The following is a 56,350-nucleotide window of genomic DNA, read 5'->3' as shown; positions in this document are numbered from 1 at the left end:
GCGTACCCGGCGGCGAAGAGCTGCTCGGGGTTGGTGCCCTGTCCGTTGCCGCCGAGGGCCGCGGGGAAGGCGAGCGGAAGGTCGATCTGGCCGTCGGAGCTGACGGCACGGCCCTCGCGGCCGTTGGCGGTGGCGACAGCGGTGTAGATGGCGTCCATGGGGTGCATCCCTCTTCGTCGTGGTCGGGAACCGATGACCCAAATCAAAGCACACAATTAAATTGAGCACAACTTAATTGGCCGCCGCTTGGTAGGGTGGGAGCATGGAGAAGAAGACACTGGCGGACGTCCCGGACGAGGACTTCCTCCGCCTCGAACACCAGATCTGCTTCTCGCTGCACGCCGCGTCCCGGGCGTTCAACGGCGTGTACCGCACGGTCCTGAAGGACCTCGGCCTCACGTATCCGCAGTACCTGGTGATGCTGGTCCTCTGGGAACACGGCGAACTGCCCGTCAAGGAGATCGGCGAACACCTGCGTCTGGACTCCGGGACGCTGTCCCCCCTGCTGAAACGCCTCGAAGCGTCGGGCTACGTGGAACGCCGGCGCAGCACGGAGGACGAACGCTCGGTGACGGCCCGGCCGACGGAGGCGGGGCGCGCGCTGCGCGAGAAGGCACTCGGCATGCCGCGGCGGATCGCGGAGGCGACGGGGCTGACACCGGCACGGATCCGCGCGCTGCGCGAGGAGCTGGACGCCCTGACGCGGACGCTGGACGCGGCGGGTGCGTAACCGGGGGCTCCGCCCCCGGACCCGGGCCTCGAACGCCGGCCGGGCCGAGGTTGCTCGGCAACCTCGGCCCGGCCGGCGGCCCTGGTCCGGGAAGGGACGGGTCGGGAACACGCCCCGCGCGGCGGGCCCGCACCCGCGTCCCCTACTTCACCGACCCCGCCATCACCCCCTGCACGAAGTGCCTCTGGAAAGCGAAGAAGACGACCAGCGGTACCACCAGTGACAGGAACGCCCCCGGCGCCAGCACCCCGATGTTGCTGCCGAACTGCCGCATCTGGGACTGCAGCGCCACCGTCAGCGGCTGCGACTCGCTGTCCGCGAAGAGCAGCGCGACGAGCATGTCGTTCCAGACCCAGAGGAACTGGAAGATCGCCAGGCTCGCGAGGGCCGGGCGGCCCAGCGGCAGGACGAGGCGGGAGAAGATCCGCCACTCCCCGCCGCCGTCCATCCGCGCCGCCTCCAGCATCTCCCTCGGGATCTCCGCGAAGTAGTTGCGCAGCAGGAAGATGGCGAACGGCAGCCCGTACGCGACGTGGAAGAGGATGACGCCCGCGACCGTGCCGAACAGGCCCACCGCGCCGAAGAGCTTGGCCACCGGCAGCAGACCTATCTGCACCGGCACGACCAGCAGGCCGACGACCACGAGGAAGACCGCGTCACGGCCGGGGAAGTCCAGCCAGGCGAAGGCGTATCCGGCGAGCGCCGCGATGCCGACGACCAGCAGGGTGGCGGGGACCGAGATCAGGACGGTGTTCCAGAAGGCGCCGGCGATGCCGGAGTCCTCGAAGAGCGCGGTGTAGTTGTCGAGGGACAGCTGCGAGGGGTCGGTGAGCGCCGTCCACCAGCCGTCGGACGCGTTGTCGCGTTCGGACCGCAGGGAGGAGAGGAACAGTCCCGCCAGCGGGGTGATCCAGATGAGTGCGACGACGATCAGTACGGCCTGGACGGCTCCGCTGCCCAGCCATTTCGCGAGCCGGCCCCGGCGGCGGGGGCGTCCGGGCGGGGAGGGCCGGACGGGACGGGCCGCGGCGGCCCGCTCCGTGGGCGGGCGCTCGACGGTGGTGCGGGCGCTCATGATCGGCTCCTTCTGAAGCGCCGGACGTTGAAGATCATGGCCGGTACGACCAGCAGGAGCAGCAGGACGCTCAGGGCGCTGCCGAGCCCTTGGTCGTTGCCGCCGCCGAAGGACACCAGCCACATCCGGGTGGCCAGCACATTGGCCTCTTCCTGGACCGGTCCGGGCGCGATGATGTAGACGAGGTCGAAGACCTTCATCACGTTGATGACCAGCGTCACGAAGACGACCGTGAGCACCGGCGCCAGCAGCGGCACGGTGATCCTTCGGAAGATCTGGCCTTCGGTGGCGCCGTCCATCCGGGCCGCCTCCAGCGCGTCGCGCGGGATGGCGGCGAGCCCGGCGCCGATGAGCACCATCGCGAAGCCGGTCCACACCCACAGGTAGGCGCCGATGATGGCCGGGGTGACGAGCGCCGGCCCGAGCCAGTTGACGCCCTGGTAGGGGGCGGCGAAGTTCGACGCGGGCAGCCGGACGGTGTACTCGCCGTCGGCCAGGCCGTCGAAGCGGAAGGATCCGTCGGCGGCGGTGGTGGCCGTGGCGGCGACCTTGCCGTCGCGGACGGCTTCGACGGTCATGCCGGGCAGGCCCTTCTCCGCCGGATCGACCTTGCCCTGGGTGCCGCCGCCGCCCGGTACGAAGTCGAGGTAGGCGACGCCGCCGATCCCGTCCCCGCCGGCCGGGGCGCTGGCGGGCCGCGCCTCAGCGGGGACCGCGTCGGGCGCGACGCCGACGAAGCCGAGGCTGACCGGACTGCCGGGGCGGACGGTGTCCTCCGTGCTGTACGGGCCGCCTGCCTTTCCGGTGAGGCCCGACTGCTCGCGGACGCGGGCGGTCGGGTAGGCGGCCGGGTCCTCGAACGCGTCATGGGCGGCGACGACCACCGCGTTGAGGACGCCGCGGTCCGGGTTCTGCTCGTAGGCGAGCCGGAAGATGATGCCCGCGGCGAGGAACGAGACGGCCATGGGCAGGAAGAGCACCAGCTTGAAGGCGGTCGCCCAGCGGACCTTCTCGGTGAGGACGGCCAGCATCAGCCCGAGGCCGGTCAGCAGGACCGGCGCCACCACGACCCAGATGGTGCTGTTGCGGATGGCCTTGAGGGTGGCGGGGTCCTGGAAGATCTCCGTGTAGTTCGCCGCGCCGACGAACTGCTCGCCGCTCGCGTCGAACAGGCTCCGTCCGACGGAGAAGAGGACGGGGTAGACGACCAGCGCACCGAGCAGCAGCACGGCCGGCAGGACGAACAGGACCGCGAGGCGGCGTTTTCTGCGCTGGGCCCGGCGCCGCGCGTCGAGCGCGGTGCCGGCCTTGGGAGCGCGGGCCCGGGGGGCCCGTTCCTTGAGGGTGTCGGCCATGGCGGCTGCCTCAGTTCCCGTACGCCTTGGCGGCCGCGGCCTCGAGCTTCGCCGCGGTGGCCTTCGGGTTCGACGGGTCGCGCAGGAAGTCCTGGAGGAGCTTCCACTCGCCGGCGCCCTTCGTACCGCCGAACGCGGCGGGCGCCTGGTCGGACATGTCGAAGCGGACCGAGTCGCCCGCCCCGACGAGGGATTCGGCGGTGGAGCGGGTGGTCTCGTCGCCGTAGGCGTCGAGGCTGACGTCCTTGTTGGGCGACAGGAATCCACCGGCCCCGGCCCAGATCTCGGCCGCCTCCGGGGTGGCGAGGAACTCCAGGAGCTTCATGCCGGCCTTGCTGTTCTTGCCGTCCTTGAGGACGACGGCGGCGTCGCCGCCGCTGACGACCGGGGCCTCGCCCCCGCCGACGGCGGGGAACGGGAAGAAGGCGGCGTCCTCACCGAGCTTGCGGCCGAACTCGTCCTTGGCTATGCCGCCGACGAAGTCTCCCTCGTAGACCATGCCCGCCTTGGGTTCGGGGCCGAAGACCTGCTCGACGGAGGACGGGAAGTCGGTCTGCAGCGCCGCCTTCGCACCGCCCGCGACGAGCTGGTCGTCCTTGAACAGTTCGCCGAGCGTGGTCAGCGCCTTGACGACGCTCTCGTCGGTCCACTTGAGCTCGTGCCGTGCGAGCCGGTCGTACTTCTCGGGTCCGGCCTGGGAGAGGTAGATGTTCTCGAACCAGTCGGTCAGCGTCCAGCCGTCCTCACCGGCGACGGAGAAGGCGGGCTTGCCGGAGTCGGCGAGTGTGCGGCCTGTCTTGAGGAGGTCCTCGTAGGTCTTGGGGGCGCTGACGCCGGCCTGGGTGAACGCCTCGGGGCTGTACCAGACGGTGGACTTGTGGGCGGCCTTGAAGTAGAGGCCGTAGTACGTCTTGTCGACCGTGCCGTAGTTCTTCCACACCGGGGCGAGGCCCGCGGTGGCCGTCTTCGCGGTCTTGTCGGACAGCGGCTCGAGCCAGCCCTCCTTCGCGAACTGCTGAAGGACGCCGACCTGCGGCACCATCACGACGTCCGGTGCGTTGCCGCCCTCGATCTTGCTGCCGACGAAGGTGGAGACGTTGTCGCCGGAGGGCACGAAGACGGTCTTGGCGCCGGTCTTCTCGCTGAAGGCGTCCAGCACCTTCTTGAAGTTCTTCTGTTCGCTGCCGGTCCAGACGCCGGCCACGGTGACGGTCTGGCCGCTGAGCTCGCCGCCGCTCGCGGTTCCGGTGGTGCCGCCGCAGGCGGTGGCGCCGAGGGCGAGGCCGAGCACCGCGGAGGCGGCGGCCGTCGTGCGCCGGGTGGTGGTGCTGCCGATGCGTCGCATGGTGAGTCCTTCCGAGGGAGAACGGGGATCAGGAAGCGGGGTGGTCGCCGGTCCACCAGGCGGCGGTCGCTCCGGGGAGCACACCGTCCGGGCAGGGACCGCTGGAGAGCAGGGGTGTTCCGGTCACGGGCGCGGGGACCGGCTCGGTGCCGAAGTTGACCGCGCAGATCAGGCCGTCGCCGCGGGCCATCGCGAGGACCTGCGGGGGCGCGTCCAGCCAGCGGAGCGTGCCTTCGCCCAACTGCGGGAGGCTGCGGCGCAGTTGCAGGCCGTCGCGGTACAGGTGCCAGAAGGATCGGGTGTCGGCCAGGGCCCGGTCGGTGGCGTGTTCCGCGAACCACTCGGGCTGCGGGAGCCACGGCCGGGCCCCGGCCACGCCCTGGCTGAAGCCGAACGGGGAAGCGTGGCCGGACCAGGGCAGCGGGACACGGCAGCCGTCGCGGATGCGCTTGCGGCTGCCGGTGCGGTGGAAGATCGGGTCGGTGAGCACCTCGTCGGGCAGGTCGAGCACCTCGGGCAGGCCGAGCTCCTCACCCTGGTAGACGTAGGCGGCGCCGGGCAGCGCGAGCATCAGCAGGGCGGCGGCGCGGGCGCGGGCGGCGCCGAGTCCGCTGGCCTCGACGCCGGGCTCGCCGGCGTAGCGGGTGACGGTGCGGACCTGGTCGTGGTTGTTGAGGACCCAGGTGACGGTCGAGCCGGTGCCGGCGATGTCGCGTATCGCCTCGTCGATCGTCGAGCGGAAGGCGTCGGCGTCCCAGGGGGCGGAGAGCAGGTCGAAGAAGAAGGCCTGGTGCAGCTCGTCGGGGCGGACGTACTCGGCGTGTTCCCGGGCGGTGGGTACGGAGACCTCGCCTACGAGCAGCCGGTCGTGGCCGTCACGGGCGGCGTACTCCTCGCACACCGACCGCCAGCGGCGCCACACGTCGTGGACCTCCGGCTGGTTCCAGGCCAGCGGGTTGACCGAGTCGCGGGAGCGCTCGTCGGCGAACGGGTCGTCGGAGTCGGGGAGCGCGGGGTGCTTGAACAGTCCGGCGGCGACATCGATGCGGAAGCCGTCGACGCCGCGGTCCAGCCAGAAGCGCAGCACCTGTTCGAAATCGTCGCCGACGGCCGGGTCGCGCCAGTTGAGGTCGGGCTGCTCGGGGGTGAAGAGGTGGAGGTACCACTCCCCCGGCGTACCGTCGGGTTCGGTGACGCGGCTCCAGGCGGGGCCGCCGAACATGGCGCGCCAGTTGTTGGGCGGCTCTGTCCCGTCGGGGCCTCGGCCGGGCGCGAAGTGGAAGCGGGAGCGGGCGGCGCCGCCGGGGCCGGCGGCGAGCGCCTCGCGGAACCACGGGTGCTCGCTGGAGCAGTGGTTGGGGACGATGTCGAGCAGCAGTTTCAGTCCGAGGCGGCGGGCGTCGGCCACCAGTCGGTCGAACTCGGCGAGGTCGCCGTAGACGGGATCGACGTCCTGGTAGTCCGCGACGTCGTAGCCGTGGTCGTGCTGCGGCGAGGGGTAGAAGGGGCTGAGCCAGATGCCGTCGACGCCCAGCTTCCTGAGGTAGGGAAGCCCGGCCCGGACGCCGGCCAGGTCGCCGATGCCGTCCCCGGTGCTGTCGAGGAAGCTGCGGACGTAGACCTGGTAGATCACCGCGTCGCGCCACCACGGTTCAGGTGTGGAGGCAGGGCGGGAGGGCCGGCCGATGCCGGCCGGAAGCGTGCTGAGCATCTCGCGTCGACCTGTTTCTGCTGAATGCGAGAGCGCCCCGGACCGGGTGCGCTGTTATGCATGCATGTTAAGTAGCGGTGACTGGAAGGTGTCAACGATGCTTCCGGAAACCGTCGAAAGGTGGGGTGGTTTGTACGGCAATGCCCAGGTGTCAAAAAGAGAGCCTCTACTTAACATGTAAGTAGAGGCTCTCCGGAACGGACGGGAGGTGGGGCGTGAGTGGGTCAGCCCCTGCGGGAGATCGTCCCCAGCTCGCGCGCGAGCCGCGCGACGGCCTCGGCAGGCGTCTGCCGCAGCGCCATGACGTCCTGCGCCACCGCCTGCACCGCCAGGCTGACCTGGTCGTAGCGCGGACTCTTGGGGCGCGGCACCGCCGACAGCACGCTCTGGCGCAGCGTCGGCAGATAGGGATGGGCCTTGATCAGCTCCGGGTCCTCGTACAGCGCGGCGCGCACCGGCGGCAGCGAGCCCTCGGTGAGAACCTGCCGCTGCACCCGCTCACTGGTGAGGTAGGCGATCAGGTCCGCGGCCGACGCCGGGTGCCGCGAGTGGGCGCTGACGGCGAGGTTGGAGCCGCCCAGCACACTGGTGCCGGGCCCGTCGGGCCCGGGCAGCGGCACCGCGCCGAACTTCCCCGCCACCTTCGAGCCCTCGGCGCCGGCGTCCGCGTACACATAGGGCCAGTTCCGCAGGAAGAGCAGCCGGCCGTCCTGGAACGCCTGCCGCGACTCCTCCTCCTTGTAGCCGAGAGCCTCCCGGGGGATCCACCCCTGACGCACCCCGTCGGCGAGGAACGTCAGCCCGGCCCTCGCCGCGGCGGAGTCCACGGTGACCCGCTCCCCGTCGTCCCGCAGGATCGACCCGCCCGCGGAGTGCACGGCCTCCGCGACGTTGACGGTGAGCCCCTCGTAGGGCAGGAACTGGCCGGCGTACCCGTCCAGGCCGTACTTCGGGGCGATCGTACGGGCCTGCCGGGCCAGCTCGGCCCAGGTGCGCGGGGGCTCGACACCCTCCCGTTCGAGGATGTCCTTGCGGTAGTAGAGCAGCCCGGCGTTGGTGACGTACGGGACCGCGAACAGCCGCCCGTCGAAGGTGGCCGTGTCGACGACCGGCCGCAGGAAACTGTCGAGCGGGAACCGGTCGCGCTCCAGCGGGGAGATCCACCCCGCCGCCGCGAACTCGGAGGTCCATGCCACGTCGATGTTCAGTACGTCGAAGCGGTCGCTGCCGGAACGCAGCTCGCTGGTCATCTGCGCCCGGGTCTCGTCCGCCGAGTCGGGCAGTTCGACGAGGGTGACCCGCTCGTCCGGGTGGGCGCGGTTCCAGTCGTCGAGGAGAGGCGAGAGGTAGTCGGTGAGATCGCCCGCCGTCGCCAGCGTCATCGGTCCGCGGCCCTGAGGGTCCACGCCACCGGCGCGGGCGCCGAAACCGGCATACCCCGCCAGCAGCACCGCCACGACCAGGAGAGCTCTACCCGCGGCACGCATCCACCGCATAGGTTCCTCCCGGTGCACGATCCGGCTGCGTCGCCGACCATCGGGCCCTATATATACCCGTTAGGCATGGGCGATACTAGACGTCCAGGCGGACCGGACAGGTGCCATGGGCCACACGCCCGCCGCCCGGCCAACAGGAAACTACGTCAGCGGGAGAGAGGGGGGAGCGTGCGGCTGCCGCTCCTGGCACTGCTCACCCGTGGCCCGGCACATGGTTACGAGCTGAAGCAGGACCTTGAGAAGCTCCTGGGCGCCGCGTACCCTCAGCCGAACGTCGGCCAGATCTACGTCACCCTCGGCCGCCTGGAGAAGAGCGGGCTGATCGACGGCGAGGACGTCGAGCAGTCGGGCCGGCCCAACAAGCGCACGTACCGGCTGACCGACGCCGGGCGTGAGGCGGTGCAGGCCTGGTTCGAGGAGACCACCGACGAGCCGCGCGTGCGGGACGAGTTCTTCATGAAGCTCGCCCTGGCGCCCGAGTCGGGGCTCGCGGACCCGGTCGCCCTGATCAACAAGCAGCGGCGGCAGTATCTCAACACCATGCGGGACCTGTCGAAGCTGGCCGCCGCCGAGGACCGGGACAACCGGATCTCCCAACTGCTGATCGAGGGCGCGATGCTGCACCTGCAGGCCGACCTGGACTGGCTGGAGCGCTGTCAGGAGGAGCTGGAATGAGCCACGACGCGGCTTCCGGCGACCGCCGCGGGCACGGCACGGCGCCCGTACTAGGGCCGGACGCGGCCGCCGGGACGGCGGACGACGGGCGCGGCAGCGCGCCGATCGTGCGCGCGGAGGGCCTGACCAAGACGCACCACGGCGAAGGCGCGCCGGTCCACGCGGTACGGGGTGTGGACCTGACCGTCCGGCCGGGCGAGTTCGTCGCCGTCACCGGGCCCTCCGGCGCCGGGAAGTCGACACTGCTGCATCTGATCGGCGGCCTCCAGCGGCCCGACAGCGGAAAACTCTGGCTCGACGGCCGCCGTGTCGACGAGTACCGCGAGGCCCGCTGGGCGGTGCTGCGGCGGCGCAGCATCGGCGTCGTCTTCCAATTCTTCAACCTGGTCTCCAACCTGACCGTCGCCGACAACGTCGAACTTCCCGCGCTGCTCGCCGGCGCCTCGCCCAGGGCCGCCCGCGAGTCCCGGGCCGAACTGCTCGCCGAGCTCGGCCTCGAAGGCCGGGAGAAGTCCATGCCCGGCGAGCTCTCCGGCGGCGAACAGCAGCGCGTCGCGCTGGCCCGCGCCCTGGTCAACCACCCCGCCCTGCTCCTCGCCGACGAACCGGCCGGCAGTCTCGACAGCAAGGGCACACGCGAGGTGCTGCGGCTGCTGTCCCGTTTCCACCAGCGGGGACAGACGATCCTGATGGTCACCCACGACGCCCGGATGGCCAGCGCCGCCGACCGCGTCATCAGCTTCTTCGACGGACGGATCGCCGACGACGCACAGCTCGGCGGCGGCCACCGCGGCCCGGCCGGCGGAGTGTCCGGCGTGCTCGAACTGAAGGAATGAGCATGCGGGCCACACTTCGCTGGGCTCACGCCGACTTCCGCGCACACCGCGGCGAGGCCCTCTTCGTCGTCCTGGCCAGCGCCGGGATCATCGCCTCCCTGCTGCTGGCCGGCGCACTGTTCAGCTATGCCGCCAACCCCTGGCAGCGGATCTTCAACCAGTCCCAGGGCGCCCACATCTGGCTGCAGACCCGGCCGGGCGCCGACCCGGCCGCCCTGTCCCGGCTCGACGGGGTCGAAGCCCTCTCGGGCCCCTACCGGACCGCCGCCACCACCGTCGAGTCACGCGGCGCGCGGGCGGCGGTCGCGCTGCGGGCGACCGGCGTCCGGCCGCCGGGGACCGGGCGGCCGCTGGTCACCGCGGGCAGCTGGCTCGCACCCGAGGACGACGGCGCGGCCCGTGCCGTCGTCCTGGAGAGCTCGGTCGCCCGCTCGCTGTGGGCGGAGCCCGGCGACACCGTACGGGTCACCGGGCAGGACGGGGCCGTGCGCACCCTGCGCGTGACCGGCGTCGCCGAGGCCGCGGAACCGCCCTACCGGGCGGGGGGCGGGCCCGGGATCGGCTGGGTCCTCCCGGAGACCCTCGACGGGATCGCCCCCGGCGACACCGGCCAGAGCGTGGGTCTGAGACTCGCGGACTCCGGCGACACCGACTTCATGGTCCAGCGGGCGGTGACCGTGCTGGGCGCCGACCGGGTCGCTCAGGTCACCAAGTGGCAGCAGGCCAGGGCGGAGGCCGGCGGCGACGACCGGCTCCTCGGCCAGCTGTTCGCCGTGTTCGGACTCGGGGCCCTGCTGGCGGCCGCCCTCGCCGCGTCCGGGGCGATCGGCGCCCGGGTGCGCGGTCAGCTGCGGGACATCGCCGTCCTCAAGGCGGTGGGTTTCACACCGGGTCAGGTCGTACGCGGCTTCCTCGTGCAGCACCTGGCGTTCGCCCTCCTCGGGGTGGCCCTGGGCACGGCGGCCATCGCGTTCCTGGGCGCGCGGATACCGGGCCGGATCGGTGACGCGGCCGCCCTGTGGCAGGACCTGCCCGGATACACGGCGCTCATGATCGGTGTGCCGTGCGGGGCGGTCCTGCTGATCGCGGCGGCGACCGGGCTCGCGGCCTGGCGCGCCGGGCGGGTGCCGCCGGTCCCGGTGGCCCGGGCGGCGCAACCGTCCGCGGCGCCGATGACCGCACTGGGCCGCAGGGCACTCGGTCTGCGGATGCCGCCGGCGCTGGTGCTGGGCTGGCGCTCGGCCTTCCCGCGCCGGGGCCGTACGGCCGTCGCCGTGGGGCGGCTCGCGCTGCCGCTCGTACTGATCACCGTCGCGCTGGTGGCCTGGTCGACGCTCGACCAGTTCCGCGGCCGGCCCGCGCAGATGGGGCTGCCCGCGGCCCTGACCGTACGGGCGGAGCAACCCGGCGGGCCGTCGGAGGAGGAGCTGCGGCGGATCCTCGCCGGCGTTCCGGAGGTCGCCGCCGTCCATCCGGGCGCCGAGATGGCGGCCCTCGTGCCCGGGCAGACCGGGACCATCACCCTGCGCGGGCTCGGCACGGCGGAGGACCCCTATCCGTCGGCCGTGGCCGAAGGGCGGGCGGCCCGCGGGCCGGACGAGGCGGTGGCCGGGCAGGGGCTCCTCGACCTGCTGGGGGTTCGCGTCGGCGACTGGGTGCGGATGACGGTCGAGGGCCGGCCGCAGATCCTGCACATCGTGGGACGCAGCATCGAGCCCGAGTCGGGCGGACGGATCATCTCCACGACGGTCGACGCCCTCCAGGAACGCGACCCGGGACTGCGGCCGGACTTCCACGCGCTGGTGCTCACCGACGGATCGGACCCGCGGGCGGTGAGCTCCGCGCTCGACGGGGCGGCGGGCGGCACGCTGGAGATCCGTGAGACGCCGAACCCGGCGGACCGGCTGGAACCGGCGCGCGGTGTGATCGCGGCCCTGATCGCGGTACTGGCCCTGATCGGTCTCACCGAGCTGCTGACATTGATCGGTACCGGGGTCCGCGACCGTGCCCGGGACCTGCTCGCGCTGAAGGCGATCGGGCTGACGCCCCGGCAGATCGGCTCCGTCATCGTGACCGCCGCCGGGCTGACCGCTCTGGCGTCGGCGGTGGTCGGTACGGCGCTCGGCGCGCTCTTCGGCATGTGGCTGGTGGACGCCCAGGGAAGCTCGAGCGGGATGGGGGCGGGGATCGCCCATCTGCCCCCGTGGCCGGTGCTGGTGTCGGTCGTGGCCGGCGCGGTGGCCGGGGCGGTGGCGGCGGCCTCCCTGCCGGCGACGCGGACCGCCCGTCGGCGGCTCGCGGACTCGCTGAGCGAGACGCTGTGACCGCGGCCGGGGACGGGCGGAGATCCGCCCGCCCCCGGCCGGTTGGGGGAAGGGCCCGCCGGCGGGGGGAGGGAGAACCACCGGCGGGGCAGTGACTACGGGTCAGTTGCCGTCGAAGCCTTCCTGCTGTTGGTCCTGGCCCTGCTGGCCCTGACCGTCCTGCTGCTCGTCCTGGTCCTGACCGCCCTGGTCCTGGCCCTGCTGGTCCTGACCGTCCTGGTCCTGACCGTCCTGATCCTGACCGTTCTGGCCGTCCTGCTGCTGGTCCTGGCCTTGGCCGCCCTGGTCCTGACCGTCCTGGCCGTTCTGGCCCTGCTCGGCCGCGCCGCCGCCGTCGCCCGTGGTGATCTCCGCACCGACCGCCGCGAGCGCCGTCGTCACCGGCTGGAAGAACGTCTCGCCGCCCGACGTGCAGTCACCGCTGCCGCCCGAGGTCAGGCCGATCGCGGCACCGTCGCGGGTGAACAGGGCGCCGCCGCTGTCACCCGGCTCCGCGCACACGTTCGTCTGGATGAGGCCGGTGACCGTGCCCTCCGGGTAGTTCACGGTGGCGTTCAGACCGGTGACCTGCCCGCTGTTCAGGCCCGTGGTGCTGCCCATGCGGAACACTTCCTGGCCGACCGCCGCGTCGTCGGCGCCCACGATGTCGAGGGTCTGACCGTTGCCGAGGTCGACCGTGCCGGGAGCGTCGGTCGCGGGGTCGTCGTACGTGACGAGCGCGAAGTCGCCCTCGCCGGGGAACGTCGCCGCCTGCACCGTACCGATGGGTGCGCCGTTCGGTTCCTCGGACCACTGGTCGTCTGCGACGCCGCAGTGGCCGGCGGTGAGGAAGCCGGGCTGCCCGTCGCCCGTGGTCACGTTGAAGCCGAGGGAACAGCGCGAGCCGCCTCCGAAGATGGCGTCGCCCCCTTCGAGGAAGGGCTTGAACTCGCCCGCGGACCTCTGGATCCGGGCCATCCCGGAACCGAGGGACTTCACGGTCGACTCCAGACGGTTCCAGCCGTCGCCAGCGACCGTGCGGTCGGCCGTGACCAGGAGCTGGTTGGTCCTGGGATCGACGGCCCAGGCCGTGCCAGGGACCGCGGCCTTACGGGCCAGGGTGTCCGCCGCCGCTTTCAGCTGCCCCATGCTGTTCTCGACGGGCCGCGCGACGGCGCCGGCCTCGTTGACCTGGACGATGACGCTGTTGCTGTCACCGACGACGTTGACGACGACCTGCTGCTTCTGCGCGTCGTAGTACGCACCTGCATACGCGTCACCGAGCTGGGGGCCCAGTTCCGACACGAGGTCCTGGGCGGCCGCGGCGCTCAGGGTTCTCGGGTCGGCCTCCGGCCCGGAACCGGAGCCGGACTGCGATGCGTTGGCGTGCGGCAGCAGCACGGCGGCCGCGGCGATGCCCACCGCCCCGGCTCCTGCAAGCACGGCCTTTCGCTTGGGTATTCGCCTGTGACTCAACTCGCCGCCTCCTGCGGGGATACGGAATCCGGTTGTCGACGACAGACCGGGGGACGCGTCCGACCGTTGATACGGATGAGGCGTGAGTTGTACTCATCGCGATCGCGAAATCACTGCCTGACTTGTCGTCAGGAGACGCCGGAGGTACGGCTCATGAAGGCAGCCGGGTGCCGCACCGGCTGCAGTAGCGTGCGCCGGGGTCGTCCGCGGGACGGTCGCACTCGGGGCAGATGCGGCCGAGCATGCAGGCAGGCTCTCCGCCGGGTGTCTCGCGGGCCGCGACCGTACCGGTACCGCCGGCCGTCTCACGGTGCGCGGTCACGTTGCCGATGGACAGGCCCGGCCGGCGCCGGTGCGCCGTGACGTAGACGAGCCCGTCCGGCCCGGCCGCGACGGAGCGTTCCATGCCGTGAGGCAGCCAGGCCACACATCCCGGTCCGAGCTCCTGCCGCACGCCCTGGGTCACGAGTTCGCCGCCGCCGTGGACCACGCAGAGCAGCACGTCGAGGTCCGGTTCGACATGACCGGGGCGCCGGGTGCCGGGCGGGAGCCGTACAAGATTGGCGTCCAGCTGCCGGGCCGCCGGCGTGAGCCGCCACACGGCACCGCCACGGTCGTCCGGCACGGCGAGCGCGTCCTCCGTCGTGGCGAGCACACCGGCCGTCAGGGGCTGCTCTGCCATGCCGTTCCTCCAGAGCACGCGGGCCAACAGTCGCTCGCATGATTGCACAGTGCAATCCAGGTCGCGGAACCCTGCCCGGCCGACCGGACCGAACGGGCGGCCTCCGGACGACGCACCGGGACGCCGAGCCCTGGTGACCGTATGCCGAGGCACCGATCACTTACTTTTCGTGAATGATCAGATTTGTACGTAAATTTACGGGTTTGACGGTCGCGGGCACTGTACTCGTCGGCTGCGGCGCTTCCGGCACCCCGGTCTCCGCACCGACGTCGCCGCCGCCGCGCCCTGCTCCCTCCGCCACCCGTACCACCGCTCCGACGATGGCCCCCGGGCCCGGCGGCCACACCCCGGTGTTCATGCGCGCCAAGGCGGCCGAGAGCGCCGCGGACAGGACCGTAGCGCTCACCTTCGACGCCGACATGACCGCCGGTCAGGGGCCGCGCGCCAAGCGCGGCGAACGGTTCGACAACCCTTCCCTGATCGAGGCCCTGCGCACCTTGAAGGTGCCCTCGACGGTCTTCATGACGGGCCGCTGGGCCGAGGAGTATCCCGCCCAGGCGAAGGCCATCGGCTCCGACCCCTTGTTCGAGATCGCGAACCACTCCTACAGCCACCACGCCTTCAGCTCCCCGTGCTACGGCCTCCCCGAGATCGTCGCGGAGGACATGCTCACCGATGTGCGGCGGGCCTTCGCCGCGTTCGAGAAGGCCGGCGCCCGCAACGTCGTGCCGTACTTCCGTTTCCCCGGAGGCTGTTACGACGACGCGGCGCTACGGGCCCTCGCGCCGGCCGGGGTCACCGCGGTGCAGTGGGACGTCGTCAGCGGTGACGCCTTCGCCACCGACGCGGACGCCGTCGCCGAGCAGGTGCTCGGCGGGGTGCGACCCGGCTCGCTCGTGGTCATGCACTGCACCCGGAGCGCCGCCCCCGTCACCGAGGAGGCCGTCCGCAGGATCGTCCCGGAACTGCGCCGCCGCGGCTACCGGTTCGTCAAGGTCTCCGAGCTGATGCGCTAGCCGTCCCCCGGCCGCCCCGCCGCGGGCCGACCGACGGCGACGGCCACGGAAACCCCCACCGCGACCCCGGCACCCTACGGAGGCCGATCACGTGCACACCCTGCTCCCTGTACTGTTCGCGCTCGGCGCGGCGTTGAGCAACGCGTTCGCCACCGTGCTCCAGCGCAAGGCCGCCCTCGACGTGCCCCGCTCCGAGGGCCTGCGCGCCGGCCTCATGCTCGATCTGCTGCGCCGGCCCGTCTGGCTGCTCGGCATGCTCGCCGTCGTCGTCGCGGGCCTGTGTCAGGCGGTGGCGCTCGGGACCGGGCCGCTGACGATCGTTCAGCCGCTGTTCGTGCTCGAGCTGCCGCTCGCCCTGATCCTCGCGACCCTGATTCTGCACGGCAGCCTTCCGCGCTCCGGCTGGGTGGCGGTGGCGGCCGTGGTGACGGGACTGGGCGTCGCCCTCGCCGCCGCGTCGCCCTCCGGCGACCGCACCTCCGTACCCCTGGACCGCTGGATCGTCGCCCTCGCCGTGTGCGGCGGGGCCGTCATCGCGCTCACCGCCGCCGCGCTGCGCCGCACCGAGGGCCGTGCCCGCGCGGCATGCTTCGGCTCCGCCACCGCGATCAGCTACGCGCTCACCGCGGCCCTGATGAAGTCGGCGGTGCACACGCTGGACGACCACGGCATCGGCGCCTTCCTCACGGCCTGGCAGACGTACGCGTTCGCGGCGACCGGCGGGTGCGCGCTCTTCCTGCTGGAGAACGCGATGCAGGCCGGTCCGCTGGTCGCGTCGCAGCCCGCGCTCACCCTCGGCGACGCGGCGGTGAGCCTCAGCCTCGGCATGCTCCTGTACGAGGAGGACGTCCGCACCGGCTGGTGGCTGATCCCGCAGGCCCTCGGCGTGGCACTGGTCGTGGCGGGCGTCCTCGCCCTGGCCCGGATGCCGCTCGCCCGTTCCCTGGTCGCGTCCGGCGAACCGGACCGGGCGGTGCCCTGACGGCCGGTCAGCCGCCTTGCCCGGTAGCGCCGTCTTCCACCGGCCTCAGCGCCTGCCGGACCGACCACAGGACGGCCACCAGCGGCACGGCGGCGACCGCGCCCACCACCCCCGCCGCGACGGCGCCGCCGACGACCGAAAGCGCGACGACCACCGGATGCAGCCGGACGGCCCAGCTCATCACGATGGGATGCAGCAGGTGTCCCTCGATCTGCCCGATCACGACGATGAGCGCGACGACCACGGCCGCCGTCAGCGGGCCCTTGGCCGCGAGAGCCACCACCGCGGCCACCGCGAGAGCGACCGGGGAGCCGACGAGCGGGATGAACGCGGCGAAGAACTCCAGCAGAGCGAGGGGCAGCGCGAGCGGGACACCGAGGGCGAACAGGGCGATGCCGACCAGGATCGCGTTGGTGGCGGCCACCAGGAGGATGCCGTGCGTGTAGCCGGTGAAGGTCCGCCAGGCGGCCCGCCCCGCCACCGTGGCGCGCCGGCGGGCGGTCGACGGCAACTGGCCGCAGAACCATCCCCACTGGCGGTCTCCGGAGTGGATGAAGAAGACCGAGCAGAACAGCGCGAGGGCGATCACCGTCAGCACTTCGACCAGTGTGCGGCCACCGCTCACCGCCTCACTGATGACGGTGGACCGGTGGCTGGAGAGCCACTGGCCGATACGGGACTGGATGTCAGTGAGCGCCTCGGGATCGACGCGGAACGGCGGCCTCTCCAGCCAGTTCTCGATCCTCTCGATGCCGGTGCGGAACTCCCGCACCAGAGTCGTCCGCTCCCGCGCGACCGCCTCGCCGACCAGGGCGAGCAGCCCCAGGACGAGTGCGATGGTGACGAGCAGGGAGACGGCGACGGCGAGCGGGCGCGGCAGGACGCGTGCCACCAGGTCGGCCACCGGCCGGAGCACGGCGGTGACGACGAGGCCCAGGAAGACGGCCACGGCGATCTCGTGGAACCGGCCGAGCACGGCGAAGACGCTGTAGACGGCGGCGGCCACGACGATGATCCGCCAGGCGTACGCTGCGGCCGTCCGCAGGGCCTCGGGCACCCGCGGCGGGGCTGTGGGCTCATCCGGTGGGCGCTGCTGCGGGTCCGACGGCCTTGGTGGCATGCACATCGGCGTACCACCGGAAGGGCACGGTGCCACGCTCGCGACACCTTGTTCCCCCGAAGGCACCTCCGAGCCCCGCTGCCCGCGCAGGCACCCGGACCGCCCCGCCCGCAGGCGGGGCACTCGGCCCGGCGGTCAAAGGGGTTCGCGGGTCACGCGGTCAGCCGGAGCAGGCCGTGCGCTCCGCCTCCCGCCACTCGCACACGGGACACAGCGTCGCGCCCTTGACCGTCTCCGGGTACTCGGTCGGCGCACGGCACAGGACGCATTCGGCGAAGGGCCCCTCGGCCCGGGTCCGGGCCTCCTGCCCTGCCGCCTCCCTCTCCGGGGTCTCGCAGTACGGCTCATACTCGTCCATGTATTCGACTCTAGCTCGCGGCTCTGCCGCCGTCCGCACCCCGAAGCGGCGCCAGCACGGACGCGACGCCGGCTGCCGCGGCGGCGATCAGCGCCGCCGCGAGGAGCGGCAGCAGCGGCAGTGTCACCACGCCGTTCCGTGATCCCGTGACCAGGCCGGTGACGGCGTACCTCGCCGGAGATCCACCGCTGACCAGGGCCAGCAGCGCCAGCAGGACCGTCGCCGCCAGTGACCAGCCCCGCGCGTGCAGCAGCGGCCGGGTGCAGAGCGCCCCGACCGCCAGTCCGAGCAGGACGCAGACGGCGCCGGCGACGAGCCCCGCCCCGGCCGCGGCCGGCCGCGGGACCGCCACCTGGTGAGCGGCGCCGGAAGGGGCACTGACCAGCGCGACGACGATCACGGCGACGGTGCCCAGGACCGCCGCGCACAGGGCGGCGGCAAGCAGTGAGGCCAGGTGCGCCCGGGGCGCGCCGGCGGCCGCCGCCGTCACGCTCCGCGCGGCCGGCGGCTCCTGCGTGGCGCAGATCCGCACGAGCCACGCGGTGACCGGGAGCAGCGCGGCGGCCGTATATCCGAGGGAGTCCAGGACCGGTCCACCGCCCTGGACGCCGACGGCCAGGAAGGCGCCGTAGAGCAGTACGGGCGGCAGCCAGCGCTGGGAGCGCAGGAGAAGCGCGGTGTGGTAGCGCAGAAGTGCCGTCATGTCGTCGTGCCGGGTCCTGTCGGGCGCGCGGTCGTCGCTGCAGCTGCCGTCGCGGAGGCGTTCGCGACCGGTTCCACCGCACCCTCCAGGTGCCGGATGTGCCACGGCGGCCGGGCGGTGAGCAGCGCCCGCAGCAGGGCGTCGGAGTGCCCGGCCGGGACGGTGAACACGGTGCCGCCGCCCTCTCCCGCGACGGCCTCCGGATCTCCGGGCAGCCCGTCGAGCAGCGGTGCGCCGGGGCGGCCGACCGCCACGATCCGCGCCCACCGGCCCGGCTCCCGCCCGGCGCGCGACGGACCGTCGGCCGACAGCTCTTCGACCCGGCCGTCCCGTACGCGGAACACCGCGTCGGCCGCCTCGGCCGGCCGCCGGGGGTCGTGGTCGACGTGCACCACCGCGGCGCCGGCCGTGACCAGTTCGGCCACCGCGAGGTCGAGCTGCTCGCGCGCCGGGGTGTCGAGGCCGGTCCATGCCTCGTCGAGCACGAGCAGTTCCGGGCCGGCGAGGAGCGCCTGGGCCACGGCGACCTTCTGGCTGGTGCCCTTGGACAGTTCACCGAGGGGCGTACGGGCGTACGCCGCGGCCCCGAAGCGTTCGAGCCACTCGGCGGCACCGGCGGCCGCCGCCCGCCGCCCCAGTCCGTGGATGCGGCCCAGATGCGTCAGATAGCCGACCGCGGTGAACGGCAGGGCGGCGGGGAAGCGTTCGGGGACGTAGGCCGTGCGGGGTCGGCCGGTGATCCGGCCCTCGGAGGGCGCGTCGATGCCGGCGAGCAGCCTCAGCAGCGTCGACTTGCCGCTCCCGTTGGCACCCTCGACACGGACGAGGGCGCCCGGGCGCAGGTCGAGGTCGACCCCGCGCAGCACCCAGGGCCCGCCGAGGCCGTAACGACGGCCCACCTGCCGGAGCTTCAGTTCTGTGTCGCCTTCTGCGGGGTGAGCTCGCTGGGCCGGACGATGACGAAACCCTCGCCCTCCAGCTTGAGTTGCACCGCTTCGCCCGAACCGCCGCGGATCATCGAACCGACGGACTGCGAACGGTGCAGCGACGTGTGCAGCTGGGCACTCCAGCCGACGACGGCGTCCGTGTCGACGAAGACCGGCTGCTGGTGGCTGACGGGGATGACGATCGGGCTGCCGTCGCAGATGACGCCCAGTTTCCCGTAGCCGGTGAAGAGGCTGTTGAAGAGGCCGCCGCCGGTCATGCCGGCGCCCTTGACCGTCTTGATCTCGTACGACAGCGTCGCGTCGAAGCAGAGCACGTTGCGCCCGCTTATGGTGAGCGCGTCGCCCTGCTCGATGTCGACGATGAAGCAGTTGGCCGCTTCGTGCGCGAACCACGCCTCGCCCTGGCCGCGCACGGCCATCAGCGGCAGACCCTCGCCGGTGACGGCGCGCTTCAGCATGCCGCCGATCCCCTGGCCCTTGCGCTCGAACTGCAGATTTCCGCGGAAGGCGATCATCGAGCCCTGCCGCGCGTGCATCTCGCCGTTGACCGCGTACTTGATCGACTTGGCGTTCTGCAGCGTCATTCCGGGCACGGTGGCCTGCTGTGCCATGTTCTCTGTGGAGAAAAGATCGCTCTTCATGGGGTGCATCGTCGCCCGGAGGGCCCCGTTCCGCCAACAACCCCACGGCGGGCGGCTGGCAGACTGGCGGCGTGAGCAGCGAAGACCTCCGTGAAATCCGGTCCGACAGTCCCTTCAGGCACCGGGCAGAGTCCCGTGACGCGGCACCGCAGTTCGTCCTGCCTTTGGTGGTGCGCATGGAGAAGTCGGGGCCGCCGTCCCGTACCGACGCACTGGAGACCGCCGCGCGAGCGGTCCTCGAGATCCTCGCCGACGAGCGCTCCACCGGCGAGGGCGAGTGGGCGCGGGCCGTGCGGGACTGGCAGGACGCCCGTATCCGCAAGGTCGTCCGCAGGGCCCGCGGCGCGGAGTGGCGCAAGGCCGGCACGCTCCCGGGGATCACGGTGACGGGCGCGGGCGGCCCGGCGGCCGGGTCCGGCGGGGCGACCGCGACGGACCTCGCGACCGGGACGTCCCCGGCCGTCGCGGCAGACGCCGCGGACGCGGCCGCCGGACCCGCGTCGGCACCGGCAGCGGCTCCGGCAGAGGTGCGGGTCTTCCCGCCGGTGCCGCTGGACGGCTGGCCGAAGGAACTGGCCAAGCTCCAGGTGTCCGGGACGGAGCTCGACGACCCCCACCCGCCCGCCGCCCCCGACCGGACCCGTCCCGTCCTTTGGCTGAGCCCGGAGCTGGAGATGTCCGCGGGCAAGGCCATGGCCCAGGCCGGCCACGGAGCCCAACTCGCCTGGTGGGAACTGTCGGACGCGGACCGCGAGGCATGGCGGGAATCGGGCTTCGCCCTCTCCGTGCGCACCGCCGACCCGGCGGACTGGCCGGCACTCACGAAGAGCGGGCTGCCGGTCGTGCGCGACGCGGGCTTCACGGAGATCGCTCCCGGCTCGTGCACCGTCGTGGCCGACCATCCCTCGCTCCGCGGCGGGCAGCGCGCCTAGGGCACCGGCCGGTCCCGGTCGGGCCGATCACGGGTTGGGCGGCGGGGCTGTCGGCGCCCGCTGATATACGTGAGCCATGACGGTCTTTCGTGACTTCAACTTCAAGCTCCTCGTCGTCGAGAAGCTCATGTACTGGGACGAGACGCTGTCCCCGGCGTTCAGCCTGGAGCAGCACATGCGGGCGCGCGGGGTCGCGGACCTCGCCGCCTACGTCGAGGAGAACGAGCTGGAGTACACGGTGCTGGACGAGGCCCGGACGTACTTCGAGGACCTGGACATACCGGCGGAGCTGCTCGCCACCGTGGACGAGCTGACTTTCGACGGCGGACACCAGGTCTTCATGGAGTGCGCCCCGGTCTGGGACGGCGAGGACGACCTCTTCGACGTGCGTCGCCTCGACGACCTGGACCTGCTGCCGAATCTCAAGCTCTTCACCGGGAAACGCGAGTTGGAGCACATGGTCCCCGGCGCGCTGGAGATTCTCGCGGCCCGGGGCATCGCCGCCCGCTGACGCCCGGGCGGCCCCGGGGGGTCGGGTCTTCGCCTACGAAGGTGGTGCGTGCTCCGCGGTGCGGGGACGCGCCGTCCGGCCGCGGACGAGGCCGATCAATGAGGGGCCGCCCCTCAGACACCACAGGGCGATGACGGGGTCGCAGACCGCGCAGGCCAGGGACGAGTCGTGGGAGAAGGGCACGATCGGGTTGCCCTTGAAGTGATGGACCAGGTCCCAGGCGGTGTGCAGCAGCCAGGCGACGCCGATGAACGTCCAGGATTCCAGGCCCCGGTAGGCGACGTACGTGATGACGGCGGTGGCGAGGAACTCCCAGCCGCCGAGGCCGCCGCCGCTCAGATAGGCGGCACCCGCCCCCGCCACCATGATCGCGTTGAAGCGGCGTCGGTGCGGTTCGCGGATCAGGGACATCGCGAGGGCGTAGAGGACGCCGACGAGGATCGGCGAGAGGTAGGTCATGGCCGGGTCGCCTTCTCGGGGTTCGGGCGGACGGTGCCGGGGCGGTCGAGCCGCCGCAGGACGAGGAGGCCGCCGATGCCGGGGACGACGGCAGCGGCCTTGGTGAGGGTCGTGGCCCGGTGGAGGCGCCATGTCGCGACCACGACGAACAAGTAGGCGCAGCCGTGGGTGGGCCCCAGCAGGGAGGAGACGGGCCCGAGATGGACGGTGGCGAGGTTGGCCGTCATGACCACCAGTGAGACGAGCTCGGCGAGGGCGGCGATACGCAGGGGCCGCAGGGTCACGGTCACACTCCTGTGGTGGAGCCGGGGCGAATGATCATCAGGACGGTGACCGTGGCCCACAGCAGGTTGAAGACGCCGGTGAGCATCGCGAGGCGGCCCGGTGACGCCGGGTCCGGGCCGGAAGCCTGCGCGGCGGCGAGGGCGGCCTCCTGGGCGGGCAGGATCAGCAGGGCGAGCAGGCCGGCGGCCGCGGCGGTCAGAAGGATCGAGGCGATCAGCCAGGCGCTGCCGAGGACGCCGAGGCTGCCGGCCGTGGCGAATCCGAAGACGGGAACCGCGATGCCGACGGCCGCGTAGACACGGCAGATGCGGTGCAGCATCCGCAGGGTCGTGAGCGCCTCCCCGTCACCCTCGCCGCTGTGCGCGTGGCGCAGCGCCTTGGGGAACATGCTCGCCGCGACGGTGACCGGGCCGATGGCCACGACGGCGGCCAGGACATGCAGGACGAGGAAGAGTTTCGTCACTGTCGGGGCTCCCCGGCCGCGCGGACGAGGCCGAGCGTCATGCCGGAGGGTGCGCCGCCCGGCGCCGAGCCGCCGGCGTCCGGCACCGCGTGGAGAGCGGTGGCAGCGCGCGGATCGAGGCCGTGGGACACGTCGGTCTGGGCATGCATGGAGGGGTCCTTCGTGTGCGGGAGGTCCGGTCGTCCGCCGGAGACGCCACCGAAGCTATCCGGCTGCCACGATGCCTCCCAGTGGCATCAGTGACACCTTTCAACGAGATAGCGCCAACTCCCGGGAACGGCCCCTGAACTGCACCGGGACGGAGTTCCAGGGGGCGGCCGGCCGGAACCACCGCCCGGTGAGGAGGTACTTTCCCGCCATGCACACCGTCGCCGTTCTCGCCCTGGACCAGGTGATCCCCTTCGACCTGTCCACCCCGATCGAGGTCTTCACCCGCACCCGGCTTCCGGACGGGCGCGCCGGCTACCGACTCCGCGTGTGCGCCGAACAACCGGAGATCGACGCCGGCATGTTCACCCTGCGCGCGCCGTGGGGACTGGAAGGGCTCGAGGGCGCGGACACGATCATCGTGCCCGGCACCGCCGCCCCCGCGGCCCCGCTCTCCCCCGCCGTCCATGCCGCGCTGCGGTCCGCCGCCGAGGACGGCACGCGCATCGCCTCCATCTGCTCGGGCGCCTTCCCGCTGGCCGCCACCGGTCTCCTCGACGGCCTGCGGGCCACCACCCACTGGGTCGCGGCAGATCTCCTGGCCGCCGCCCACCCGGACGTCGAGGTGGACCCGGACGTCCTGTACGTCGACAACGGGCAGATCCTCACCTCGGCGGGCGCGGCCGCGGGCCTGGACCTGTGCCTGCACATGATCCGCCGCGACTACGGCTCCGCGGTCGCCGCCGACGCCGCCCGGCTCTCCGTGATGCCCCTCGAACGCGAGGGCGGACAGGCGCAGTTCATCGTCCACGACCACGCGCCCACCCCGCAGGGCTCCGCACTGGAGCCCCTGCTCGCCTGGCTCCGGGACAACCTGGCCCGCGACCTCACGCTCGCCGGCATAGCCGACCACGCCGGGACCAGCACCCGCACCCTGATCCGTCGTTTCCGCGAACAGACCGGCACGACCCCGCTCCAGTGGCTCCACCGGGCCCGCATCCGCCGGGCCCAGCACCTGCTGGAGACCACCGACCACTCCGTCGAACGCATCGCGGCCCAGGTCGGCTTCGGCTCCCCCACCGCCTTCCGTGACCGCTTCAAGCGCACCACCGGCGTCTCCCCGAGGACCTACCGCCGCACATTCGGCTGAGGCCCGGATTCAACTACTCCGATTTTCCTCCTTTTTGGTCCTCCGCCCGCTACGGTGAGTCTTCACACAATCTGCACAAGGGGGGACCTTGAGCAATCGGTACACCACCAGTCCGCCGCCGCCCGGCCCTGTGCCCGCCGGAACGCAACGGCCGCTGTGGAAGATGAAGCGCACCTACGCCGGCGGACTGCTGATCATGGCGCTCGGCTTCGGCTGCGGTGGTGCCGCAGCCTCCGACGACTCCGGACCGGCCGTGGCGGCCGCGAAGCCGAGCCCCGGCCCGACCGTCACCGAGACGGTCACCGCGACGGCGACCACCACCGCGACGCCCGCCCCCAAGGCCACCGTCACCGAACCCGGTCCCACCGTGACCGTGACGGTGACCAGGACGGAGACCGCCGACCCCTACGACAGCGGCGACAGCGACTCCGGCAGCGGCGGTGACACGGACGTGTACTACGAGAACTGCGCCGCCGCCCGGGCCGCGGGGGCCGCGCCCGTCCGCCGGGGCGAGCCGGGCTACGGCAGCCACCTCGACCGGGACAACGACGGCACCGGCTGCGACTGGGGGTGACGGGCAACGCCCGCCCGGACCGAACCCCGCGGCGGGCAGCGGTGGTCGGCCTCCCGTGGGGCCGGGACCGCGGCGACCGCGGGCGGCCGGTCCCTGAGCGCGACAGGCCGCGCAGCGCACCAGGCGGCCTCACCGGCACCGGACGGGCGCGCCGTTGAACAGCCGGGGCCCCGGCTGCGTACTTCCGGGTACCGCCCAGTAGTTTGACCGGCTAAGTTCGACCGGCAGGCGGCCGGCGGGCTGACCGGCCATTCAGCAGGGCGGTTGGTTGCCGTGTAACGCATCGGCTCTGGAGGCACATTGTTGCGGCGCATCAACGGAACAGCACTCATCATCGCGGCCCTGGTCGTCACGGTCGGGGCGCTCGCGTTCCCCGTGTGGTCCTACGCCGACCGTTCCGGCACCGGGCAGGACAATCTGAACGCCTCGAGCGTGGCGACCCAGTGGGGGCCGCTGTCGGCCACCGACCGCGACTTCCTGGTCAAGGTGCGGCTCGCCGGCCTGTGGGAACTGCCCGCCGGGCAGCAGGCGATAGAACGCGCGCCCACCGAAGCGGTCAAGGCGGCCGGCGACCACCTCGTCGTCGGCCACACCGACCTCGACAAGCGGGCGCGCAACGTGGCGGCTCAGCTGGGGGTCGAGCTGCCGAACCAGCCCACCGAGCAGCAGCAGGGCTGGCTGCGTGAGCTGTCCGCCGCGCAGGGCGAGGAGTACGAGCGGAAGTTCGCGCAGCTCCTGCGGAACGCGCACGGCAAGGTCTTCGCGCTGATCGCGCAGGTCCGCCACACCACCCGTAACACGCTGATCCGCCAGCTCGCCTCGGACGCCAACCAGACGGTGCTCGACCACATCACGATGCTCGAGCAGACCGGCCGGGTCGACTTCGACGCCATCGCCAACGAGGCGGCGTCGGGCGCCACGGCCAGCCCGAGCGGTCCCCCGCCGCCGGACGGCAATCTGCCGCCCGCGCCGGCCCCTGTCACACCGACCGGGGACCAGTCGTTCACGTCACGGCCGTCACCGCAGCCCGGTGCGCCGACCGCGGTCAACACCGACCGCCCGGCACCGCAGGATCCCGTCCCGGCGGGGTGACCGGACGGTCCTGAGCGTGGCAGGAGGTTCCGGTCCGCGGCCGGAACCTCAAATCAACCTCTGAACGTCCCCTCCTTCGGATTCACCCGCTCGTGCGGGGGCCATGACCCTGGCACGTCACACGTCGGGCGTGGAGGAGGGGACCATGGAACTCGGCATCGGAATCGGCTGGCGGCCGGAGATCTCGGACACGGTGGAGCGGCTGCCGGACCTCGACTGGGTCGAGGTCGTCGCGGAGAACGTCTGCCCCGGCCACCTGCCGCCCGCGCTGCTGCGACTGCGCTCGCGCGGCGTCCGCGTCGTCCCGCACGGCGTCTCGCTCGGACTCGGCGGCGCCGACCGACCGTCGGAGCGCCGCCTGGCCGATCTGGCCGAGCGGGCGGAGGCACTGGACGCGCCGCTGGTCACGGAGCACGTCGCGTTCGTGAGGGCGGGCGGCGCGCTCACCGCCTCCTCCGTGTTGGAGGCCGGTCATCTGCTGCCCGTCCCCCGCACCTGGGACGCGCTCGCCGTGCTCTGCGAGAACGTGCGCATCGCGCAGGACTCGCTGCCGGTGCCGCTGGCGCTGGAGAACATAGCGGCGATGTTCTCCTGGCCCGACGAGGAGCTCACCGAGGGCCAGTTCCTCGCGGAGCTCGTGGAACGCACGGGGGTACGGCTCCTGATCGACGTCGCCAACCTCCACACCAACCACGTCAACCGCGGCGAGGACCCGTCGGCCGCGCTCGACGAACTGCCGGTGGAGTCGATCGCGTACGTCCATGTCGCGGGCGGCGTCGAACGCGACGGCATCTGGCACGACACGCACGCGCACCCGGTGACGCAGCCGGTCCTGGACATCCTGTCCGGCCTTCGGGCCAGGGTGAACCCGCCGGGAGTACTGCTGGAGCGCGACGACGACTTCCCGGCGAGCTCGGAGCTGGAGCGGGAACTGGCTACGATCCGGGCGACGTTGGAGGCGGCGGGTGGTCCCGGGGCGCCCGGCCGGTGCGCGGCTCCGCGGGTCCCGGCCGGGGCGGGTGGCCGCGGGGGCGCGGGCACGCCTGCGGCGGGCCTGTTCCCCTCCCCGCCCCTTCCCGAACCGGGGGCTCCGCCCCTTCCCGGCGGCGTGGGGGGACCCCCACCGGACCCCCGCGCCTCAAACTCCCCCTACGGCCTGGCGGCCGTGGGAGGTGCCCCCAGCGGGGCTGATTTCGCGGAGCGAAATCCAGCCCGCCCGGCGCTTGAGGGCACCGCGCGGAGCGCGGTACGGGGTCCGGGGCTTGCCCCGGTTTCGGGAAGGGGCGGGGAGGGGAACGGCTCCGCGCAGCGGTCCCACCCGCACGGCCCCAACGCCGCCACGGCCACGGCCACCACCACAGCCACCAGCGTCGCCGCCACCCCCACCGCGGGCCCGCCCCCCGCCCGCCAGCGCGTCGCGCTCACGCAGGCCGCACTGCTGTCCGCGCTCGTCGCGGGCACGCCCGCGCCCGAGGGGTTCGACGCACGCCGCCTGCGCGTGCAGAGCCGCGCACTCGCCGCGAAGCGCGCCGACGTCGTAGCGAAGATCGCGCCCGAGCTGCGCGAGATCCTCGGGACCGACTACCGGTCCGCCTTCCTCGCGTACGCCAAGGACCGCCCCATGCACGCCGGTTACCGGCGCGACGCGCTCGACTTCGCCGAGCACCTGCTGGCGTCCAGACGCCCGCAGGACAGCGCCGCCCGGCGAAGGCTGAGCCTGTGGTGGCAGGAGCGCAGTGCCCCCCGTCCGCCGCGCGGGGCGACCCGCCTGGTCCGCGTGGCCCGTGCCGCGCTCGCGGCGAGGTGAGCGCCATGGACATCGTCGCGCTCGCCGTCCATCTCGCCGTCGGCCTGTCGTCCCTGTTCCTGATCATCCGGGTGTCCGCGGCGCAGCCCGTCTCCCCGCACGGCGCGGCGAACGTCCACGACGTGTACGAGGCGGCCTTCCTCGCGGGCGGCCCCGGCCGCGTCGTCGACGCCGCGCTCACCGCCCTGCACAGTGACGGCCGGATCGCCGTCGGCTGGCCCGGAGTCATGTCCGTGGTGCGGCCGGTCGCGCAGGACCCGGTGGAGCGTGCCGTTTTCTCGGTGCTCCCCTTCGCCCCGAACGGAGCGCTGCACACGGTGCGCCTCCACACCATGCGCAGCCCCGCCGTGCAGGAGCTCGGTGACGTGCTCGCGGCACGCGGACTGATGGTGCCGCCCGGCCACAGCACGGGGCTCGCGAGGTGGGGCAAGGTCCAGAGCGTGGTCTGCTTCATCGGCCTCCCGGTGGCGTTCGTCGTCACGGTCGCCGCATTCGTCGGTGACACGTCCGGCGGGTCGGGGTCGCCGTTCGTCTTCCTGCTCTTCCCGATGCTGATCGTGGGCGCGCTGATCGGCGCGACCCAGGCGGGCCGCGCCCGGCGGCGGGTCACCGCGGCGGGGCGGCGCGCGCTGGCGGCGTACCGCCTGGCGCACTCGCGGACAAGGGATCCGGCCGGCCTGGTCGCCCTGCACGGGGTGCGCGGCGTGCCGGACTTCGCCCTGCGGCGGCAGCTGGGTGCGGCGGTCCGGGTCCGCGGTTCTGCGGGCGGCGGGGCGGGTGACCCGTCGCTGTCCGCGCTGTACGTGGGCGAGGCCGTGTGGTGCGCCGGTTCGTCTCCCGACTCGGGAGGCGGCTCCGGCTGCGGCGCGTCCGGCGGGTCCGGCTGCGGCGGATCAGGGGGTGGCTCCTCCTGCGGCGGCTCCTCCGGCTCCAGCTGCGGCGGAGGCTCCGGCAGCAGTTCCTGACGGGACGGCATCGGGGTCATTGGCCCCGACACCGCCGGGCGGTGCTTTACTTCACGAACCGCCCCTGCCCAAGATCCCTTTCGTCCCGTGGCCGCCGCCCGGCCGCCCCGCGCACGAAGGGAACGCGATGAGAAAAGCCGCGAAGTACGGGGCCGTGGCGGGCCTCGGTTCCTTGCTCCTCACCTCGGTCGCCGTCGCCCCCGCCGGCGGTACGACGACCACCGACGCCGCCGTCCGCGGCACCGCCGTGGCCGCCGAGCGCGCCGCGGCGGCCGGCATCGACTTCGGCCGCTGCCCCGCCGCCGAGAAGCTGCCCGACACGGTCCGCTGCGGCACCGTCGAGGTCCCGCTCGACTACGCCGATCCGTCGGGCCGCCGGATCGAACTCACCGTCAGCCGGGTGCGGGCGAGCGGCGGGAAGTCGCAGCGGCAGGGCGCCTTCGTCTACAACCCGGGCGGCCCCGGCGCCTCCAGCATGTCCTTCCCGCTGGCGGCCGGCCTGCCCGAGTGGAAGCGGATCGCCGAGGCGTACGACATCGTCGGCTACGCGCCCCGCGGTGTCGGCCGGTCCGCCCCGCTGTCCTGCCAGGAGCCCGAGGACTTCCTCAAGGCCCCCACGCAGGCCCCGACGCACCCCTCCCTCTCGTACAAGAAGGAGCGCATCGCGCAGGCGCGGGCCTACGCGAAGGGCTGCGCCGACAGGACCGGCGCGGCGCTGCGCCACTACACGTCGCTGAACAACGCCCGCGACCTGGACGTGCTGAGGGCGGCGCTCGGCGAGAAGAAGCTGACGTTCATGGGCGCCTCCTACGGCACCTACTTCGGCGCCCTGTACGCGACGATGTTCCCCTCCCATGTGCGCCGCATGGTCTTCGACTCGGCGGTCGACCCCGACCCCGAGCAGATCTGGTACCGCAACAACCTGGACCAGTCCGAAGCCTTCGAGAGCCGTTGGGCCGACTTCCGTGCCTGGGTGGCGAAGCACGACAGGAAGTACGGGCTCGGCGCGACCCCCGAGGACGTGGCGCGCAGCTACGAGGAGGTGCGGGCCCGCCTCGAACGGGAGCCCGCGGGCGGCACGGTGGGTCCGGGCCAGCTGCACGCGGCCTTCCTGGGGGCCGGGTACTACGACGCCTACTGGCCGCTGCGGGCCGGCGCGCTGTCGGAGTATCTGAAGGGCAACCCGGAGCCGCTGATCGAACAGGCCGCGCCCGAGCCCGGCGGGGCGAAGGAGGCGGAGAACGGCAACGCCGTCTACACGGCGGTCGAGTGCAACGACGCCCCGTGGCCGGAGGACTGGCTCACCTGGGACCTGGACAACTCGCTGCTGGCGAAGCGAGCGCCGTTCGAGACCTGGGACAACGTGTGGATGAACCTGCCGTGCGCCTTCTGGCCGGAGCCCCGTCAGCAGCCGCTGGACGTCCGCACGGAGCCCGGGCAGCTGCCTCCGACCCTGATCCTGGCGGCGGAGCGGGACGCGGCGACCCCGTACACGGGAGCGCTCGAACTTCAGCGGCGGCTGGCCGGCTCGGTGCTGGTCACGGAGGAGGACGCGGGGACGCACGGCATCGGCGGCGGCAGCAACACCTGCGTCAACAAGCACCTGGAGGACTATCTGCTGCGGGGTGAGACGCCGGTGCGGCGCGCATCGTGCGCGCCGCACCCGGAGCCCGACCCGGTGTCGCTGGACCGGCGGGCGGAGCAGCGGAGGCTGCCGCACGCCGTCTGATCTTCCGGGCCATATGGACGGCTGGGTATCCGCTTCGGGGAAGCGGAAACCCGGCCGTCAGGTCGTTCGCCGAGCGAGGTTACGCGAGACCCGCCACGAGGTCCGCCACGTCCTTGCGGCGGCCGGTGTAGAACGGGACCTCCTCGCGGACGTGCATCCGCGCCTCGGAGGCGCGCAGGTGGCGCATCAGGTCGACGATGCGGTACAGCTCGTCCGCCTCGAAGGCGAGGATCCACTCGTAGTCGCCGAGCGAGAACGAGGCGACCGTGTTGGCGCGCACGTCCGGGTAGCCGCGGGCCATCTTGCCGTGGTCGGCGAGCATCCGGCGACGGTCCTCGTCGGGGAGCAGGTACCAGTCGTAGGAGCGCACGAAGGGGTAGACCGAGACGTAGTTGCGGGGAGTCTCGTCGGCCAGGAACGCCGGGATGTGCGACTTGTTGAACTCGGCGGGGCGGTGCAGCGCCATGTTCGACCACACCGGCTCGAGTGCGCGGCCCAGACGGGTGCGGCGGAAGCGGTTGTACGCGTCCTGGAGCTCGTCCGCGGTCTCGGCGTGCCACCAGATCATCACGTCGGCGTCGGCACGCAGCCCGGAGACGTCGTACGTGCCGCGCACGGTGACGTCCTTGGCGGCGAGCTGGTCGAACAGCTCCTGGACCTCCTCGGCGTAACCGGAGCGGTCCTCGGGCAGCACATCGCGCAGCTTGAAGACGGACCACAGCGTGTACCGGATGACCTCGTTGAGGTCCTTGGCCTTCTTGCCTGCGTTCGGGATCTTTTCTGGCGCACTCATACGGCTATTGTCCCGCCTCCCGAACGGTGCCCCGCGCCAGGGTCGGAGTGGCGAGGATCTCGTCCGCGGCGCGCTGTCCGCTCGCGATGCAGGCCGGGATCCCTACGCCGTCGTACACGGCGCCGCAGACCCGCAGTCCCGGCAGCCCGGCGACCTCGTCGCGGATGCGGGCGACACGGGCGAGGTGGCCCACGGGGTACTGCGGCAGTCCGCCGGTCCACCGGGTGACCTCGGTGGCGACGGGCCGGGCCGTGAGCCCCACGGCCGCGCGGAGGTCCGTCAGCGAGACGTCGACCAGTTCCGCGTCCTCGCGTTCGAGGGCCTGCTCCTCTCCGTAGCGGCCGACGGAGGTGCGCAGCACGAACAGATCGCCGGCGCCCCGCGCGACCCAGCCCCACTTGTTGGAGGAGAACGTGGACGCCTTGATGGTCCGCCCGTCCACCGGCGGGACGAGGAATCCGCTGCCCGCCGGCATCCCCGCCACGTCCGCGCGCCGGAACGCCATGGTGACCAGTGCCATGGAGGCGTACTCGACACGGCCGAGCTCGGCCGCGGCGGCCGGCGACTCGGACTCCAGCAGGGCGGACGCGGACCAGGCCGGCGTCGCGAGGACCACGGCGTCGGCGTCGAGCGTCCCGCGGTCGGTGCGGACCCGCCAGCCGTCCGCGGCGCGGCTCAGGCCGAGGACGGGCGTCTCGGTGCGGATGTCGCCGCCCTGGGCGCGGACGGCGTCGGCGACGGCGTCCGGCAGGGTGCCGATGCCGCCGTCGAGGCCCATGAAGACCGGTCCGCCCGTCTGCTGCGCGGCCGCCCTCGCCTGGATGTCCCGCACTCCCTCGAGCAGCGAGTCGTGGGACCTGGCCGCCTCGAAGAGCTGGGGGACGGCCGCGCGCATCGAGATGCGGTAGGCGTCGCCCGCGTAGACGCCGCCGAGCAGCGGCTCCACCAGCCGGTCGACGACCTCCCGCCCGAGGCGCTCGGCGACGTACGCGCCGACGGCCACGTCGTCGCCCACGGCGGTCGGCGCGAGGTCCTTCTCGTGTGCGATGCGGGCGAGGCCCTCGGCGGAGAGCAGCCCGGCGAGCGCCGACGCGTCGCCCGGGACGCCCATCACATGGCCCTTCGGCATGGGCCGCAGCGCGTCACGGGTCCAGACCGCCGAGGTCGCCGTGGCCGGCGGTTCCAGCCGGTCGCCGAGGCCGACGGCACGGGCGAGGGCGGTGCCCTCCGGGCGGCGGGCGAGCATCGACTCGGCGCCCAGGTCGACCCGTACGCCCTCGATCTCGCCCGACCGGAGTTTGCCGCCGACCCGGCCGGTCGCCTCGAGGAGGGTGACGCGCACGCCGGAGGCGAGCAGCCGGTGTGCGGCGGCGAGCCCGGCGATGCCGCCGCCGATGACGACGACATGGCGCGCTCGTGTGTCCACGTTCATGGTCCAACTCTCTCAAACGCCTTTCCGAGTCCTGACCGTGACCGCTTCGGAACCCTGGACCGGCAACCTCCGGCGGGGCCGCGGCGTCGAACGTGCGACAGGTTCACGACCCATCCCCGGGGGGGCCGGTATGCGTGCACGGCGTGCGTTCGCGGTACTACTTCTCACTGCCTCACTCGGCCTCGCCGGGTGCGGCGCAGGCGGTTCCGACTCCGGCGACGGCGCGCAGAGCGCGGCGAAACCGGCCGCGCGTGACGCGGAGGGCGCGGCCAGCTCCGGACAGGCGGCCGACGAGGCGGCGGGGGCGCCTGCCGAGGACAGCGCGGACCGTGACACCGCCGCGAAGCCGTCGGCGCTGCCGAGCGCCCACGTCATCCGCACGGCCACGCTCGAGGTGGAGGTCGAGGACGCCGCCAAGGCGCTCGCCGCGGCCCGCAGGGCGGCGGCGAACGCGGGCGGACACGTGGAGAACGAGAGCACCGAGCGGATCGACGACACGCACGTCACGTCGAACGTCGTGCTGCGCGTGCCGCAGGAGCGTTACGAAGCGGTGCTGGCCGAACTGGCCGGAGCCGGGAAGCTGTTGTCCCGCACGGCAGACGCGAAGGACGTCACCGGCCAGGTCGTGGACGTCGAGAGCCGTATCGCGACCCAGCGGGCGAGCGTCGCCCGGGTGCGGGCGCTGATGGACCGGGCGACGAGGCTGTCGGACGTCGTCACGCTCGAGGCGGAGCTGAGCACCCGTCAGGCCGACCTGGAATCCCTGCTCGCGCAGCAGGCGACGCTGAAGGACCGCACCTCGCTCGCGACGATCACGCTGACGCTGTCGGAGAAGGAGCGCGAGGAGACGAGGGAGGAGGACGACGGCCCCGGCTTCCTCGACGCGCTCGGCGGCGGCTGGGACGCGCTGGTCGCGACGTTGCGGTGGATCGCGGTGGCGGTCGGCGCGGTGGCTCCCTTCGCGGCGCTGGGCGCGGTGCTGTACGCGGTGTGGCGGTGGCTGGTAAGGCCCCGGCTGCCCAGGCGTCCGGCCGGACCCACGGCTCCCCCGGCCCCTCTCCCGGCCGCTCCCCCGGTCAGGGAGGACTGAACGGCCCCTCCCCCGTAGCGTGTTCCCCATGACGGCGACCGAACGGCTGGTGATCATCGGGGGCGACGCGGCGGGCATGTCCGCCGCGTCGCAGGCGCGCAGGACGAAAGGACCGGACGAGCTGGAGATCGTCGCGTTCGAGCGCGGCCACTTCAGCTCGTACTCGGCGTGCGGCATCCCGTACTGGGTGGGCGGCGATGTCGGCGAGCGCGACGAACTGATCGCGCGCACCCCTGAGGAACACCGCGAGCGGGCCATCGACCTGCGCATGCGCACCGAGGTCACGGAGATCGACGTCGCGGGCGGCCGGGTGCGCGCTCGCGACGTCGTGACGGGCGCCGAATCGTGGACCGGCTACGACAAGCTGGTGATCGCGACCGGCGCCCGGCCCGTCCGCCCCGCGCTGCCGGGCATCGACGCGCCCGGCGTGCACGGTGTCCAGACCCTCGACGACGGCCAGGACCTGCTGGACACCCTCTCGCGCACCGAGGGCCGGCGCGCGGTCGTCGTCGGCGCCGGCTACATCGGCGTCGAGATGGCCGAGGCGCTCCTCAAGCGCGGCTACGAGGTGACCGTCGTCAACCGCGGGGAGCAGCCGATGGCGACGCTCGACCCGGACATGGGCCGGCTGGTGCACGAGGCGATGTCGGGCATGGGCATCACCACCGTCTCCGGCACGGCCGTCACCGGGATCCTCACCGGCAACGACGGCCGGGTCCGGGCCGTCGTCACCGACAGCGCGGAGCACCCGGCGGACGTCGTGGTCCTCGGCATCGGCGTCGAACCGGAGACGTCCCTCGCCCGCGCGGCCGGCCTGCCGCTCGGCCGCCACGGCGGCCTGCTCACCGACCTCGCGATGCGGGTCCGCGGCCACGAGAACATCTGGGCGGGCGGCGACTGCGTCGAGGTCCTCGACCTCGTCTCCGGCCGCGAACGCCACATCGCGCTCGGCACGCACGCCAACAAGCACGGACAGGTCATCGGCGCGAACGCGGGCGGCGGTTACGGCACGTTCCCTGGCGTCGTCGGTACCGCGGTGAGCAAGGTCTGCGAACTGGAGATCGCCCGGACGGGCCTGCGGGAGAAGGACGCCCGCGCGGTGGGCCTCCAGTACGTGACGGCGACCATCGAGTCGACGAGCCGCGCCGGCTACTACCCGGCCGCCGCTCCGATGACGGTGAAGATGCTGGCCGAACGCCGCACGGGCCGTCTGCTGGGCGTCCAGATCGTGGGCCGGGAGGGCGCGGGCAAACGTGTGGACGTCGCGGCGGTGGCGCTGACCGCAGGCATGACCGTCGAACAGATGACGTCGCTGGACCTCGGCTACGCCCCGCCGTTCTCCCCGGTCTGGGACCCGGTCCTGGTGGCTGCACGCAAGGCGTCGGCGGCGGTGCGGGCGGGAGCGTAGACGAGGGCGGGCGGGGGCGCCCTCTCGGTGCGACCGAACGGCCTCATTTACCCAGAGTGACAAATTGCGCCACATGTATCACCGTGGGTAACTCGTTGACATGATCCGACACACAGCGCGAGCGCTCTGCGCCGCCTCACTCGTCATCGCGCCTCTCGCGATAAGCACCCCCGCCCACGCCGTGACCACGTGCACCGTCAACGGCAGGACCGTCACGGGCACGACCGTGAACGGCACCGCCGGCAGTGACGTCATCCGCTGCGCCGCTGTCGGCGCCGGCGACACGGTCAACGGCCTCGGCGGCAGCGACCTCATCACCATCACGGGCCCGGTCGCGGGCACCGTCAACGGCGGCGCCGGCAGCGACCGCGTCTCAGTCTCCTCGACCGCCTCCGTCAGCGGCGTCGTCGCCGGCAACGACGGCAGCGACTACATCACCGTGGGCGGCGTGACGACCACCGGCGACATCCTGGGCGGCACCGGGAACGACTTCCTCCGGACCGGCGCGAACGCCGGCCTCGTCGACGGGGACGGCGGCTTCGACTACTGCGTCGTGGCGTCGGGCAACGACCCCGAGAACTGCGAATACCCCTTCTGAGCCGACCGCTCGCCGCGGTGCCGGCCGGCACCGCGGCGAGCCGCGTGTCCGGGCGGTCTCAGCGCGCGGTCTGCTCGTGCACGTACGCCACCAGCCGCGTCAGCGCGTCCGGGTCCGTCGTCGGCAGCACCCCGTGCCCGAGGTTGAAGACGTGGCCCTCCAGCCCCGCCGCCGCGTCCAGCACCTCACGGGTCTTGGACCGGACCGCCTCCGGCGTGGAGAAGAGCACCGCCGGGTCCAGGTTCCCCTGGAGCGCCTTGCCGGGGCCGACCCGGCGCGCGGCCTCGTCCAGCGGGACGCGCCAGTCGACGCCGACCACGTCGGCCCCCGCCTCGCCCATGAGGCCGAGCAGCTCGCCGGTGCCGACGCCGAAGTGGATCCGCGGGACGCCGTAGGAGGCGACGGCCTCGAAGACCTTGACCGACGCGGGCATCACCGAGCGCCGGTAGTCGGCGGGAGCCAGAGCGCCCACCCACGAGTCGAAGAGCTGTACCGCGGACGCGCCGGCCTCGATCTGGACCTTCAGGAAGGCGGAGGTGATCTCCGCGAGGCGGTCCAGCAGGTCGGCCCACAGCTGCGGGTCGCCGTACATCAGGGCCTTGGTGTTCTCGTGGTTGCGCGAGGGCCCGCCCTCCACGAGGTAGCTCGCGAGGGTGAAGGGCGCGCCGGCGAAGCCGATCAGCGGGGTCCCGCCGAGCTCGCCGGTGAGCATCCCCATGGCCTCGGTGACGTACCAGACGTCTTCAGGGGCGAGGTCGCGCAGCCGGGCGAGGTCCGCGCGGGTGCGGATCGGCTCCGCGATCACCGGTCCGACGCCCGGCTTGATGTCGAGGTCGATGCCGATGGCCTTGAGCGGCACCACGATGTCGCTGAAGTAGATCGCCGCGTCGACCTTGTGCCGCCGGACGGGCTGCAGCGTGATCTCCGTGACGAGGTCGGGCCGCATGCACGACTCGAGCATCGGGACGCCTTCGCGGACCTTCAGGTACTCGGGCAGTGAGCGGCCCGCCTGACGCATGAACCAGACCGGCGTGTGCGGCACCGGCTCGCGGCGGCACGCCTTCAGAAAAGCGGAGTCGTACGTCGTCTGGTGGCCCGGGGGGCGGTTGTTGGCGCTCACGCACTGAATCTTCGCATGTGCGCGGGAAGTGCCCGCCCCGGCCCGGGTGTCCCTCCCTGCGCGAAGCCCCCGTTCCGCCTACTCTTCCCCGCATGGCTGCGGCTCAGGGACATTTTTCCGATCATTCCAAAGGCGCTGACGAGAAGGGGAATCCCGAACCGAGCAGTGACCCGGGTACCGAGGCGGATGCTGTTCCGCTTGCGTTCCGTCATGCGGTGGAGGCGCTGCGGTCGGCACGACTGCGGCCGGAGATCGAGGTCGAGACGACCCGCCCTCCACAGCGGCTCGCCCCCCACTCGTACGCGCTGGAGGCGGCGGTCGTCGACGGTGAGGACGATCTCGCGGACGGCCGTCTGGTGCTGCTGCACGATCCCGCCGGCCACGACGCCTGGAACGGCACCTTCCGGCTGGTGACCCTGGTGCGGGCGGAGCTGGAGCCGGAGATGGCGGCCGATCCGCTGCTGCCGGAGGTGTGCTGGTCCTGGCTGACGGGCGCGCTGGAGGCGCGCGGACTGTCGTACGGGGTGCCGAGCGGCACCGTCACCCGTGCGGGGTCTCACTATTTCGGAGGACTCTCCGACCGGCGTCCCGCGACCCAGATCGAGATCCGTGCGTCATGGACGCCCCGCGAGGGTCCGGGTGGCGCGCCCGACACCGCCGCACACCTCGCGGCCTGGTGCGATCTGCTCTGCCAGATCGCCGGACTGCCGCCGTCCCCGGCGGGCCCGGCGGACAACGCGACGGGTGTGGTGACCCTTCCGCAGCGCCGCGGCCCCCAGCAGCCCTGACCGGCGGGGGCCTCGCCGCGGGGAGACTGGGCGCGGCCGTGCGCCGGAGCAGCGGGCTCACCCCGCCCGTGACCGCCCGCCTGAGCGGTTCGCTCGTAGGATGATCGATCGCCTGTCCGAATTGCCCGGATTATTACTCACCAAATCGTGATCATTCTCTAAAGGCGGACGGGTTCGGTGCCGAAGAGGTCAATGACCCAACTGCACGGTTCGCCCCGGCTTCATCCCCCGAGCCGGCTCCGTCCCGCACCTTTCCAGGAGGCCTGGTGTCCGTTCTTCTCGAGCAGCCCGCAAGCCTGGTCGCCTACCGCCCGAACAAGCCGACGGCCATGGTCGTCGTGGCCGACCCGCGCGTCCGTTCCACCGTCACCCGCCACCTGTGGGCACTCGGGGTCCGTGACGTCATCGAGGCGTCGTCCATCGCGGAGGCACGTCCCCGCGTCGGCAACCCGCGCGACATCTGCGTTGCCGACGTCCATCTGCCCGACGGTTCCGGGCTGACCCTCCTGTCCGAGACCCGCGCTGCGGGCTGGCCCAACGGCCTGGCCCTGTCCGCCGCCGACGACATCGGCGCCGTGCGCAACGCCCTGGCCGGCGGCGTCAAGGGTTACGTCGTCACCGGCACCCGAACCAACATCGGCCATCCGACCCGCCCCGGCGCCGCCCCCATCGGCGCCGCGGCGAACCGCATGCACCGCCGCCCCCCGGGTGCCCCGAGCCACCCGGGCGGCTACCGCGAACTGTCCGGCCGCGAGGTCGAGGTCCTGCGCCTCGTCGCGGAAGGCCAGTCCAACAAGGCCATCGGCGTCTCCATGGGCCTGTCCGCACTGACCGTCAAGAGCCACCTCGCCCGTATCGCGCGCAAGCTGGGCACGGGTGACCGTGCCGGAATGGTGGCCGTGGCGCTGCGCACCGGAATCATCCACTGACCCCTCCGACATTCTTTCCGCGCCCGTCGACGGAACGTTCCGTCGACGGGCGCGTTCCGTTCACAGATACCCTTGACACGTGACCGACGCCCAAGAGACCGCAGCAGAGACGACACTGCATACCACCGGGGGCGCCCCCTCGGACGACGAGGTCCCTGCCGCAGGGCTGCCGATCCCGTTGCTGGAGCCCCGTGAAGGCATTCCCCCGGTGGTCGCCGAGGAGGCCGCGCTGGCCGAGGTGATCGCCGCCTTCGCCGCGGGCACCGGCCCCGTGGCCGTCGATGCGGAGCGCGCGTCCGGCTACCGCTACGGACAGCGCGCGTACCTCGTGCAGCTGCGCCGCGAAGGCGCCGGCACCGCGCTCGTCGACCCCGTCGGCTGCCCCGACCTCTCCGCGCTCGGCGACGCGCTCGCCGACACGGAGTGGATCCTGCACGCCGCCACCCAGGACCTTCCGTGCCTGCGGGAAATAGGCATGGTCCCCGCGCGGATCTTCGACACGGAGCTGGCCGGGCGGCTCGGCGGCTTCCCGCGGGTGGGGCTCGGCGCGATGGTCGAGGGCGTCCTCGGCTACGCCCTGGAGAAGGGCCACTCCGCCGTCGACTGGTCCACCCGGCCCCTGCCCGAGCCGTGGCTGCGGTACGCGGCCCTCGACGTGGAGCTGCTGGTCGACCTGCGCGACGCGCTGGAGAAGGAACTGGACCGGCAGGGCAAGCTCGACTGGGCCCACCAGGAGTTCGACGCGATCGCCTCCGCCCCGCCCCCGCCGCCGCGCCGCGATCCCTGGCGCCGTACGTCGGGGATGCACAAGGTGCGCCGCCGCCGCCAGATGGCGGTCGTACGGGAGATGTGGACCGTGCGCGACCGGGTCGCCCAGCGCCGGGACGTGTCTCCCGGCAAGGTGCTCGGCGACGCGGCGATCGTCGAGGCCGCGCTCGCCCTGCCGGCGAACGTGCACGCCCTCACCGCGCTGCCCGGCTTCGGGCACCGGATGGGCCGGCGTCAGCTCGAGCAGTGGCAGGCCGCGGTCGACCGGGCCAAGGCCCTGCCCGACTCCGAGCTCCCGCAGCCCGGCCAGCCGCTGAACGGTCCCCCACCGCCGCGGTCGTGGGCCGACAAGGACCCGGCCGCCGCCGCCCGCCTGTCCGCCGCGCGCGCGGCGGTCTCCGCGCTGGCGGAGGAACTGAACATGCCGCAGGAGAACCTGATCACGCCGGACACCGTCCGGCGGGTGTGCTGGGAGCCGCCCGCGACGGTCACGGTCACGACGGTGGCCGACATGCTGGAGTCTCTCGGCGCGCGTGAGTGGCAGCGGCAGCTCGTCGCGCCGCTGCTGGCCGGGGCGATCACGGCCCGCCCGGCGTAGCGGCCGCGTCCACCGTGGCGGGGCCCGCCGCCCCGGTGAACGCCCCGCGGCAGTGGGCGCTCAGCGCCCGCACCGCGGGGTTGCCCGTCCGCCGCCGGACCAGCGCGAGCTGCGCGCATGTCCGGACGTCGTCGATGAGCCGGGCGGTCAGTCCGTCCTGATACCCGGCGGCCATGGATTCGCTCAGCACCGCGACACCGAGTCCGCGCCGGGCGAGGTCCGCGACGGCGTCCGAGGCGCTCGCCTGGAGCGCGATCCGGGGTTCGATCCCCCGCTCCGCGCAGGCGTTGTCGAGCAGTGTGCGCAGGCCGGTGCCCGGCGGCATGCAGACGAGCGGGTGGGCCGCCGCCTCCCGCAGTGTGACCCGGCGGCACCGCGCGAGAGCGTGGTCATGGGGGACGGCGACGACGAGCCGCTCGCTGATCACCGTCCATGTGTCGAGGCCCTCGACCGCCGGGGCCGCGGTCCCGACGAGCGCCAGATCCACGCCGCCCGCGCGTACGGCCTCGATCAGCCGGTCCGAGTTGTCCTCCAGCAGACGCAGTTCCACGCCCGGGTGCGCCCGGTGGAAGGCGGCGAGTCCGTCGAAGAACGGGGTGACGGTGCACCCCGCCACCATGCCGACCGTCAGCCGGCCACGGATCAGGCCGGTCAGCTCCCCCACCGCCCGGCCGACGGCACCGGCTGCCTCCAGTGCGGCCCGTGCGTGCCCGAGTGCCGCCTCCCCGGCCGGGGTGAGCGTGACACTTCGGGCCGTCCGGTCGAACAACTCGGCGCCGACCTCGGTCTCGAGGCGGCGGATCTGGGCACTGACGCCGGACTGGCTGATGTGCATCCGTGCGGCGGCGCGGGTGAAGTTCCGCTCCTCGGCGACCGCGACGAAGTATGCGAGCTGCCTGAGTTCCATAACCGGAAATGCTAGTTCCCATCGGAACCATCTGTTGGACTTCTGATCGCGCCGGGCCGACCCTTGAAGGACCGAAGCCGGATCAGCCTGGAGGCAGCGATGACCGAGTACGAGAAGGCCCTGCACCCCGAGGACATCACCCGCCTGTTCGTCGAACGTTCCAACGCGGGCGACGCGGCCGGGGTGGCCGCGCTGTACGAGGAGGACGCGGTGCTGGCCTTTCCGCCGGGCCGGCAGACCGTGGGCCGCGAAGCGATCAGGGCCCTGTGGGAGAAGGTGCTGGCGGACGCGCCCACGTTCCGCCCCGAGGCGCCGCTGCCCACACTGATCAGCGGGGACCTCGCGCTGACGTCCACCCCGCCGTCGGACGGTGCGGGGGCCCGGGCGCAGGTCGCCCGCCGCCAGCCGGACGGGAGCTGGCTGCGGGTGCTGGACCAGCCGGAGTTCGTGACCCCGACGCACTGAGCGACCGCCGGGACGGGGCCTTTCGCGCCTGGCCGGGGCGGGGAAGGGCTCCGCGCAGCCGCCTGCGACGTGTGACCTTCGCCGCTCCCGGCCCAGGGGGTGGGCAGCTTGGTTACCCACAAGTAGCATGGGGCGAGCAAGCGCACGCTCAGCGTGCGCCCGCAGCAGTGCAACCCCGCACCCTGGAGGAGAGCCATCGTGCCTCGTACCGTCAGGGACGTCGTCTTCGTCGACGGCGTCCGCACCCCGTTCGGCAAGGCGGGCCCGAAGGGCATCTACCACGAGACCCGCGCCGACGATCTCGTCGTGAAGGCCATCCGGGAGCTGCTGCGCCGCAACCCGGCCCTCGACCCCGCGAAGATCGACGAGGTCGCCATCGCCGCGACCACGCAGATCGGTGACCAGGGTCTGACCCTCGGCCGTACCGCAGGCATCCTCGCCGGGCTGCCGCAGTCCGTGCCCGGCTACTCCATCGACCGGATGTGCGCCGGTGCGCTCACCGCCGTGACGAGCGTCGCCGGTTCCATCGCGTTCGGCGCGTACGACGCCGTCATCGCCGGTGGTGTCGAGCACATGGGCCGCCACCCCATGGGCGAGGGCGTCGACCCGAACCCGCGCTTCGTCAGCGAGAAGCTCGTCGACGAGTCCGCCCTCTTCATGGGCATGACCGCGGAGAACCTGCACGACCGGTACCCCCGGATCACCAAGCAGCGCGCCGACGAGTACGCCGTGCGTTCGCAGGAGAAGGCCGCCAAGGCGTACGCCAACGGCAAGATCCAGCAGGACCTGGTGCCGGTCTCCGTCCGCCGCACCAACCCCGAGGCCGGCGAGACCGGCTGGGGCCTCGTCACCGCCGACGAGCCGATGCGCCCGGGCACCACGCTCGAGTCCCTCGCGGGCCTGAAGACGCCGTTCCGCGTCCACGGCCGCGTCACCGCCGGCAACGCCGCGGGCCTGAACGACGGCGCCACCGCCTCGATCATCGCGTCCGAGGAGTTCGCCCGCGAGAACAACCTCCCGGTCAAGATGCGTCTCGTCTCGTACGCCTTCGCCGGTGTCGAGCCGGAGGTCATGGGCTACGGCCCGATCCCCGCGACCGAGAAGGCCCTCGCCAAGGCCGGCCTGTCGATCGAGGACATCAACCTCTTCGAGATCAACGAGGCCTTCGCCGTCCAGGTGCTGGCGTTCCTCGAGCACTACGGCATCGCCGACGACGACGCGCGCGTCAACCAGTACGGCGGCGCGATCGCGTACGGCCACCCGCTGGCCTCCTCCGGTGTGCGTCTGATGACGCAGCTGGCCCGCCAGTTCGAGGAGCAGCCGGAGGTCCGCTACGGCCTCACCACGATGTGCGTCGGCTTCGGCATGGGCGCCACGGTCATCTGGGAGAACCCGCACCACAAGGACGCCGGAGGCGACAAGTGAGCACCACCGCTGAACTTCTGAAGGGCGCGGCCGAGCTGTTCCCCGACGAGGTCGTCACGCAGGCGCACGTACGCCACCTCGACCTCCCCGCCGGCGCCGGGCGCTTCGCGCTCATCACGCTGGACAACGGCCTGGACCACACCAAGCCGACCACCTTCGGCCCGCAGTCGCTCGCGAATCTGAACACCGCGATCGACCAGGTCCAGGCGGAGGCGGCGAACGGCGACATCGTCGGCGTCGGCGTCACCGGCAAGCCGTTCATCTTCGCCGTCGGCGCGGACCTCAAGGGCGTGGAGCTGCTCAAGGAGCACTCCGACGCGCTCGCCATCGGCAAGGGCGGCCACGACGTCTTCAAGCGTCTCTCCGCCCTCGCGGTCCCGACCTTCGCGTACTACAACGGCGCGGCCATGGGCGGCGGCGTCGAGGTCGGTCTGCACTGCTCGTACCGCACCGTCTCCAAGGCGATCCCGGCCTTCTCGCTGCCCGAGGTCTTCCTCGGTCTCGTCCCCGGCTGGGGCGGCTGCACGATCCTGCCGAACCTGATCGGCGCCGAGCGCGCGGTCTCGGTCATCATCGAGAACTCGCTCAGCCAGAACAAGCAGCTCAAGGGCGCCCAGGTCTTCGAACTCGGCATCGCCGACGCGATCTTCGAAGGCGCGGACTTCCTGGAGCAGTCCCTCGTCTGGACGGCGTCCGTCCTCAAGGGCGAGATCGCCGTGGAGCGTCCCGCGATCGACCGCGGCGAGGCCTGGGACCAGGCCGTCGCCAAGGGCCGGTTCGTCGCCGACTCCAAGGTGCACGGCGCGGCCCCGGCCGCGTACCGCGCCCTCGACATCATCGAGGCGTCCAAGGACGGCGACCTGCAGAAGGGCTTCGACGCCGAGGACCAGGCCCTGGCCGACCTCATCATGGGCGGCGAACTGCGCTCCGGCATCTACGCCTTCAACCTGGTCCAGAAGCGCGGCAAGCGCCCGGCCGGCGCGCCGGACAAGAGCCTGGCCCGCCCGGTCACCAAGGTCGGCGTCGTCGGCGCCGGTCTGATGGCCTCGCAGCTGGCGCTGCTGTTCCTGCGCCGCCTCGAGGTGCCGGTCGTCCTGACCGACATCGACCAGGAGCGCATCGACAAGGGCGTGGGCTACGTCCACGCCGAGATCGAGAAGCTGCTCGGCAAGGGCCGCATCAACCAGGACAAGGCCAACCGCCTCAAGGCCCTGGTGACGGGTGTGCTCGACAAGGCCGAGGGCTTCGCGGACGCGGACTTCGTCATCGAGGCCGTGTTCGAGGAGATGAGCGTCAAGCAGAAGGTGTTCGCGGAGGTCGAGGCGGTCGCCCCGGCGCACGCGATCCTCGCCACCAACACCTCCTCGCTGTCGGTCTCCGAGATGGCGTCGCAGCTGAAGCACCCCGAGCGGGTCGTCGGCTTCCACTTCTTCAACCCGGTCGCGGTGCTGCCGCTGCTGGAGATCGTCCGCGGTGAGAAGACGGACGACGCTTCGCTGGCCACCGCGTTCGGTGTCGCGAAGAAGCTGAAGAAGACCGCGGTGCTCACCAAGGACGCCCCGGCGTTCGTCGTGAACCGCATCCTGACCCGCTTCATGGGCGAGATCCAGAACGTCATCGACGAGGGCACCCCGGTGGCCACCGCCGAGAAGGCCATCGAGCCGCTCGGCCTGCCGATGTCGCCGCTGGTCCTGCTGGAGCTCGTCGGCCCGGCCATCGGCCTCCACGTCTCCGAGACCCTGAACCGCGCCTTCCCGGAGCGCTTCAAGGTCTCCGAGAACCTGGCCGCGGTCGTCAAGGCCGGCAAGCGCGGCTTCTACGTCTACGACTCCGGGAAGCCGGAGCTGGACCCGGAGGTCGCCGCGCTCCTCAAGCAGGGCGACACCGTCCTGACGGAGGAGCAGGTCCGCGACCGCGTCCTGGACGCCGTCGCGCAGGAGATCGGCCTGATGCTCGAGGAGGGTGTCGTGGCCGAGGCCCAGGACATCGACCTCTGCCTGATCACGGGCGCCGGCTGGCCCTTCCACCTGGGCGGCATCACGCCGTACCTGGACCGCGAGGGTGTCTCCCAGCGCGTGAACGGCAAGCCGTTCCTGGCTCCGGGCGTGGCGAGCGTGCCCGCGTAGCGGTCTGTTCAGACGCCTGAGGGGCGTGGGGCGACTGCGGATCGGCCATGGCTGATCGCGCAGTCCCCCACGCCTCTCTCTTTTTTGAGCAACATGCCACAGCGTCCAGTTGACAGCGGAGCGCCGCCCCCGGGCCGGGGCCCCTGCCGCCGCAGCGAGTTCACCACGTACCGCTGCCCTCGAGGTCGCGCCAGACAGATCAGCCGGGCGTACGCGGCGGACTCGCTCACGGACCGACCTCGTGCCGCGGCGTGCGTCTCTGCCCGGACCATCCTGCCCTGATCGATTCGGTGACGCTGCGCCGCGGCCGGCGAGGTGGGGGGCTTACACGTCCGACGCCGCGAGCTCCGCGATCGCGGCCGTCGCGCGGGCGCAGTTGTCGCGGTCCTCGAAGGCGAAGAACGCACGGGCGCGGTGGTCGTACTCCGGTTCGCGCACACATCCGTTGCCGAGGTAGCGGATCACTTCGGTCACCACTTCCTCGACGTTGCCGCACACCGGTCCGAACCCGTCGTACTCGGCCTCGAAGTACCCCTTCCTCGCGTGCTTCGCCCAGTACTCGTCCGGGTCGAACCGGGCATAGACGAGCGGCGTGCCGAGATAGGCCATGTCGAAGTGGACCGAGGACCAGTCGGTGATGAACAGGTCGCACTGACGCAGGGCCGTCTGGACGCTGACCTTCGTCTGGTCCAGGCGCTGCACCCGGGGATGGTCCGGTACGACCCCGTCGACCATGTTCCGCATCTCGTAGTGCGGAAGGAAGTCGAGCACGTAGTCGTAGTGCTCCAGCGCCTCCATCAGCTTCGGGTGACGCAGCAGCTGCACCATGAACTCCCGGTAGGTCGACTCCCGGAAGATCTCGTCGACCGCGTTCTGGTCGGCACCGTCCTGCTGGAGGTACGAAGGGATCGTCAGGTACTTGCGCCAGGTGGGCATCAGCAGGACACGCCGTCGCCCGCGGTCCGGCTGCAGTGCGTCGAAACGCGGGAAGCCCAGCGCCTTGGCCTGGTCTCCGTAGTGCATGTGCTCGGAGAAGTACCGGGCCTCCCGGTCACTGGTCGCGAACACCAGGTCCACACCGGTCCGGTTGCGGTGCAGGGCCTTGCTGCCGTCCTCGTCGGTGACCCCGTGCTGGAGGAAGACCCGCCGGGCCCCCACGCGCCAGTTGAGGTGCTTGAGGTACTTCGTGCGGTCCCAGCCGTCGGGGAGCATGTACGAATCGATGTCGTAGGCGTTGATGAGCAGCGACGCGTGCAGCATGAGCAGCTTGTGCTTCCAGGAGCTGTGCGCCACCACGTTGCCGAGGCGCTTCAGCTTGGCCCGGTCCGCGCTGCCCTTCTCGATGATGTAGTAGGCCTTGCGGCGGCGCTCGTGCTTACGCAGATACGTGAACAAGTGCAGGCTGTTGTCCTGTGCGGTGTCCCTGCGCTCGCCGATCAGCCAGATCTCCTTGCGGCGGAAGAACGCCAGCGTGGCCCGCCGGATGGCGCGGGCACGCCAGAAGGGCGCCTTGCGCTTCTTCTGCTCCTGGTCCAGGCCCTCGAGGAACTCCTCCCAGGCCTTGTCGCCGTCCCGGCCCTGCGCCTCCCGCACGAGCAGCACCGCGTTGTCCTTGCCCTTCGTCAGCGGAAGGACCCAGTGGTCGGCGACCTTCATGGGACGGGCGCTGCGCAGCATCGCGGTGGTGGTCATGCACGGGCGTGAGACATCACGGCCGGAGGTGCAGAACACCAGCTTCAGCGGGAACTCACCGTTCTTGACGGCGCCTACCGGGACGACCGCCTCGAATCCGCCCCAGGCGAGATCGTCTCGCGTCGCCAGCAGGTCACTGCGCCACACCTGCCGCGCGGGAACCATCTGGCCGCTCTTCTCCACCCACAGCTGCAGGGGGTTGCGCATTGGCTCGCTCATGGGGAGTCCGTTGAGCACGAACCGGCCGGCCACGACGATCCCGCCGGACGCGGCGTCCGCCTGGATCCGTTCCACGTGCACGCTGGTGGAGGAGATCTTCGTCAGCGGGAGCAGCGCGCTCGGCACCGCGACGTCGAGGTAGAGGTCTCCGCCTCGCCCGTACACACCGCTGATCGCCTGCTCCGGGTGAGCGAAGAGCTTGTACCAGTTCATGTACATCGCCAGGAACGGCACCCGGTGGCGGGTGTCGTGGGTGGAGGCCAGGACCGCGTCGGGCGTCATCTGGGTGTAGACGGCGCGGGCCCGCTCGAAGAGCCGGAACAGTTCGTCCTCGGGCAGGACCTGCGGCGCGCGCAGGGCGAAACCCTGGTAGCTGCGCACCAGGAACCGGTTGAGGACCTCCTGCCGGTGGCCGGAGAGGCGGCGGCGGAGCGTCATCAGGTACTCCTCCAGCAGGAGGTGGTCCCAGTAGTTCTCCGTGCGCTCCCACAGCTTGTCCATCGTGGAGTCCTCGGCGGCGCGCTTGCGGTACCGGTAGACAGTGCTGGGCACCATCGCGATACGGTCCGCGAGCAGCATGGCGGGGACCGAGAAGAACGCGTCCTCGAAGTGCACGCCCTCACGGAACCGGATGTTGTTCGCGCGGATGAACTCGACGTCGAAGAGCTTGTGACAAGCGCTTCCGCCGTGGATCATCTCCGGGATGTTCTCGATCCCGGGGTGCACCTGGACATGCTTCCCGAAGTAGCGGAGCCAGGGCCAGTTGGTCTCCTCCGGGAACGTCTCCATCCGTCCGATGGTGAGCGGCACGCCCTCCTTGACCGCGGTGCGCCACATGGTTTCCAGGGCGTCCTCGGGCAGTACGTCGTCGGAGTCGCAGAACGTGATGTAGCGGGCGCTCACCAGGTCCATTCCCGCGTTCCTGGCCCCGCCTGCCTTTCCCTCCGGATGCACGAACGCCCAGACGTTCTGATGCTGTGCGGCGAACTCCGCCGCGATCGCGGCCGAGCTGTCGCTGCTGCCGTTGTCGACGAGGATCACCTGGCAGCGGTCGAACATCGTCTGGCGTGCCAGTGAGTCCAGGCACTCCGGGAGGTATCTCTCCACGTTGAAGATGGGGACGACGACGGCGACGGCGTAGAGGGGATCGAACACGTATGACTCCTGTTTTCTGCCAATACCCCATTTCTGGAGCGGACCCTGATCAGTGCTGGGGGGACTCGATGACGAGTTGGGCGTTCCCGCCGTCGGCCGCGATGCGTGTGAAGCCGTGGAACCCGTTGACGGGCGGCTGCTGGGCCAGGGACGGGGAGACGGCGCAGGGACGCGAGACGTCCCTGCCCCGGGTGCAGAGCACGAGACGCACGGGGAAGGAGCCGGACGGGAATTCCCGGGGGTCGACGGTGACGCTGAAGACGGCTCCCTCCTGGCCCGGCCGGTCGTGGGCCTGCCCGTGGTTCACCGCCGGAAGGGTCTTGCCGCTCCGTTCGAACCAGACCTGCAGTTCGAGGCCGGCCAGCAGTTCGTCGGGGATCCCGTTGACCGAGAAGCAGCCGTGGATCACCGTCGTCCCGCCCTCGCCGGCGACGACCCCCTCGATCCGCGCCGGAACGGAGGTGACCTTCGTGAGCGGCAGCCCCCAGGACGTCCCCGGGTAGTCGATGTAGAGGTCACCTTCACGGCCGAAGACCGATCCGAGGACGGAGGCCGGACGGTAGAAGAGCTCGAAGTCTCCGAAGTGCAGCGCGAGATAGGGAATGCGGTGCCTGGTGTCGTTCGTGCTGCGGGCGAACTGCTCCGAGGTGATCCCCCAGTACAGCGTGCGGCAGCGCTCGAAGAGCTGCCGGCAGTCGGATTCGCCGAAGACCCGCGGCGCCCTCAGCAGGAAGCCCTGCATGCTGCGGACGAGGAACCGCTCCAGCGTCTCCTGCTGGTACGGCGTGAGCTGCTGGCGCATGCCCGCGAGGTACTCGAGCATCATCAGCTGGTCGGCGTAGTTCTGCGGGAGGTCCCAGATGGTGTCCATGACGGAGGTGCCGTCTCCGCGCCTGCGGTACTCGTAGACGGGAGCGTCGACCAGCGCGATGCGCTCCGACATCAGCAGCGCGGGGATCGAGACATAGGCATCCTCGAAGGCGGTGCCCGTTCCGAACCGAATGCCCTGGGAGCGCAGCAGGTCGAGGTCGAAGATCTTGTTCCAGCAGGACGCCGAGTGGATAAGGTCCGGGATGTCGACGACGCTGCCCACCGTCTTGACGTTCTTGCCGAAGTACTTGTGCCACGCCGCCTTGACCGGCTTCGGGACATGCTTCTCACGGCCCACGACGACCGTAGCCCTGGTTTTGACGATGGTGTTCCGGAGCACTTCCAGGGACCGCTCGGGCACGATGTCGTCGGCGTCCCAGAAGACGATGTACGGCGTCACGGCCATGTCCATGCCCATGTTGCGCGCGTCACCGGCCCGGCCCTGAGGCTGCGAGACCAGGTCGACGTTGGGGTACCGGCCGGCGAACTCATTCGCGATCGCCACCGACCCGTCACTGCTGCCGTTGTCGACGAGAATCACATGGGCGCGCGCGAATGCCGTCTGTGCCGCCACCGATTCCAGAAATTCGCCGAAGAATTTCTGGACGTCGCGGAACGGCACGACGACTGTCACGTCACGGTTGGCTTGGGACATAGTTCCTCCTGGCACACCACATCAATGATTCAACCCCCGGACGAGACGATCGATCGCTTCCGACGCCCTCACGTTGTTCTGCCGGTCCCGGTACTCGAAGAACTTCTCTGCCCGCCGTAGGTACTCGGTCTCCCGCACACACCCGCCCCGTATGTAGCGGACCACTTCACCCACGACCTCTTCGACGGTTTCACCGACCGGTCCGAATCCGTCCCGGCGGGCGTCGAAATAGCCTTTCTTGTAATGCCCGTCCCAGTACTCCTCGGCATCGAATTGCGCGTAGACCAACGGAGTTCCGAGGTAGGCGATGTCGAAGGCGGTGGACGACCAGTCCGTGACGAAGAGATCGCAGCTCCGCATGGCTTCCTGCACGCTGACCTCGTTCTGGTCGACGATCCGGACCCGTTGCTGGTCCGGCATCATCTCCCCGACCATCGCGCGCATTTCGTAGTGCGGCAGGAATTCCAGTGTGTAGTCGTACCGGTCCAGGGCAGCCAGCAGATCCGGGTCGTTCAGGAAGCGGACCATGAATTCCCGGTAGCTGGAGGCGAGGAACCGGTCGCGGGCGGCCTGGCGCGCCTCGCGTCCGCCGCCGTCACGGCTGTACGAGGCGACGGTCAGATAGGCGCGCCAGGTCGGCATGAACAGGATGGTGCGCCCGCCGCGGGCGGGGACCAGCGCGTCGAAGCGGGGGAAGCCGATCACCTCCACCTGTCCCTCGTAGCCGAGTTCCTCGGACAGGAACCGCCCCTCGTGCCGGCTCACCGCGAGGATGAGGTCGACGCCCGTCCGGTTGCGGTGCAGGCCCTTGCTGACGTCCTTGTCCGTCACACCGTGCTGGAGGAAGACGCGACGGGCGCCGACACGCCAGTTCAGGTGCTTGAGGTAGCGGGTCCGGTCCCAGCCGTCGGGCAGCATGTAGGTGTCGATGTCATAGGCGTTGACCAGCGCGGACGCGTGCAGCATCAGCAGCTTGTGCTTCCAGGAGCTGTGCGCGACGACGTGCCCGAGCCCCGCCAGACGGGCCCGGTCGGGGCTGTCGGCCCGGATGACGTAGTACGCCCCGCGCCGCTTCCCGGCGGTGCGCGCATGCCGGAACAGGTGCCAGCCGTTGTCCTGCGCGGTGTCGCCCCGCTCACCGAACAGCCAGATGTCCCGGCCGAGGAACAGTGGCTTCAGCGGCTTCGTGAACAGCCGTATCAGTCGCTGCTTCCAGAACGGCCGGCGGCGCAGCACGTGCTTGGCGTCCTTGGCCAGGAGGCCGCCGAGGACGCCGCGCCGGCCGAGCCGGCCCGCCGAGCCGGAGACCATCAGGATCGCCCGGTTCTTCCCCTTCCAGTGCGGCACCACCCGTGTCCCGCCGTGCTCGACGACGCGCGCCCCGCGGAGATAGCCCGCGGCGACCAGGCACGGGGTGACCGCCTGGCCGCCCTCGGTGTCGAGGACGAATTCCAGGTCGTGGACACCGTGCCGCAGGTCGTCGAGGGGCAGGTCGGCGGTGAAGCCGCCCCATTCCATGTCGGGCCGCGTGTTCCTCAGGTCCCGTCGGCGGATCTGGATGGCGGGGACGCTCAGGCGACTGCCCCTGACGCGCAGGCCGAGGTGCCCCGCCAGGGGCCGGACCATGGGCATGCCATTGATCTCGAACCGTCCGGACAGCCGGAGCGCCCCGGTTCCCGGCACCCGGCGGACGTGCTCCAGATGGGCGGTGAAGGGCGTGGCCTGCGCCAGCGGGGACAGCCGGTCCGGCAGTCCGCCGGTGAGGTAGGGGCGGCCGTCGCGCACGGAGGGCTTGTCCAGCCGGGCCGCCCGGTCCGCGAAGAGGCCGAAGTCCCCGGTGACGAAGGCCAGATAGGCCACACGATGACGGGCATCGGCGGTGGCCCTGACGACCACCTCGGGCGGGACGGCCCAGTAGACCGCGCGGCACCGCGCGTAGATCTCCTCCAGCTCCGCCCCCTGGAACAGGTCGGGTGCCCGGAGCGCGAAGCCCTGGTAGCTCCGTACCAGGAAGAGGTCGAGCACGGCTTTCGACGATTCCGGGAGGCCCGCGCCCAGCCGGTGCAGGTACTCCACGAGCCGGAGGTGGTCCCAGTAGTTCTGCCGCCGCGTCCAGATCGCGTCCATGGTCGAGTTCCCCGCGGCACGCTTGCGGTACCGGTAGACACACGCGTCGACCAGCGCGAGTCGGGTGGCGAGAACGAGCGCGGACACGCCGACATAGGCGTCCTCGAAATGGACGCCTTCCGCGAAGCGGATGTCATGGGAGCGCAGGTAGGAAAGGTCGAAGAGCTTGTTGCAGGCGCTTGCGCTGTGCACCAGTTCGGGCATCTCGGCAAGGCTGCCGAATGTCTGGTCGCCCTTTCCGAAGTGGTCCTTCCAGGCCCAGTTGGTCGGCTTGGGGAACGTCTCCATCGCGCCCACGACGACCTGGGCACCGGTCGCCAGGGAGGCGTCCAGCATGCGTTCGAGCGCGGTGGGCGGGAGCACGTCGTCGGAGTCGCAGAACGTGATACGCGGACTGGTCGCCCGGTCCATGCCGAGGTTACGGGCCGCTCCGGCACCGCCGCCGCGGCGCACCAGCACCGTGGTGTTGGCATGCCGACGGGCGAACTCCGCGCAGAGCCGGTACGAGCCGTCCGTACTGCCGTTGTCGACGAGCACGACCTCGCAGCGCTCGAACACCGTCTGCGCCTCGATGGAATCCAGGCACTCTTGGAGGTACTGCTCCACGTTGTAGACCGGCACGACCAGCGTGACGTCATAGGAATTCATGTGCGGTGGAACTCGCTCCCAGGCGGCGCGACAAGGAAGGGAATGTCATCAGTTGGCGGCATGGATGCTTCTTTCGGGATCGGCCCGCCACTCGAGGACGTTCTCGTGTTCCGCGACTTCATAAGGGCTGGGCACCGGAAAATACGCCTCAAGGAAACGATTCAGCATGTCCCGCTGCGCTTCCGGGTCAGCGGACTCCACCGTGTCGTTGAGGCAGAAGGTGTCCATGTTCCGGTTGGCGAGGAGTGTGTTCAGGCGCCGCTCGGCCAGATCGTTCGAGAGATCGATGTACCGGTACTGGATCTCCCCCACCGTGGCCCGGGCGGAGTGGTACGCGAAATAGTGGTGCAGCGACGAGGCGATCGGCACGTCCTCGGGGGAACGGAAGCGCGAGCGCTGAGTGGTGGCGTGCTGCTCCGCGAAGGTCTCCTCGATGTCCTGCAGCACACTTCGGCGGAGCGCATGTGGCGTGTGCTTCATCTTCTGGGAGATCGCGGTACCGAATTTCTGCGCTATGAGCCATCGACTGTTCTTACCCGCGGCATTCACCGGGAGGTCCGCCGGGGAGACGACGCCGCCCGGTATCAGCGCGGGCGAGGTGAAGAACTTGGTGATGCCGTTCGGGTGGAAGAAATGCGCAGGCGTCACCGGCCGGCCGAAGAACACGTCGTCGTTCAAGTAGAGGAAACACTCGGAGAGTCCCGGAATATGGTGCAGCTGGCTCTCGATGGCATGCGAGTTGAACGTCGGCAGGGCGGCTGCGTCGGAGAAGATCTCCCGGTGGTCCACCACCCGGAGGTTCGCGTGCTGCGCATGCAGCCAGGACGGGACCTGGCCGGCCGTCACGAGATAGATGTTGCGCACCCAGGGTGCGTTCTGGTGGAGCGACCGCAGCGAGTAGCGCAGTTCGTCGCGGCTGGTGTACCGCGAGTCGTTCGCCGCCTGCTCGTGCAGCCCGTCCGCGGAGAACCCCTGACGCGCGCGGTCGCGCGACGCCCGCCAGACCGGGTCCGAGTCGTCGACCCAGGTGTAGACGACGTCGATGGGGAACTGGTGGTCCTCGGGGAGCGGCACGGCGAACTCGGCCAGTGTTCTGGCGTCCCCCGTGTGGTACGCGGGAGGTATGGGGCTGAAGAGCCTCTGCGGCGCCGATCTGCGCGGAGCGCTCACCGGGACCGCGTCGATGACCCGGTTGGGACGCGGAGCCCGCAGCTCCCCGTCCCGCTCCGCCCACACCTCGAGGTCGCATCCGGAGGCCGCGCCGAACACCAGCTGCTGGGTCGGGTCGCACACGTACCAGGCGACCCGCAGCACCTTGTGCTTGCGCAGCTGCCGCCACGACCGCTCCTCGTCCCCGGGCTCCATGCGGGCCTCGTTGCCGCCGGCCGGTCCCACATAGCCCGGCGCCTGCGCGAAGGCCAGCTGGAGCAGCTCCTCGACGAGCGGGCGGGATGCGGCCGGGACGGCGACAGCGGGCAGCCCGCTGCTCGTGCCCCGCACGCAGAAGTAGTCGACGCCCGCCGCCTCCAGAACGGAGACCACGATGTTCAGGTTGCGGGCGCGGGCCGCCCAGTCCGTCGCCCCCTCGACCAGCAGCGCACGCATATGGCGGCGGCCGACGCGGACGACCCGCAGGCTGTAGGCGGTACTGTGCCTGGCCGCCTTTCGCTTGCCCCCCATCGCCCAGACCACCGTGGCGGAGCGGGCGGAGTCGGCGGCGGCGAGGGAGGACTTCACGACCTTGCGGACCGGGGTCGGCACCCCGCGGACGATGCGCTGCCTCGCGCCGGTCGGCACCGCAGACCGGTACGCCGAAATCAGCGCTCCGGCTTCAGGGTTGTCCGAGCCACCCACGAGGCATCCACCATCCATACCCAGCAGCTCTGCCTTCCAAGGATGTCGCACACCCCGCCGCGTGGGCCTTGAAACAGGAAGAAGCTCGCGTTACCAGACATAGGGGCACATCACCCCTATCTCGCTGCGATCACCACACATCGGCAATCCATCAAACTTTCACATAATGGTTTCCTAAAAGTCCAGGTCGAGACAGCTCGTGGACAGGTTGTGACGCGTGATGATCGTCACTGATGAGCGGTACAACCTTTTGGATCTCTGGACTTCCGGCAGGGCCTGGTGTATTGACGCGCCGTAAGTTGTACGGCTTCCCCCGACCTGCGGCGATGGAGGCCGACTCAGTCGCCCGGCAGGCGGTCCCAGTCGGACAGGGTGAGCCCGGGTTCCGCCCGCTGCCGATTCACCAGGACACCGCCGTCCGCCGCGACCGTCGCTATGACGACCCGACCCCGCCCGTCCAGCGCCAGCGCCGGAGTGCCGACACAGGCCACCCCCGTGTCGGTCCACCACAGTCCGCCGGACTCCCCACCGGTGCCGCAGACACCGAGCACGGCTGTTCCCGTACGCCCCTTATGGGCCAGGACCGTGCAGTCGTAGCCGTCGACGGTGGCACGGAGCGTGGCGTGGGGCCCCTCTCCCGGGGCCCCGCCCACGGGGAACGCCCACTCGCCGGGCCGCTGCGCGTAGACGCCCGCCCCGCTCTGCTCGGACCAGTACGCGGTGAACACCCCGGGAGCGGTCTCGAGGAGCGCGGCCGAGCCCGGTACCGGAGCGGGCACGAGGTCCTGTGCCCGGCGCAGGTCCGCTCCCTGCTCCGTCTGTACCCAGCGCATCACCGACCGGTGCCCCGGCGCGAGGAGTTCGACCAGGCCGGCGGAGTTCGTCGCGGCGGTCGGCCCGCCCTCGACCGCACCGCCGCGCAGGTCCTTCCACGCCTCCCACGGCCCGCTCTTGGATTCGCGCCGCAGCATGACCCCGCCGGGGCCACCGGAGACGAAGACGTGGACCGCACCCTGTCCGTCGACAGCGGCGGTCGGCACGCCGAGTGTCGCGGCATCCCGGGGGGCGCGGTACGGGTTGCCCAGGGAACGCCAGGCCCCCAGCGGCCGACCCGACTGGTATTGCACGGCGTAGAGCAGGTCGACCTTCGGCGTGTCCCCGCCCGACCGATTCTCCCTGCGCCCGACGAAGTGCGCGTAACGATTGACCCCTTGAGCGATGGCGAGACCAGTCAGCCCGTCAGCGGGGAAGAAGTCCGGTCTGCTCCAGCGCCCGCTGCCGACCGCGGTCTCCGTCCAGCGGTGCACACCGCCTTCGACGAGCGCGTACACACTGAGGCGATCGTCGTTCCCGCGCAGCAGCCAGGACCCCGTGGCCACCGCCGTCACGGACACCCGCTGCGGCCGCACGTCGGCCTCGACACCGGGACGGGACCGCCGGTCCACCGCCTGAGCACCTCTGCCGCGCATCTCCGCCGTCCCCTCCTACGCCAGGGCCGGTGCCCACAGATGACTCCAGAATTCGCCACATCATATGCACATCCGAACAAGCGTCCCGCTGCGCCGTCGGCACCGCACGACCCTCGGATCACGGCCTCCGGGCCGGGTTCAGGATGAGTTCAATGTCACCCAAGCGTCGGGCGGACAGGACCGGCCCGACCCCTCACGGGGGCGGTCTCAGAGCTCCTCGCGGACCCAGTCCCGCAGCCACGCCCGGAAGTCGGGTCCGAGGTCCTCGCGCTCACAGGCGAGCCGGACGATGGCCCGCAGGTAGTCCCCGCGGTCACCGGTGTCGTACCGCCGGCCCGTGAAGACCACCCCGTGGACCGGACCGCCCACCTCGGGACGGACCGCCAGTTCCTGAAGCGCGTCGGTCAGCTGGATCTCGTCACCGCGCCCCGGCGGCGTACGGCGCAGGACCTCGAAGACCTCAGGGTCGAGAACATAGCGCCCGATGACCGCGTAGCGGCTGGGCGCCTCACCCGGCGCGGGCTTCTCCATCAGGCCCGTGACGCGCACGACGTCACTGTCGGCCGTTGCCTCCACGGCGGCGCAGCCGTAGAGGTGGATCTGCTCCGGGGCGACCTCCATGAGCGCGACGACACTGCCGCCCAGCGCCTCCCGGACCTCGATCATCCGGGCGAGCAATGGGTCGCGAGGATCGATCAGGTCGTCCCCGAGCAGCACCGCGAACGGCTCGTCACCGACGTGTGCGGCCGCCGCGAGCACCGCGTGACCGAGCCCGCGCGGGTCGCCCTGACGCACGTAGTGCACGGCCGCAAGGTCCGACGACTCGCGCACGGTGGACAGACGCTGCTGGTCGCCCTTGCGCCCAAGGGCGTGCTCGAGTTCGTAGTTGCGGTCGAAGTGGTCTTCCAGAGCCCGCTTGTTGCGGCCTGTAACCATGAGCACATCCTCGAGGCCGGCCGCGACCGCCTCCTCGACGACGTACTGGATCGCCGGCTTGTCGATGACCGGCAGCATCTCCTTCGGCGTCGCCTTCGTGGCAGGCAGGAACCTGGTCCCGAGCCCTGCTGCAGGGATCACTGCTTTGACGACTCCGGGGCGTCTGTCGGTCATGAGCTTCCTTCCGGCGACCACAGCGTGGAGAGATTGTGAACGCCGATGAATGTAACCGCCCGCAAGAAGTCGAAAATTTGTCTATAGTGCACGGTCAGTCATGCATTCACGGACCGGTCACACCCCCCACCCGAGTCCCACGCACTCCACTTGCCCGTCCAGGGCAATGAAACTTGAGGACTCGAGACCGGATGAGCCACGACGCCGCCATCACACCGAGCCCGCAGGGGGACGGACACGGGAGAACGCGACGCAGGTCGGCTCCTCGCAAGCGCCGCCGCGGCCTGAAGATCACACTCGGGGTCGCACTGGTCCTCCTGCTGACCGCGGGAGGCACGGCCTACTGGATGTACAGCAGCCTCGACAGCAACATCAAGGGCGTCGACCTCGACAAGGCCATCGGTGACGACCGGCCTCAGAAGCTGCCGACCAGTGGTCAGAACCTGCTTGTCCTGGGCTCGGACTCACGGTCCGGTAGCAACGGCGGGCTGGCCGGCGGCAATGTCAGCGGCGCCCGTTCGGACACCGCGCTCATGATC

Annotated in this window: 51 protein-coding genes (2 of these 51 running past the window's edge); 24 read left to right on the top strand and 27 right to left on the bottom strand. The window is 71.6% G+C overall.

The genetic code is table 11. The features are described 5' to 3' along the window. A protein-coding gene (locus ACTMTU_RS20415) for an organic hydroperoxide resistance protein (protein WP_441264928.1) crosses the window boundary here: on the bottom strand, positions 1-158 show its start. 256 nt of this gene lie to the left of the window's left edge; the window shows 158 of its 414 coding nt (coding positions 1-158); it begins with the start codon at positions 156-158; its stop codon lies off the left edge, out of view. A 104-nt stretch (positions 159-262) separates the two neighbouring features. On the opposite strand from ACTMTU_RS20415, the gene ACTMTU_RS20410 reads away from it, so the two are divergent. Beyond that, the gene (locus tag ACTMTU_RS20410) at positions 263-730 is read left to right on the top strand and encodes a MarR family winged helix-turn-helix transcriptional regulator (protein WP_441264927.1); all 468 of its coding nucleotides are present in this window, start codon (positions 263-265) and stop codon (positions 728-730) included. A gap of 142 nt (positions 731-872) precedes the next feature. On the opposite strand, the gene ACTMTU_RS20405 is transcribed toward ACTMTU_RS20410, so the two are convergent. The 5 genes from ACTMTU_RS20405 to ACTMTU_RS20385 form a co-directional block, all read right to left on the bottom strand. Beyond that, on the bottom strand, positions 873-1,805 hold the full coding sequence (locus ACTMTU_RS20405) for a carbohydrate ABC transporter permease (protein ID WP_441264926.1): 933 nt from the start codon (positions 1,803-1,805) through the stop codon (positions 873-875). Then, entirely contained in the window at positions 1,802-3,160 is a 1,359-nt protein-coding gene (locus tag ACTMTU_RS20400; protein ID WP_441264925.1) for an ABC transporter permease subunit, read from the bottom strand. The genes ACTMTU_RS20405 and ACTMTU_RS20400 overlap by 4 nt, the downstream gene beginning before the upstream one ends. Before the next feature lie 10 nt (positions 3,161-3,170). After that, positions 3,171-4,505 (bottom strand): ABC transporter substrate-binding protein, encoded by a 1,335-nt coding sequence (locus ACTMTU_RS20395; protein WP_441264924.1) that lies wholly within the window; start codon positions 4,503-4,505, stop codon positions 3,171-3,173. Between the two features lie 28 nt (positions 4,506-4,533). Next, the gene (locus ACTMTU_RS20390) at positions 4,534-6,216 is read right to left on the bottom strand and encodes a glycoside hydrolase family 13 protein (protein ID WP_441264923.1); all 1,683 of its coding nucleotides are present in this window, start codon (positions 6,214-6,216) and stop codon (positions 4,534-4,536) included. A gap of 224 nt (positions 6,217-6,440) precedes the next feature. Further along, positions 6,441-7,712, bottom strand: coding sequence for an ABC transporter substrate-binding protein (locus ACTMTU_RS20385; protein WP_441264922.1), 1,272 nt, complete (start codon positions 7,710-7,712; stop codon positions 6,441-6,443). Positions 7,713-7,880: 168 nt separating this feature from the next. Here ACTMTU_RS20385 and ACTMTU_RS20380 point away from each other — a divergent pair, with 168 nt between their 5' ends. Genes ACTMTU_RS20380 through ACTMTU_RS20370 form a run of 3 tightly spaced genes read left to right on the top strand, consistent with a single transcriptional unit; the run spans position 7,881 to position 11,547 of the window. Further along, positions 7,881-8,387: a PadR family transcriptional regulator gene (locus tag ACTMTU_RS20380; protein ID WP_005310452.1), complete on the top strand. Its 507-nt coding sequence runs from the start codon at positions 7,881-7,883 to the stop codon at positions 8,385-8,387. After that, positions 8,384-9,223, top strand: coding sequence for an ABC transporter ATP-binding protein (locus ACTMTU_RS20375; RefSeq protein ID WP_441264921.1), 840 nt, complete (start codon positions 8,384-8,386; stop codon positions 9,221-9,223). The genes ACTMTU_RS20380 and ACTMTU_RS20375 overlap by 4 nt, the downstream gene beginning before the upstream one ends. A 2-nt stretch (positions 9,224-9,225) precedes the next feature. Next, a complete protein-coding gene (locus ACTMTU_RS20370) occupies positions 9,226-11,547 on the top strand; it encodes an FtsX-like permease family protein (RefSeq protein WP_441264920.1) in 2,322 nt (773 codons plus the stop codon). A gap of 102 nt (positions 11,548-11,649) precedes the next feature. Here the strand turns inward: ACTMTU_RS20370 and ACTMTU_RS20365 are convergent, their stop codons facing one another. Together ACTMTU_RS20365 and ACTMTU_RS20360 are read right to left on the bottom strand one after the other, a co-directional pair. Further along, positions 11,650-13,002 (bottom strand): S1 family peptidase, encoded by a 1,353-nt coding sequence (locus ACTMTU_RS20365; protein WP_441264919.1) that lies wholly within the window; start codon positions 13,000-13,002, stop codon positions 11,650-11,652. A gap of 151 nt (positions 13,003-13,153) precedes the next feature. Continuing rightward, on the bottom strand, positions 13,154-13,684 hold the full coding sequence (locus tag ACTMTU_RS20360; RefSeq protein ID WP_441264918.1) for a hypothetical protein: 531 nt from the start codon (positions 13,682-13,684) through the stop codon (positions 13,154-13,156). Positions 13,685-13,857: 173 nt separating this feature from the next. On the opposite strand from ACTMTU_RS20360, the gene ACTMTU_RS20355 reads away from it, so the two are divergent. Together ACTMTU_RS20355 and ACTMTU_RS20350 are read left to right on the top strand one after the other, a co-directional pair. Then, entirely contained in the window at positions 13,858-14,700 is an 843-nt protein-coding gene (locus ACTMTU_RS20355; protein WP_441264917.1) for a polysaccharide deacetylase family protein, read from the top strand. Positions 14,701-14,791: 91 nt separating this feature from the next. Beyond that, positions 14,792-15,682, top strand: a complete 891-nt coding sequence (locus ACTMTU_RS20350; RefSeq protein WP_441264916.1) for a DMT family transporter — start codon at positions 14,792-14,794, stop codon at positions 15,680-15,682. Between the two features lie 7 nt (positions 15,683-15,689). On the opposite strand, the gene ACTMTU_RS20345 is transcribed toward ACTMTU_RS20350, so the two are convergent. The 5 genes from ACTMTU_RS20345 to ACTMTU_RS20325 all read right to left on the bottom strand — a co-directional run bounded on the left by ACTMTU_RS20345 (position 15,690) and on the right by ACTMTU_RS20325 (position 19,451). Beyond that, the gene (locus tag ACTMTU_RS20345) at positions 15,690-16,808 is read right to left on the bottom strand and encodes an AI-2E family transporter (protein ID WP_441264915.1); all 1,119 of its coding nucleotides are present in this window, start codon (positions 16,806-16,808) and stop codon (positions 15,690-15,692) included. 154 nt (positions 16,809-16,962) lie between these two features. Then, positions 16,963-17,160: a hypothetical protein gene (locus tag ACTMTU_RS20340; RefSeq protein WP_356622127.1), complete on the bottom strand. Its 198-nt coding sequence runs from the start codon at positions 17,158-17,160 to the stop codon at positions 16,963-16,965. A gap of 10 nt (positions 17,161-17,170) precedes the next feature. Then, positions 17,171-17,863 carry an ABC transporter gene (locus tag ACTMTU_RS20335; RefSeq protein WP_441264914.1) on the bottom strand — a complete coding sequence of 231 codons (693 nt, stop codon included), beginning with the start codon at positions 17,861-17,863 and terminating at the stop codon, positions 17,171-17,173. After that, positions 17,860-18,762: an ATP-binding cassette domain-containing protein gene (locus tag ACTMTU_RS20330; protein ID WP_441264913.1), complete on the bottom strand. Its 903-nt coding sequence runs from the start codon at positions 18,760-18,762 to the stop codon at positions 17,860-17,862. Before ACTMTU_RS20330 ends, ACTMTU_RS20335 begins: the two co-directional genes overlap by 4 nt. Before the next feature lie 11 nt (positions 18,763-18,773). After that, a complete protein-coding gene (locus ACTMTU_RS20325; RefSeq protein WP_441264912.1) occupies positions 18,774-19,451 on the bottom strand; it encodes an AIM24 family protein in 678 nt (225 codons plus the stop codon). Positions 19,452-19,522: 71 nt separating this feature from the next. Here ACTMTU_RS20325 and ACTMTU_RS20320 point away from each other — a divergent pair, with 71 nt between their 5' ends. Both ACTMTU_RS20320 and ACTMTU_RS20315 read left to right on the top strand, forming a co-directional pair. Beyond that, on the top strand, positions 19,523-20,383 hold the full coding sequence (locus tag ACTMTU_RS20320; protein WP_441264911.1) for an aminoacyl-tRNA hydrolase: 861 nt from the start codon (positions 19,523-19,525) through the stop codon (positions 20,381-20,383). A gap of 76 nt (positions 20,384-20,459) precedes the next feature. Next, positions 20,460-20,894: a DUF6892 domain-containing protein gene (locus ACTMTU_RS20315; RefSeq protein WP_441264910.1), complete on the top strand. Its 435-nt coding sequence runs from the start codon at positions 20,460-20,462 to the stop codon at positions 20,892-20,894. Between the two features lie 33 nt (positions 20,895-20,927). On the opposite strand, the gene ACTMTU_RS20310 is transcribed toward ACTMTU_RS20315, so the two are convergent. The 4 genes from ACTMTU_RS20310 to ACTMTU_RS20295 are packed head-to-tail and all read right to left on the bottom strand — an operon-like array spanning position 20,928 to position 22,250. Then, positions 20,928-21,353 carry a DUF6010 family protein gene (locus ACTMTU_RS20310; protein WP_441264909.1) on the bottom strand — a complete coding sequence of 142 codons (426 nt, stop codon included), beginning with the start codon at positions 21,351-21,353 and terminating at the stop codon, positions 20,928-20,930. After that, on the bottom strand, positions 21,350-21,637 hold the full coding sequence (locus tag ACTMTU_RS20305) for a hypothetical protein (RefSeq protein ID WP_441264908.1): 288 nt from the start codon (positions 21,635-21,637) through the stop codon (positions 21,350-21,352). Before ACTMTU_RS20305 ends, ACTMTU_RS20310 begins: the two co-directional genes overlap by 4 nt. A 2-nt stretch (positions 21,638-21,639) precedes the next feature. Next, positions 21,640-22,101, bottom strand: coding sequence for a hypothetical protein (locus tag ACTMTU_RS20300; RefSeq protein ID WP_441264907.1), 462 nt, complete (start codon positions 22,099-22,101; stop codon positions 21,640-21,642). After that, positions 22,098-22,250: a hypothetical protein gene (locus ACTMTU_RS20295; RefSeq protein WP_441264906.1), complete on the bottom strand. Its 153-nt coding sequence runs from the start codon at positions 22,248-22,250 to the stop codon at positions 22,098-22,100. Before ACTMTU_RS20295 ends, ACTMTU_RS20300 begins: the two co-directional genes overlap by 4 nt. Positions 22,251-22,459: 209 nt before the next feature. On the opposite strand from ACTMTU_RS20295, the gene ACTMTU_RS20290 reads away from it, so the two are divergent. The 6 genes from ACTMTU_RS20290 to ACTMTU_RS20265 all read left to right on the top strand — a co-directional run bounded on the left by ACTMTU_RS20290 (position 22,460) and on the right by ACTMTU_RS20265 (position 29,565). Beyond that, a complete protein-coding gene (locus ACTMTU_RS20290; protein WP_441264905.1) occupies positions 22,460-23,398 on the top strand; it encodes a GlxA family transcriptional regulator in 939 nt (312 codons plus the stop codon). An 88-nt stretch (positions 23,399-23,486) separates the two neighbouring features. Then, complete coding sequence (locus ACTMTU_RS20285) at positions 23,487-23,972, top strand: excalibur calcium-binding domain-containing protein (RefSeq protein WP_441264904.1); 486 nt, start codon at positions 23,487-23,489, stop codon at positions 23,970-23,972. A gap of 303 nt (positions 23,973-24,275) precedes the next feature. Then, positions 24,276-25,064, top strand: a complete 789-nt coding sequence (locus tag ACTMTU_RS20280; RefSeq protein WP_441264903.1) for a DUF4142 domain-containing protein — start codon at positions 24,276-24,278, stop codon at positions 25,062-25,064. 145 nt (positions 25,065-25,209) lie between these two features. Beyond that, on the top strand, positions 25,210-26,871 hold the full coding sequence (locus ACTMTU_RS20275; RefSeq protein ID WP_441264902.1) for a DUF692 domain-containing protein: 1,662 nt from the start codon (positions 25,210-25,212) through the stop codon (positions 26,869-26,871). A 5-nt stretch (positions 26,872-26,876) separates the two neighbouring features. Then, complete coding sequence (locus ACTMTU_RS20270; RefSeq protein WP_441264901.1) at positions 26,877-27,836, top strand: TIGR04222 domain-containing membrane protein; 960 nt, start codon at positions 26,877-26,879, stop codon at positions 27,834-27,836. Positions 27,837-27,963: 127 nt separating this feature from the next. Then, positions 27,964-29,565, top strand: coding sequence for an alpha/beta hydrolase (locus ACTMTU_RS20265; RefSeq protein WP_441264900.1), 1,602 nt, complete (start codon positions 27,964-27,966; stop codon positions 29,563-29,565). Positions 29,566-29,644: 79 nt separating this feature from the next. On the opposite strand, the gene hemQ is transcribed toward ACTMTU_RS20265, so the two are convergent. Both hemQ and hemG read right to left on the bottom strand, forming a co-directional pair. Beyond that, positions 29,645-30,358, bottom strand: a complete 714-nt coding sequence (gene hemQ / locus ACTMTU_RS20260; RefSeq protein ID WP_189471656.1) for a hydrogen peroxide-dependent heme synthase — start codon at positions 30,356-30,358, stop codon at positions 29,645-29,647. 4 nt (positions 30,359-30,362) lie between these two features. Beyond that, positions 30,363-31,790, bottom strand: a complete 1,428-nt coding sequence (gene hemG, locus ACTMTU_RS20255; protein ID WP_441264899.1) for a protoporphyrinogen oxidase — start codon at positions 31,788-31,790, stop codon at positions 30,363-30,365. Between the two features lie 130 nt (positions 31,791-31,920). Here hemG and ACTMTU_RS20250 point away from each other — a divergent pair, with 130 nt between their 5' ends. The 3 genes from ACTMTU_RS20250 (at position 31,921) to ACTMTU_RS20240 (ending at position 34,886) form a co-directional block, all read left to right on the top strand. Further along, complete coding sequence (locus ACTMTU_RS20250; RefSeq protein WP_441264898.1) at positions 31,921-32,880, top strand: DUF4349 domain-containing protein; 960 nt, start codon at positions 31,921-31,923, stop codon at positions 32,878-32,880. 28 nt (positions 32,881-32,908) lie between these two features. Next, positions 32,909-34,288, top strand: coding sequence for an FAD-dependent oxidoreductase (locus ACTMTU_RS20245; RefSeq protein WP_441264897.1), 1,380 nt, complete (start codon positions 32,909-32,911; stop codon positions 34,286-34,288). 100 nt (positions 34,289-34,388) lie between these two features. Further along, positions 34,389-34,886, top strand: coding sequence for a hypothetical protein (locus ACTMTU_RS20240; RefSeq protein ID WP_441264896.1), 498 nt, complete (start codon positions 34,389-34,391; stop codon positions 34,884-34,886). Between the two features lie 58 nt (positions 34,887-34,944). Here ACTMTU_RS20240 and hemE read toward each other — a convergent pair whose 3' ends face one another. Next, a complete protein-coding gene (gene hemE, locus ACTMTU_RS20235) occupies positions 34,945-36,006 on the bottom strand; it encodes a uroporphyrinogen decarboxylase (protein WP_441264895.1) in 1,062 nt (353 codons plus the stop codon). Between the two features lie 92 nt (positions 36,007-36,098). On the opposite strand from hemE, the gene ACTMTU_RS20230 reads away from it, so the two are divergent. From ACTMTU_RS20230 to ACTMTU_RS20220, 3 genes are all read left to right on the top strand, one after another. Continuing rightward, positions 36,099-36,794, top strand: a complete 696-nt coding sequence (locus tag ACTMTU_RS20230; protein ID WP_441264894.1) for a DUF3000 domain-containing protein — start codon at positions 36,099-36,101, stop codon at positions 36,792-36,794. A 266-nt stretch (positions 36,795-37,060) separates the two neighbouring features. Then, positions 37,061-37,723, top strand: a complete 663-nt coding sequence (locus ACTMTU_RS20225; RefSeq protein WP_005310513.1) for a helix-turn-helix transcriptional regulator — start codon at positions 37,061-37,063, stop codon at positions 37,721-37,723. A 79-nt stretch (positions 37,724-37,802) separates the two neighbouring features. Beyond that, positions 37,803-39,089, top strand: a complete 1,287-nt coding sequence (locus ACTMTU_RS20220) for an HRDC domain-containing protein (protein ID WP_441264893.1) — start codon at positions 37,803-37,805, stop codon at positions 39,087-39,089. On the opposite strand, the gene ACTMTU_RS20215 is transcribed toward ACTMTU_RS20220, so the two are convergent. Further along, on the bottom strand, positions 39,070-39,996 hold the full coding sequence (locus ACTMTU_RS20215; RefSeq protein WP_441264892.1) for a LysR family transcriptional regulator: 927 nt from the start codon (positions 39,994-39,996) through the stop codon (positions 39,070-39,072). The genes ACTMTU_RS20220 and ACTMTU_RS20215 overlap by 20 nt on opposite strands. Positions 39,997-40,095: 99 nt before the next feature. On the opposite strand from ACTMTU_RS20215, the gene ACTMTU_RS20210 reads away from it, so the two are divergent. The 3 genes from ACTMTU_RS20210 to ACTMTU_RS20200 all read left to right on the top strand — a co-directional run bounded on the left by ACTMTU_RS20210 (position 40,096) and on the right by ACTMTU_RS20200 (position 44,012). Beyond that, a complete protein-coding gene (locus tag ACTMTU_RS20210) occupies positions 40,096-40,461 on the top strand; it encodes a YybH family protein (protein ID WP_441264891.1) in 366 nt (121 codons plus the stop codon). 198 nt (positions 40,462-40,659) lie between these two features. Then, a complete protein-coding gene (locus tag ACTMTU_RS20205) occupies positions 40,660-41,886 on the top strand; it encodes a thiolase family protein (protein WP_441264890.1) in 1,227 nt (408 codons plus the stop codon). Further along, positions 41,883-44,012, top strand: a complete 2,130-nt coding sequence (locus ACTMTU_RS20200) for a 3-hydroxyacyl-CoA dehydrogenase NAD-binding domain-containing protein (RefSeq protein WP_441264889.1) — start codon at positions 41,883-41,885, stop codon at positions 44,010-44,012. Before ACTMTU_RS20205 ends, ACTMTU_RS20200 begins: the two co-directional genes overlap by 4 nt. A 324-nt stretch (positions 44,013-44,336) precedes the next feature. Here the strand turns inward: ACTMTU_RS20200 and ACTMTU_RS20195 are convergent, their stop codons facing one another. The 6 genes from ACTMTU_RS20195 to galU form a co-directional block, all read right to left on the bottom strand. Further along, the gene (locus ACTMTU_RS20195) at positions 44,337-47,078 is read right to left on the bottom strand and encodes a bifunctional glycosyltransferase/CDP-glycerol:glycerophosphate glycerophosphotransferase (protein ID WP_441264888.1); all 2,742 of its coding nucleotides are present in this window, start codon (positions 47,076-47,078) and stop codon (positions 44,337-44,339) included. 49 nt (positions 47,079-47,127) lie between these two features. Then, positions 47,128-48,603, bottom strand: a complete 1,476-nt coding sequence (locus ACTMTU_RS20190) for a glycosyltransferase family 2 protein (RefSeq protein ID WP_441264887.1) — start codon at positions 48,601-48,603, stop codon at positions 47,128-47,130. A 21-nt stretch (positions 48,604-48,624) separates the two neighbouring features. Next, a complete protein-coding gene (locus ACTMTU_RS20185; protein WP_441264886.1) occupies positions 48,625-51,378 on the bottom strand; it encodes a bifunctional glycosyltransferase/CDP-glycerol:glycerophosphate glycerophosphotransferase in 2,754 nt (917 codons plus the stop codon). A gap of 48 nt (positions 51,379-51,426) precedes the next feature. Then, a complete protein-coding gene (locus ACTMTU_RS20180) occupies positions 51,427-53,250 on the bottom strand; it encodes a stealth family protein (protein ID WP_441264885.1) in 1,824 nt (607 codons plus the stop codon). Between the two features lie 320 nt (positions 53,251-53,570). Next, complete coding sequence (locus tag ACTMTU_RS20175; protein ID WP_441264884.1) at positions 53,571-54,701, bottom strand: hypothetical protein; 1,131 nt, start codon at positions 54,699-54,701, stop codon at positions 53,571-53,573. A gap of 207 nt (positions 54,702-54,908) precedes the next feature. Continuing rightward, positions 54,909-55,811 carry a UTP--glucose-1-phosphate uridylyltransferase GalU gene (galU, locus tag ACTMTU_RS20170; RefSeq protein ID WP_441264883.1) on the bottom strand — a complete coding sequence of 301 codons (903 nt, stop codon included), beginning with the start codon at positions 55,809-55,811 and terminating at the stop codon, positions 54,909-54,911. 191 nt (positions 55,812-56,002) lie between these two features. Between galU and ACTMTU_RS20165 the strand changes: the two genes are divergently transcribed. After that, positions 56,003-56,350, top strand: the start of a protein-coding gene (locus tag ACTMTU_RS20165) for an LCP family protein (RefSeq protein ID WP_441264882.1). The gene runs 744 nt beyond the window's last position; only the first 348 of its 1,092 coding nucleotides appear in the window; the start codon lies at positions 56,003-56,005; its stop codon lies beyond the right edge, outside the window.

Source organism: Streptomyces sp. OZ13, from assembly GCF_052068155.1.
Taxonomy (GTDB): domain Bacteria; phylum Actinomycetota; class Actinomycetes; order Streptomycetales; family Streptomycetaceae; genus Streptomyces.
Note: the sequence above shows the minus strand (reverse complement) of the source record. Positions and strands in the feature narration are given on the sequence as shown.

Bases quoted from the DNA above. Each gene is read 5' to 3' on its own strand.
- ACTMTU_RS20410 (WP_441264927.1), top strand. From the start codon at position 263: ATGGAGAAGAAGACACTGGCGGACGTCCCGGACGAGGACTTCCTCCGC.
- ACTMTU_RS20405 (WP_441264926.1), bottom strand. From the start codon at position 1,805: ATGAGCGCCCGCACCACCGTCGAGCGCCCGCCCACGGAGCGGGCCGCC.
- ACTMTU_RS20400 (WP_441264925.1), bottom strand. From the start codon at position 3,160: ATGGCCGACACCCTCAAGGAACGGGCCCCCCGGGCCCGCGCTCCCAAG.
- ACTMTU_RS20395 (WP_441264924.1), bottom strand. From the start codon at position 4,505: ATGCGACGCATCGGCAGCACCACCACCCGGCGCACGACGGCCGCCGCC.
- ACTMTU_RS20390 (WP_441264923.1), bottom strand. From the start codon at position 6,216: ATGCTCAGCACGCTTCCGGCCGGCATCGGCCGGCCCTCCCGCCCTGCC.
- ACTMTU_RS20385 (WP_441264922.1), bottom strand. From the start codon at position 7,712: ATGCGGTGGATGCGTGCCGCGGGTAGAGCTCTCCTGGTCGTGGCGGTG.
- ACTMTU_RS20375 (WP_441264921.1), top strand. From the start codon at position 8,384: ATGAGCCACGACGCGGCTTCCGGCGACCGCCGCGGGCACGGCACGGCG.
- ACTMTU_RS20370 (WP_441264920.1), top strand. From the start codon at position 9,226: ATGCGGGCCACACTTCGCTGGGCTCACGCCGACTTCCGCGCACACCGC.
- ACTMTU_RS20360 (WP_441264918.1), bottom strand. From the start codon at position 13,684: ATGGCAGAGCAGCCCCTGACGGCCGGTGTGCTCGCCACGACGGAGGAC.
- ACTMTU_RS20355 (WP_441264917.1), top strand. From the start codon at position 13,858: ATGATCAGATTTGTACGTAAATTTACGGGTTTGACGGTCGCGGGCACT.
- ACTMTU_RS20345 (WP_441264915.1), bottom strand. From the start codon at position 16,808: ATGTGCATGCCACCAAGGCCGTCGGACCCGCAGCAGCGCCCACCGGAT.
- ACTMTU_RS20340 (WP_356622127.1), bottom strand. From the start codon at position 17,160: ATGGACGAGTATGAGCCGTACTGCGAGACCCCGGAGAGGGAGGCGGCA.
- ACTMTU_RS20335 (WP_441264914.1), bottom strand. From the start codon at position 17,863: ATGACGGCACTTCTGCGCTACCACACCGCGCTTCTCCTGCGCTCCCAG.
- ACTMTU_RS20325 (WP_441264912.1), bottom strand. From the start codon at position 19,451: ATGAAGAGCGATCTTTTCTCCACAGAGAACATGGCACAGCAGGCCACC.
- ACTMTU_RS20315 (WP_441264910.1), top strand. From the start codon at position 20,460: ATGACGGTCTTTCGTGACTTCAACTTCAAGCTCCTCGTCGTCGAGAAG.
- ACTMTU_RS20310 (WP_441264909.1), bottom strand. From the start codon at position 21,353: ATGACCTACCTCTCGCCGATCCTCGTCGGCGTCCTCTACGCCCTCGCG.
- ACTMTU_RS20295 (WP_441264906.1), bottom strand. From the start codon at position 22,250: ATGCATGCCCAGACCGACGTGTCCCACGGCCTCGATCCGCGCGCTGCC.
- ACTMTU_RS20290 (WP_441264905.1), top strand. From the start codon at position 22,460: ATGCACACCGTCGCCGTTCTCGCCCTGGACCAGGTGATCCCCTTCGAC.
- ACTMTU_RS20275 (WP_441264902.1), top strand. From the start codon at position 25,210: ATGGAACTCGGCATCGGAATCGGCTGGCGGCCGGAGATCTCGGACACG.
- ACTMTU_RS20270 (WP_441264901.1), top strand. From the start codon at position 26,877: ATGGACATCGTCGCGCTCGCCGTCCATCTCGCCGTCGGCCTGTCGTCC.
- ACTMTU_RS20265 (WP_441264900.1), top strand. From the start codon at position 27,964: ATGAGAAAAGCCGCGAAGTACGGGGCCGTGGCGGGCCTCGGTTCCTTG.
- hemQ (WP_189471656.1), bottom strand. From the start codon at position 30,358: ATGAGTGCGCCAGAAAAGATCCCGAACGCAGGCAAGAAGGCCAAGGAC.
- hemG (WP_441264899.1), bottom strand. From the start codon at position 31,790: ATGAACGTGGACACACGAGCGCGCCATGTCGTCGTCATCGGCGGCGGC.
- ACTMTU_RS20250 (WP_441264898.1), top strand. From the start codon at position 31,921: ATGCGTGCACGGCGTGCGTTCGCGGTACTACTTCTCACTGCCTCACTC.
- ACTMTU_RS20245 (WP_441264897.1), top strand. From the start codon at position 32,909: ATGACGGCGACCGAACGGCTGGTGATCATCGGGGGCGACGCGGCGGGC.
- ACTMTU_RS20240 (WP_441264896.1), top strand. From the start codon at position 34,389: ATGATCCGACACACAGCGCGAGCGCTCTGCGCCGCCTCACTCGTCATC.
- ACTMTU_RS20230 (WP_441264894.1), top strand. From the start codon at position 36,099: ATGGCTGCGGCTCAGGGACATTTTTCCGATCATTCCAAAGGCGCTGAC.
- ACTMTU_RS20215 (WP_441264892.1), bottom strand. From the start codon at position 39,996: ATGGAACTCAGGCAGCTCGCATACTTCGTCGCGGTCGCCGAGGAGCGG.
- ACTMTU_RS20210 (WP_441264891.1), top strand. From the start codon at position 40,096: ATGACCGAGTACGAGAAGGCCCTGCACCCCGAGGACATCACCCGCCTG.
- ACTMTU_RS20190 (WP_441264887.1), bottom strand. From the start codon at position 48,603: ATGTCCCAAGCCAACCGTGACGTGACAGTCGTCGTGCCGTTCCGCGAC.
- ACTMTU_RS20185 (WP_441264886.1), bottom strand. From the start codon at position 51,378: ATGAATTCCTATGACGTCACGCTGGTCGTGCCGGTCTACAACGTGGAG.
- ACTMTU_RS20180 (WP_441264885.1), bottom strand. From the start codon at position 53,250: ATGGATGGTGGATGCCTCGTGGGTGGCTCGGACAACCCTGAAGCCGGA.
- ACTMTU_RS20175 (WP_441264884.1), bottom strand. From the start codon at position 54,701: ATGCGCGGCAGAGGTGCTCAGGCGGTGGACCGGCGGTCCCGTCCCGGT.
- galU (WP_441264883.1), bottom strand. From the start codon at position 55,811: ATGACCGACAGACGCCCCGGAGTCGTCAAAGCAGTGATCCCTGCAGCA.